The following is a 56706-nucleotide window of genomic DNA, read 5'->3' on the forward strand; positions in this document are numbered from 1 at the left end:
CACCTCCTTTTCGATCAGCATGTTCGTCAAGTCCTGCCCCGCCTGGCAGTCATAGTTGCCAACGCTCAGGCACGGCGTATGCATGCCCACCACCGTCCAGGGGATGTTCTGCGATTTGGCCTCGTCGATGGCGTCAGCGGTCCAGCGCCAGCGCTCGCTGCCCCTTGAGTAGTCCAGCGTCTCACCGCCCCGGAATTCGATGCCGGGGGAGACCAGAATGAAGCGGACAACAGGATTCTGCTCCGGGACATCGACGCGCCACTGCGTGCCGTATTCGCCCTGGAGGCCGGGCAGTTTGTTGGGCAGGCACTGGACAAATTTTTCGATGTCGCCGTCGTGGCCGTCACTCTCGTGGTTACCGGTCACGAGTTGGTAGGGGAATTCCTCGCCGAGGCGGCCCGTGACCATGTCGCAGAACTGCTGTTCGAGCCCGGCCTTGTAGGCGAAGTCGCCGAGGGCGAGGTTCAGGTGGGGATTGAGGCCGGCAACGACGTCGAGAACCTTCTCGGCGCCCGAGCCGACGCCGATGTCCCCTTGGGCGGTGAAGTGCACGGGCTCGCCGGTCGCCGGCGCGGCAGACGACGACGGCGGTGGGGTTGACGGTGCGGACGACGGCGGTGCGCTTGACGACGGCGGTGCGCTTGACGACGGCGGGGCCGGGCTCGGCCTCGGTGCGGGTTCCGGCGGGCCGGGCTGGCAGGCCGACAGCAACAGGCCCAGGCTCAGCAAGAAAGCGCCGACGGCCGCCTTGCCACGTTTCCCCAAGGACCCGGCCACGATTCCTCACATCACTTGGTTGATCAGGACTGTGCGAATAGTTCTGCGAAATTCGGTGATTGCCCGGCATTTATAGGCCAGAGTAGCCCGGTCGCGAAGCGATGGCCAGAGAACGCGTCGGCCCCGGATCGCGGAATCCGCCGTCGGAAATCCGGAAGTCCCAAGCCAGCGCGTACACCCGGTGCCCCGCGTCAAGGGCCGGCGGGACCTACCCCGGGACGGGCTTCCTCGTTAGCATGCAGAGTGGGGAACACCCCGATCGCCCCGGCGGGACAGGCCCGCCACCGCTCGAAGGAGACCGTTGTGACTCTGCCCGAAGGTTTGACCCCCGGAGTGTGGACACTGGACATGTCCCACAGCGAAATCGGCTTCAGCGTCCGCCATGCGGGCATCAGCAAGGTCCGTGGCCGGTTCAACGAGGCCTCCGCCGAGGCAAGGGTGCGCGAATCGCTGGCCGACGCCAGCCTGCACGCCACGGTCAAGACCGCCAGTTTCGATTCGGGGGACGCCAACCGCGATGGCCACGTCCGCGGCCCCGATTTCTTCGATGTCGAGACGTACCCCGACATGACGTTCCGGGCCACCGGGATCCGGGGCGACGGGGAGGACTACGTGCTGACCGGAGAGCTCACGATCCGCGGCGTCACCAAGCCCGTGGAACTCGAAGTCGAGTACACCGGCGTGGCGGTGGACCCCTTCGGCGCCACCCGCGCCGGGTTCAGTGCTGAGACGGACATCAGCCGGAAGGAATTCGGCCTGACCTGGAATGCCGCTCTCGAAGCGGGCGGGGTGCTGGTCAGCGACAAGGTCAAGATCAACGTTGAGGCCGCCATGGTCAAGCAGGCCGATACTTAAGCGGCGAAGAGGCTCGAGAGTCAGGGATTTTTCCGGGTGAACCACTGATCCGAATGTCACTCCTACGGGCGAGAATGAATCCATGAAGACACTCCTGAACATCATCTGGCTGCTCTTTGGCGGCCTGTGGCTGGCCCTTGGATATTCCGTGGCCGGCGTCGTCTGCTGCATGCTGGTCGTCACCATTCCGTGGGGGCTGGCCTCGTTCCGCATCGCGTCCTACGCCTTGTGGCCGTTTGGCCGCATGGTGGTGGACAAGCCCGGCGGATCCGGCATCTTTGCCCTGCTGGGAAATGTCATCTGGCTGCTTGTGGCCGGCATCTGGATCGCGATCGCGCACGTCGTCACGGCCTTCGCCATGGCCATCACGATTGTCGGCATCCCGCTGGCGATTGCCAACCTCAAGCTCATCCCCGTCTCGCTGATGCCGCTCGGCAAACAGATCGTTCCGAGCAATTCGCGCTACGTGGTGGCCTACAGCCCCAGCCGACGCTAGGGCGGCAGCGCAGCCGGCGGGGCCGAGGGGCGCTTCCCTGTCAGTCCAAGCAATCCGAGGGAGAGGACCATGAGCGAACCGGCGTCCGGGGACACGGACCTCATACTTGTCATTGTCCGCGAGTTCAGGGCCCCGATCCAGGGTGTGTGGTCCGCGTTGACGGACCCGGACCAGGCTCCGCAGTGGTGGGGCCCGCGCGGCTTCCACGTCCCGCGCGAGAGCGTCGACGCGGACCTCGAAGTCGGCGGCCTGTACCGCGCCTGCATGATCCAGGACAGTACCGGGGAACAATTCTGGTGGAGCGGGGTGCATACCGATGTTGAGCCACCGCACCTGTTCATGTTCACCCACGCCTGGGACAGGCCCGACGGCACCCGCGGCTTCGAGACCGAGGTCACGATCCGGTTGCAGGAGATCGACGGCGGCACCCAGATGACATTCACCCAGGGGCCGTTTGACTCCGCGGCCAGCCGCGACCGACACGGCGAAGGGTGGCGTGAGTCGTTTGACCGGCTTGCGAATCACCTCAGCGTCGCCGCCTGAGCCTCACCGGCCAGCCGTGGGCCGCCAGTTGGCTGCCGGGACGCCGTCAGGCGAGCTCGCCCTGCAGGTTGCGGCGGGCCGCCTCCAGCCACAGACCGCGGGCACGGTCAGTATGGAAGAGCGGATCGAGCTGCAGCAGCTGGCGGACGACGCCGGCGCGGCCGGCGGCGAAGTCGGCGTCGCCGATATGCGCGAAGTCTTCCCGGACGGCGGCGAGGTAGCGGGCGTAGGCCTCCGGCTCCCCGCCGAGGACGGAGAGATCGGCGTCGCTGAGCAAGGCGCCGCCGTCGTCCCCGGGCTCCGGACGGTGGTCTGCCGTCAGCAGCACCAGACGCACCACTTCGTCCACTTCGGCGAGCGGGAGGCCGGCATGCCGGAGCCGGTCTTCGGCCAGCCGCGCCGATTCTTCCTCGTCCTGTCCCGCCACGCCGCGGTAGACGGCGTCGTGGAACCAGGCGGCCAGCACCACGGCACGGGGCGGATCGGCCGGATCGCACAGCAGGTCCAGGGCCTCCAGCACCGCCAGCAGATGGGTGCGGCCGTGGTACTTCCTGTGCTCCTCGCCCCAGCGGTCCAGCAGGTCCAGGAACAGGGCGTCGTGGCCCGGCAGTGCCTCGTTCCAACGGTTCAGGAGCGGGACCCGGAGGGCCTTTCCGCGCTGGCGGGCCGGGATCCGCAACCCGCTGGCGATCAGTTTTCGGACGAGGACCCGGCCCTCCACCGGGAGGGCGCCGGCCGCCACCAGGGCCTCGTACCGGGCCTCGGCGACGTCGTAGTGGTCACCGTCGAACGCTCGCTCAGGGATGCCGGCGGCCGCGGCGAAGGCGTGCAGCTCCGCGAGCGATGTGTCCGAGACCAGGTGGGAAAAGCGGGTTCCGTGGGCAGGCCAGAGCGGCGGATCGACGTAGACGGCCATGGGGGCAGTCTAACCCCGTCCGCGGGGCTACGGCCGGTGGCCTGGCGGGTTAGCGGGGTTTAATCGCGGGCGGCGCGGACCGGGTGCTGGGTTGGCCGGGTTAGTCGCGGGCGGCGCGGACCGGGTGCTGGGTTGGCCGGGTTAGTCGCGGGCGGCGCGGACCGGGTGCTGGCTGACGATGGAAACCCGGTTGAATGCGTTCATCGTGATCGCCAGCCAGCTAACGGCGGAAAATTCGTCGGCCGTCAGGTGCCGCCGGGCCTGTGCGCCTTCGTGGTCGCGGGCGTGGACGTCAGAGATGGTGGTGATGGCCTCGGCCAGCGTCAGGGCCGCGCGTTCCTTCTCGGAGAAAAGAGTGGTGTCGCGCCATGCGGGGAGCACAGCCAGGCGCTGGGCCGACTCGCCGTTCTTGACGGCATCGCCCACGTGCATGTCCAAGCAGTAGGCGCAGCCGTTGATCTGCGAAATGCGGACATTGAGCAACTCGATCAGCGTCCCGTCCAGCCCGGCCTCGGTGGCGGCCTCCTTGGCTTTCAGGCCCAGCCCGTTGAGCGCGCGCCAGGCAGCAGGGTGCGCCTTGTCGAGGAATACATTCCGCTGCTCGGGATCCTGCGGTGCCGCCGTCTCATTCATGGATTCCACAATACCGACGAGTTTCGGCACCACTCGGAGCGGCGTGTGACAATTTTGTCAAACATGTGACAAGCTTTGGTGGTGGGAGTGTTTGGTCCGGTGGCCGGTTCCTTGGGGGACCCAGCCGCCGGACCGCTCCTTCCGAACGTGGCCGAGCTTCGCGCCCCCAAGCTCCGCCGGGCCGAGCCGCGTCGAGCTCCGCGGAGCTGACCTTCGCCGGAACTTGTTGGGGGACATGTCCAGCCGTGCGGGCCAGGAGAGCGCATGTCCCGTGGCCACATCTAGCAGCGTGGGACATGTCCCGTCTTCGCGCCCGGGAATGGGCACATGGGGAGTATGCCCACTGGTGCGGGCCATCGGAGGGCATGTCCCGTGGCCACACCTAGCAGCGCGGGACATGTCCAGTCTTTGGCCACCGGGGCACGCCAACGGAGGACATGTTCAATGGTGACGCGTGGCGGCGGGAGGGCATGTCCCGTGGCCACATCTAGCAACGTGGGACATGTCCAGTCTTCGCGCCCGGGAATGGGCACATGGGGAGTGTGCCCACTGGTGCGCGTCAGCGAAGGGCATGTCCCGTGGTCTCACGTGTAAGCACGAGCCGCAGTAGAAGCAGGAGTAGGAGTAGCCGCCCCGACCAATTCGGCCCCTGCCGCCTGCATGGCTGCCGGGTCTCCGGCCACAATGATGCCGGCAAAGCTGTCCGCGTCGTCGCCAAGGTCCGGATCCACCGATCCCACCACCGCGTACACCGGTTTGGCGCCGGCGCGGCCCAAGATGGCGGCAATGATCTTCCCTTGGCCTGTCTGGGAATCCAGCCGGCCCTCGCCGACCACCACCGCGGTGCTTGTGGCCAGTTCCGCGTCGAAGCCCAGCAAATCCAGCACATAATCCGCGCCCGACACCAGGCCGGCGCCGTAACGGGCCCACATGCCGCCAGAGAAGCCGCCGGCCGCGCCAGTCCGGTCCACCAGACGGGGATCGCGGCCGTAGTCCCGGACGAACTCCGCCGCGAGCAACTCGAGTCTGCGCGTCAGCAGCTCAACCGCGGCCGGCCCGGCGCCCTTCTGCGGCCCGAACACGCGGGCGGCGTCCGAGAATCGTGTCGTGACATCGCTCAGGATCACCAACTCGGCGCCGCGGAGTCCGCCGCGTTCCTCGATCGCTGCGATGGCGCCGGCCCCGCCGTCGGTGGTCGCCGAGCCACCTGCTGCCACCACGATGCGGCGTGCGCCGTGCCCGGCGGCCTCCGCAATCAGGATGCCGGTGCCGTACGTGCTTGCCGTCAGCGGATTCCGGTCGCCGCCGGAGGGCAGGTTCAGGCCGCTCGCGAAGGCCAGTTCGACGACGGCGGTCCCGTCGGCGGCCAGCCCGATCGCCGCTTCCACGGCTTCGCCCCACGGCCCCACAGTGCTGATCCTGACCGGCCGGGCGTCCAGGCCGCGGACCAGGACGTCGAAGGTTCCCTCGCCGCCGTCGGCCACTGGCAGTTCGCGGGGAGACCCGCCGGCCGCCCGGATGCCGGCTGCGATGTGGCCGGCCACCTCGGCCGCGGTGAACGTGCCCTTGAAGCTGTCCGGGGCCACCAAAATGCTCATCGGCTCAGAAACCTACGTTGTCCCGGCCCTTGAGCTGCAGCATCTGCCGCGCCTCGTCGGGGGTGGCGATCTCAAAGTTGAGGGCTTCCAGGATGGTGCGGATCCGGGTGACCTGTTCGGCATTGGACGCGGCGAGCTGTCCCGGCCCGATCCACAGCGAATCCTCCAGACCCACCCGGACGTGGGAACCCATGGCGGCACCGATCGTGGCGAGCGGCATCTGGTTCTTGCCGGCGCCCAGGATGGACCATTCATAGTCCTTGCCGAGCAGCCGGTCGGCGGTGCGGCGCATGTGCATGAGGTCCTCGGGGTGCGCGCCGATGCCGCCGAGCAGGCCGAAGACCGACTGGACGAACAGCGGACCCCTGGCCAGCCGACGGCCGTGGAAGTGCGCGAGGTTGTTCAGGTGCGAGATGTCGTAGCACTCGAACTCGAAGCGTGTGCCGTTCTGGTTGCCGATGCCCAAGATGGTCTCGATGTCCTGGAACGTGTTCTTGAAGACGAGATCGCGGCTCTTTTCGAGCCCTTCGCGCTCCCAGGCGTGGCCGAACTCGGTGAAGCGGTCCAGCATCGGGTACAGCCCGAAGTTCATCGAGCCCATGTTGAGCGAGGCGAGCTCCGGCTTGAAGAGGGCCGCCGGCTGCATCCGCTCCTCGACGCTCATGTGCGGGGAGCCGCCCGTGGTGATGTTGATGACGGCGTCGGTGTTGCGCTTGAGCTTGTCCAGGATCGGGGCGAAATGCTCCGGGTCCTGCGAGGGGCGGCCGTCTTTCGGGTCGCGGGCGTGCATGTGCACAATCGCGGCGCCCGCCTCGGCGGCGCCGATCGCGGCGTCGGCGATCTCGTCGGGGGAGACGGGCAGGTGCGGGGACATGGACGGGGTGTGGATGGCGCCGGTAACGGCGCTCGTGATGATGACCTTGCGGGCAGCAGCCATGGGAATGTCTCCTTGGGAGGGCGGGACGAGGTGGGTCGGGGCGGGCGTGGACGGCGGGTCGGGGCGGGCGGATCCCGGCGTCCGTTCAGTTAAAAGGTCAGTAGAGTTTTTCGGTGTTGCCGTCCACGGCGAGAGCCTGGCCGTTGACGTTGCGGGCCATGTCGCTGGCCACGAAGACGGCCATGTTGGCGATGTCCTCGGCCTCGATCAGCCGGCCCAGCGAGGACTGGTTGTTGTAGAGCGCGGATACTTCGTCCGCCGGGAGACCCAACATCCGGGCTTTGGCGGCGATGACGGCGTCGATGCGGGGGCCGTTGACGGCGCCGGGGCAAATGGCGTTGACGCGGATGCCGTCCGGGCCAAGTTCGATCGCGAGGGTCTTGGTCAGCCCGACGACGGCCCACTTCGACGCCGAGTAGGCGCTGCGGCCGGCCATGCCCAGCCGCCCGGCCGCCGAGGACAGGTTCACGATGGAGGCGCCGGTGCCCTCGCGCAGCAGGGGCAGGGCCTGCTTGATGCAGAAAAATTGGCCATGGATGTTGACGTCGAAGGTCGCCTTCCAGGCCGCGGCGTCGAGGGATTCCAGGGGGCCCGTGGGCCCGGCGATGCCGGCATTGTTGACGAGGACGTCCAGGCCGCCCATTTCTTCCCGGACAGTGTTCATGAGCCCGCGGACCTGGTCCTCGTCCGAGACATCGCTGACGGCGGCCAGGAGCCCGTTGACGCGGGCCTTCTCGACGGCGTCGGGGTCGATGTCGGTGACGAAGACGGCGGCGCCGAGTTCCCGGAACTTGTTGGCGATGGCCAGGCCGATGCCGTTGGCTCCGGCGGTGACCAGAACGCGCTTGGCGGTGAAATCCATGAGTTTTCCTTGCGGTGGGATGGTTTGCGGGCGCGTTCCGGACGCGCTGCGGGGCGCGTCCGGAACGGGTGGTGAGGTGTGGTTCAGTGTGCCGCGGGGACACTTTCGGGCTTCTCCGCGCCGCGTTTGAGCAGCAGGGACAGCAGCGCGCCAATGACGCACATGGCCACGATGAACCACAGGCCGGAGAGTTTGGAGCCGGTGGCGTCCTGCATGAAGCCCATGACGTAGGGGCCCAGGAAGCCGCCGCAGAGGCCGATGGTGTTGACGAAGGCGATGCCGCCGGCGAGGGCGGCGCCGCTGAGGCGGGTGGCCGGGTAGGTGAAGAGGATCGGCTGCAGGGCGAAGAAATTGAAGGCGGCGAGGCAGAAGCCGATCATGCCGAGGAGCGGGCCCCCGACGGCACCGAGCGCGAAACCGGCGACGATGCCGGTCATGGTGCCGGTGACCAGCATCCGGGAGCGGCGGCCGTCGGTGGCGAAGCGCGGGACCAGCAGGGCGCCGGCCGCGGAGAAGATCCAGGGGATAGCCGTGAGCAGGCCGATTTGCAGCGGGCCGAGCTTGCCGTACGTGCCAATGATGGAGGGCAGGAAATAGGAGAGGGCGTAGACGGCGATCTGGTGCGTGAAGTAGACGCCGACGACGAGGAGGATCTGCTTGTCCTTCAGGGCATCGCGGAGCCTGTGGTTGCCGGAGGCCTCGGCGCCGGCGGTTTCCTCGGCGGCAATGCGGGCCTCGAGATCGGCGGCTTCCTCGGCGGTGAGGAACGTTGCCTTGCTGGGGCGGTCCGGGAGCTTCTTCCAGACGACGTACGCGAGGACGCACGCCGGGAGGCCTTCGACGAGGAACATCCACTGCCAGCCGTGCAGGCCGCCGAGCCCGTCCAGAGTGAGCAGCAGGCCGCCCAGCGGGGCGCCGACGATGTTGGCGATGGAGACGCCGAGCAGGAACATCCCGTTGGCCTTGGCCCGGTCCTTGACCACGAACCACTGCGTCAGGAAGTACATGACGCCCGGGAAGAGTCCGGCCTCGGCCACGCCGAGCAGCATGCGCATGATGTAGAAGGACCATTCGCCCTGGACGAAGGCCATGCCGGCGGAGATGATGCCCCACGTGATCATGATCCGCATGATCCAGAACCTGGCGCCGACCTTGTGCATGATCAGGTTGGACGGGATTTCGGACAGTGCGTAGGTCAGGAAGAACAGCCCGGCACCGATGCCGTACGCGGTGGCCGAGATGCCGAGGTCGATCTCCAGCCGGTCCTTGGCCATGCCGATGTTGGTGCGGTCCAGGAAGGCCATGATGTAGGCGCCGATCAGCAGCGGCATGACGCGGCGTAGGATCACGCCGTTGATTTCCTGCGGTGTGCGCATCTTCTTTGGTGCGGATACAACTGTCATGGGTCGGGGTCCTTGGATAGGTGTTCGGGATACGTGGGCAGGTCGGGTGCGCGGAAAATGGGCAAACTGAAGGCATGGGGCCGCGGCGGTGCGCGCGGCGCCTGGTTCGTCAGGGATTCCTGAACGTCTGGGGCTGGCCGCGGACGGGCCTGCCGGCGTGTGGCGCCTGGCCTCAGATGTCCGGCGGCGTGCAGCCGCACGTCCGCCCGACGTGCAGGCGGTGCCGGCACACTTTCGAGGTGTAGGTGGCGGACGGGGAATCGATGCGTTTGAGCAGCATGGCAAACGCCTCGTTGGCCATTTCCTGCTGCGGTTGGACAATGCTGGTCAGGTTGATCAGTCCGGAGCGGCTGTGGGGCAGCCCGTCGCAGCCAGCGACGGCGACGTCGTCCGGGATGCGCAGGCCGCGGGACAAGGCGTATTCCATGACGCCGATGGCAAGTTCGTCGCTGCCGCACACCACGGCCTGCGGCGGCGTTTCGGCGGAGAACAGCCGTTCCGCCGCCAGCCGGCCGCCCTCGTTGTTGACCCTGGTGCTGATCTTCCGGTCGCCGCTGATCGTGATGCCCGCCGCGGCGGCCGTGCGGACAAACGCCTGTTCGCGGGCCAGTGAGGCCGTGGAGAAGCGGGGGCCGATTACGGTGGCGATTTCGGTGAAGCCGTGGCTGAGCATGTGCTGCATCAGTGTGGTGGCGGCGGCGTCGTCGTCGATCCCGACGAAGTCCGAATCGAGGAAGTCTGCCCGCCGGGACAGACATACGTAGGGGATCCGGGCCGCCCTCAGGGTACGGAGCGCGGTGGCGTCGTCCCGGAGTGAGGCGGCCAGGATGATGCCGTCCACGTTGCGGTGCGCGAGCGTTGAGGTGACCTGGGCGAGCACTTCCGGATCGTCCTGGGTGGTGGCGACGAACACTTCATACCCGGACTCCGCCGCGGCCGTGATGACGCCCTGCGCCCAGCGCGGAAACATCGGATTGATGATGTTCGGCAGGATTAGCCCGATGACCCGGGTCCGCTGCGGGTCGGTTGACTGCGAGGGCTTACGGGGCCTGAAGCCGAGCTCGTTCGCAACGTGGATGATGTGGCGCCGTGTCTCTGGCGAGACGCCGCCCTTGCCGTTGAGGACGTAGGAAACCGCGGCCGGGGAAACCCCTGCGGCCCGGGCAACTGCGGCGGCCGAAACCAGCGCCACGGGGCCGTTCACGGTGGCGCTTGTGGCGTGTTCGTGCATGTCCGGCCCTCCTTCGCGTCGGTTCGAGTTTCTGTGACCCCAGTTACAGTAAGGATCCCGTCCATCGTTAAGCAACGTTAAGTCATTCAAGCCGACCCCGCGGGGTGGCGGCCGCGGGACATGCCCATTCGTGGCACCAGGCTGGCTGCGCATGCCCATTGTTCGAGCCCAGGCCAAGGGGACATGCTCATTCTTGGCCCCCGGGCCGAGAGGACATGCTCATTCTTGACGCCCAGGCCGAGGGGGCATGCTCATTCTTGGCGCCTGGGCCGAGAGGACATGTCCAGCCTTAGGCCCGGGCAGTGGACATGCTGGGATTATGTCCAGTCTTCGGGCCCGGGGGAGGGCATGTCCCCCGGCCCGGCGGCTGCGCCCAGGCCGGTGCGCGCCGGGCCCGCGGGCAGTCCGCCCCTAGACAGGCGTTTCGCTGTCGGCAAACATGGAGCCAGCGTCCCTCATTGCAAAGTTGAGCGATGTAGACTCAACTCTGACATCAGGTCCATTCCGGAAGGAGCCCTCTTTGGACGCCAAATTCACCACCAAGAGCCAGGAGGCCCTCGCGGCCGCCGCCATGAACGCCTCGACCGCGGGAAACCCGCAGCTTGAGCCCGCTCACCTGCTGAAGGCGCTCATGGACCAGCGGGAGGGCGTCGCCGTCGCACTGCTCCGGGCCACCGGCGCAGACCCGGACGCAGTCAGCGTCCAGGCGAGCACCGCCATCAAGGCCCTTCCGTCGTCGTCCGGGGGCAGTGTGCAGCAGGCGCAGTTGTCCCGGGCCGGGCTGCAGGCGATCAAGAATGCCCAGAACGAGGCGGAGCGCCTCGGGGACACCTTTGTTTCCACCGAACACTTGCTGCTGGGCCTTGCCGCCGGGAGCGACGGCGTGGGGAAGCTCCTGCGCGAGGCCGGCGCCTCCCATGAGGCGCTGCTGGCCGCCCTGCCGGGCGTTCGGGGCGACCGCAAAGTGGACAACGCCGACCCGGAGAACGCGTTCCAGGCACTGGAAAAGTATGGCACCGACCTCACGGCGGTCGCCCGCTCGGGCAAGCTGGACCCGGTGATTGGCCGCGATGCCGAGATCCGGCGCATCATCCAAGTGCTGAGCCGCCGCACCAAGAACAACCCCGTCATTATCGGCGAGCCCGGCGTCGGCAAGACCGCCGTCGTCGAAGGCCTCGCCCAGCGGATCGTGGAAGGCGACGTCCCCGAAAGCCTCCGCGGCAAGACCCTGATCGCACTGGACCTAGCCTCGATGGTGGCCGGAGCCAAGTACCGCGGCGAATTCGAGGAACGGCTCAAAGCTGTCCTCGAGGAAATCAAGGGCTCCGAGGGGCAGATCGTCACCTTCATCGACGAGCTCCACACGGTGGTGGGTGCCGGCGCCACCGGGGACAGCTCCATGGATGCCGGCAACATGCTCAAACCCATGCTGGCCCGCGGGGAGCTGCGGCTGATCGGTGCTACCACCCTGGACGAGTACCGCGAGAACATCGAAAAGGATCCGGCCCTGGAGCGCCGCTTCCAGCAGGTCTTCGTGGGCGAGCCCAGCGTCGAGGACACCATCGGCATTCTGCGCGGGCTCAAGGAACGCTACGAGGCCCACCACAAGGTGTCCATCTCCGACTCCGCCCTCGTGGCGGCCGCGACCCTCTCCAACCGGTACATCTCCGGCCGGCAGCTGCCGGACAAGGCAATCGACCTCGTGGACGAGGCCGCGTCCCGGCTGCGCATGGAAATCGATTCCGCCCCGGAGGAGATCGACCAGCTCCGGCGCCAGGTGGACCGCCTGACCATGGAGGAACTGGCCCTGGCCGGCGAGACAGATCCCGCCTCGATGGAACGCCTTGCGGCCCTGCGCGCGGACATGGCGGACAAGAAGGAGGAGCTCGCGGCCCTGAACGCCCGGTGGGAGGCCGAGAAAGCCGGCCTGAACCGGGTGGGCGACCTGCGGGCCAAGCTCGACGAGCTCCGTTCCGCGGCCGACAAAGCCCAGCGCGAAGGGGACCTCGAGACGGCGTCCAGGATCCTTTACGGCGAGATTCCCGCCCTGGAACGGGAACTGAACGCCGCCGCCGAGGCCGAGGCGGCCGTGCCCGACAAATCGAGGCAGATGGTGGCCGACGAGGTCACCGCCGATGACATCGCCGAGGTGATCTCGGCCTGGACCGGCATCCCCGCGGGGCGCATGCTGCAGGGCGAGAGCCAGAAGCTGCTGAACATGGAGCACGTCCTGGGCGAGCGGCTGATCGGCCAGAAGAAGGCCGTCGCCGCGGTCTCCGACGCTGTGCGCCGTGCCCGCGCCGGGATCAGCGACCCCAACCGGCCCACCGGCTCGTTCCTGTTCCTCGGCCCCACCGGCGTCGGCAAGACCGAGCTCGCCAAATCCCTCGCGGACTTCCTCTTCGACGACGAGCGCGCGATGGTGCGGATCGACATGTCCGAATATTCGGAGAAGCACTCCGTGGCCCGGCTCGTCGGGGCGCCCCCCGGGTACGTCGGCTACGAGGAAGGCGGCCAGCTCACCGAGGCAGTGCGGCGGCGCCCGTACTCGGTGCTGCTGCTGGATGAAGTGGAAAAGGCCCACCCGGAGGTCTTCGACATCCTCCTGCAGGTGCTCGACGACGGCCGGCTGACCGACGGTCAGGGCCGCACCGTGGACTTCCGCAACGTGATCCTGGTGCTCACCTCGAACCTGGGCAGCCAGTTCCTTGTGGACCCCAACCTCGACGCCGCGGCCAAGAAGAACGCCGTCATGGCGACCGTGAACGCCTCCTTCAAGCCGGAGTTCCTGAACCGGCTCGATGAGGTGGTGCTGTTCGATCCCTTGAACGTGGAGGAGCTGTCCCAGATCGTGGAACTGCAGGTCAAGGAGCTGGGCGAGCGGCTCAAGGGCCGCCGGCTGAACCTCGAGGTTACCGAGGGTGCCCGCGCCTGGCTGGCCGTTTCCGGCTTCGATCCCGCGTACGGCGCCCGGCCGCTGCGCCGTCTGGTGCAGCGCGAGATCGGCGACCGGCTGGCAAAGGCCATTCTGGCCGGCGAAATCACCGACGGCGACACCGTCCTGGTGGACACCGCGCCGGACCTTATGGAACTCACGATGGGCGGGCTGGAGGACAGTGGCCTGCCCGACGGCGGCTCAGCCACCGGCAGCGGGCTCTCGGTCCGGCGCAAGGAGTAAGCGCCGCCGGCTAGCGCGCCAAAAAACGCCACCGGCAGCCGGGCTGGTCCCGGCTGCCGGTGGATTGGGGTCGTGCGCTATGCCTGCGCGCCAAGGCCATGCGCTAAACCAGTGCATTAAAGCCGGGCAACGCTAGGGCAGCAGGGACTCCTTGATGACATTCCCGGCGGTGGTCACGGCGTAGCAATCGACTCGACGGTCGCCCATTCCCCAGCTGCGCGAGCTCGGGTAGGCCAACTTGTAGCTCAGGTCGTAGTCGCCGGCCTTGTCCGTCAGCGGAGCTGCCTTGCAGGCATCGCGCGCTTTCTGCTTGAGCGGTTCGCGGCCGGGATAGGAATCATCTGCCCCGTACTTCTCCACGGCAACCAGCTGCGCCGAGTGGCCGGTGGCGCAGTTCACCACGGTGGACTGTTGCGCATCCGGATCGAAATCCTTGAAGCAGTCCCGCAGCTGGAAGTCCAGGGGGCTGACGCCTTCCAGCGGCAAGGCTCCGCGGCTGGCCGGGGCCGACACCGACGAAGCTGCGGGGGCCGGACTGCCGCTTTCGGGGGAGGGCTGGCCGCTGCCGGCAAATGCGGCCACAGCCCACCAGACCAGAAGCCCCATCGCGACGAGAACGGCCGCGGCCGCGCCGAGCCGCTTTGGCCCTTGCCGTCGGATCCGGCGGACTAGGGGGCGGGCTCTGCGGGCCAGGGGGCGGGCTCGGCGGGCCAGGGGGCGCGCTCGCTGTGAAAGTGCGCTCATGACCCCGGCGAAGGTGAGGCCCGAGGGCTTCGCCGCTGCAGGTGCCGCTGAACGATTCGTTGACCGCGGGGGGTCGGCCGTAATGACGGGCAGGGCGGACGTTGGCGGCCGCGAAGGCGGCGGCGGGATGGACCCGGCGTCGTACCTTGGATTCTCTTCAGTCACTGAGAAATTCACCACTTCCGTGCGTCTTTGCCGGGGCTGGAGGCCCGGCGTCGCGGCCCTTTTCCGGGCGCACATCACGAAACTCTATCGAAGATGCGCGGAACGGCGCATGTGCCGGTGGCCGCGGCCACCGTGGCGGGAGGCGCCACACTGTCCACAGGGGGCAGGCCGGCGAGCAGTTGACGCCGAAAGCATGTAATCTAGGTGTACGACAAATTGACCAAACATTCCGGGGCCTCACCTATCGCCAAAGGTGACCACCTCCGGTCCAAGTACAAAAGGGGGTCACGCCATGGGGCGCGGCCGTCAAAAGGCAAAAGCTACCAAGCAGGCTCGGGATATCAAGTACTACTCCCCGAACACTGACTATTCGGCCCTTCAGCGCGAGCTCACGGGCCCGGGAAGTCGTGCCACGAGCCACTTCGCGGATGACCCGGTCGAGCCGGATTATTCAGCGTATGTGGATAAGTACGCGGACGATGTGGAAGACGACGACGACGAGGTAGATTCCCGTCGTATAGGTTAGTCGACGCTTCCTTCCGGGAGTTTTCTCCGGGGGATCCTTCAGGCACTGCGGTGCCAGCCAAAGATTTTCAGGCCGCCGGCCACACCTGATTCAGGTGTGGCCGGCGGCCTTTCTTGTGCCCGTCGCGGTGGGACTTGGGATCGGTCCCGTCGCATCGAAACGCCCGCCGTTTCCGCTGGTGCGCCGTGGTTTCGCCAGGGCAGTTGTCACCGACGGGGCCTCGGGCTAGGTTGTTGGTGCCGGATTTTCCCGGACTCGACCCAGATGCCCGGAAGGACTGCCATGACCATGCGCACAGGATTCGCTGAGGGTGAGCTCTGCTGGACGGACCTCCAGACCAGCGATGTGGAGGCAGCGAAGGCCTTCTACGCGGAGGTTTTCGGCTGGCGGTACGAAGATCTGCCCACCCCGGACGGGCGCAGCTACGCGAAGGCCTTCCTCGGCGATGCCTTGGTCACCGTGCTCGCGCCGCAGACCCCCCAGCAGGACGCTGCGGGCGAACCGGGCCGGTGGAACGTATATTTCGCGGTCGACGACGCCGGGGACCTGGCCGACGAACTGGCCCATTCCCCCGGGCAGCTCGACTTCGGCCCCGAGGCGATCGGAGACACCGGCGTCATGGTCTTCTTCGCCCCGCCCGGCGGCGGGACCACAGGGGCCTGGCAGGCGGGCAGCCACTTCGGGGCCGGCCGGAGCCAGGAACCGGGCACCCTGGCCTGGGCCGAGCTGCTCACGCCGGAGCCGCAGGCCGCCGTCGGCTTCTTCCAGCAGCTCTTCGGGCACGAGGTGACCGAATACCCCCAGGACGACGGCGGCACGTACACCACGCTCATGGTGGGCGGCGCCGAAGTGGCCGGCATCGCCCGGGTTCCCGGCGATGCGCAGGACACCCTCGAGCCGGGGTGGCAGGTCTATTTCGGCGTCTCCGACGTCGCGGAGGCGGTGCAGGCTGCGGTGGCCGCGGGCGGCGTCGTGCTGATCGGACCGGACGAGGCCGAGGAAGCCGGGACCATCGCCACGCTCAAGGACCCGCAGGGCGGCGTCTTCAGCCTGCTGGAGGTTTAGGGCCGCGGCTTAAACACATCGAGTGCTCCAATACGGCCCCTTTGAAGGTTCAAAAGGGCCGTATTGGAGCACTCGATGGCGCTGCCGCAGAGTTTAGGCGTAGGCGTTGACCAGCCGGACGGCGCCGCCGTCGACGCCCTTGGCGCCCTGGACGTAGTCCGGGCCCGTCTTGTCGACTGAATCCGAGTTCTGCTCGACGGTGCCCATGACCCAGGACGGCAGGCCGCGGTCGTTGAGCCGGTTGACCGCGGCGTCGGCCGCTTCCGGCGAAACAATGGCCACCATGCCCACGCCCAGGTTCAGGGTGCGCTCCAGATCGGCCAGCGGCACGTTGCCGAGCTCGGCGACCAGCTTGAAGATGGCCGGAAGTTCCCAGGTGGAGCGGTCCACCGTGGCCAGCAGGCCCTGCGGGAGGACCCGGGCGAGGTTGGCCGCGAGGCCGCCGCCGGTTACGTGGCTGAAGCCGTGCACGGCCTTGCCGCCCGCGGCGGAGCTGTTGACCGGGAAGGTGCGGGCGAGGTCCAGGCAGTCCGCGGCGTAGACGCGGGTGGGCTCGAGGAGCTCCTCACCCAGGGTGCGGCCGAGCTCGGAGACCTGGCGGTCCAGTGCCCAGCCGGCGTGGTTGATGACGCGGCGGACCAGCGAGTAGCCGTTGGAGTGCAGGCCGGAGGAGGCCATGCCGATCACGACGTCCCCGGCGCGGACACGGTCCGGGCCGAGCAGCGCGTCGGCCTCGACCACACCGGTGGCGGCACCGGCGACGTCGTACTCGTGCTCACCGAGCAGGCCCGGGTGTTCGGCGGTTTCGCCGCCCACCAGGGCGGTGCCGGCGACCGAGCAGGCGGCCGCGATACCGCGGACGATGTCGGCGATCCGCTCCGGGACTACCTTGCCGCAAGCGATGTAGTCGGTCATGTAGAGCGGCTCGGCGCCCACGACGACGATGTCGTCCACCACCATGCCGACGAGGTCGAAGCCGATGGTGTCGTGGATGTCCATGGCCTGGGCGATTGCCACCTTGGTACCGACGCCGTCGGTGGAGGTGGCCAGCAGCGGGCGCTTGTAGGTGAGCAGCCGGGAGACGTCATAGAGGCCTGCGAACCCGCCGACGCCGCCGATCACCGAGGAGTTGTGGGTTGCCTTGACGGCATCCTTCATGAGTTCGACGGCGCGGTCTCCCGCTTCGACGTCGACGCCGGCGGAGGCGTAGGTGATGCCGGAGTTCTGGGCGGCGTTCATGTCAGCGGCCGGGGAGGCGGAAGTCATACTGGCTCTTTCTTGTCGGCTGTGGTGACGCGGTCGGCATCGGTGAGCAGTTCTTCGAATTCGGAGTCGGGCCCCGGGTCGCAACCGGTGGCGCCGGCCTTCTCGGCCGGATCGTCCTGGGCGTCGATGGCGGCGTCGGCGGCGGACGCCGCGGACGCAGTCGGTGCCGCGGACGGCGCCGCGCCGGAAACAGCCGCATCCGAAACGACCGTGGCGGCGGCGGGAAGGCCGCCGAGGTCCGTGCGCTCGAGCAGGTTCTTGCCGAGCTTGTCCGCACCGGGCAGCTCGATCGGGTACTTGCCGGTGAAGCAGGCGGTGCAAAGACGCTCGCGCGGCTGCCGGGTGGCGTCGATCATGCCGTCTTCGGAAATGTACGCAAGCGAGTCGGCGCCGATGGCCTGGGTGATTTCATCGATGGTGGCGCCGTTGGCGATCAGTTCCGCGCGGGAGGCGAAGTCGATGCCGTAGAAACAGGGCCACTTGACCGGCGGGGAGGAAATCTTGATGTGGACGCTTGCGGCGCCCGCCTCCCGAAGCATCCGCACGATGGCGCGCTGGGTGTTGCCGCGGACGATCGAGTCATCCACCACCACAACACGCTTGCCGCGGATCACGGATTCGAGGGCGTTGAGCTTGAGCCGGATACCGAGCTGGCGCAGCGTCTGCGAGGGCTGGATGAACGTGCGGCCCACGTAGGAGTTCTTGACGAAGCCGTGCGCGAAGGGGATGCCGGATTCCTCGGCGTAACCCACCGCCGCGGGGGTGCCCGATTCCGGCACCGGGATGACGATGTCCGCTTCCTGGGTGTTTTCGCGGGCCAGCTGGCGGCCCATTTCCACGCGGGATTCGTACACCGAGCGGCCCGCAATGGACGCGTCCGGGCGGGCGAGGTAAACGTATTCGAAAACGCAACCGGCCGGCGTCGCCTCGGCGAAGCGCTGCGAGCGGACGCCGTCCTCGTCGATCGCGATGAACTCGCCGGGTTCGATTTCGCGGATGAAGCTGGCACCGACGGTGGCGAGGGCGGACTGCTCGGAGGCAACCACCCAGCCGCGTTCCAGCCGGCCCAGGCAGAGCGGGCGGATGCCGTAGGTGTCCCGGGCCGCGTAGAGAGTGCCCTCATCCATGAAAACGAAGCAGAAGCCGCCCTTGATCTTGGGCAGCAGCTCCATGGCGGTCTGCTCAAGGGACTTGCCCTCTTCGCCCTCAAGGAGTGCGGTGACCAGGGCAGTGTCCGAGGTGTTGCCCTGCTTCATCTCGCCGCTGAGGTTTCCGCCGTTGCGGTCCTCGATCATCGCCTTGAGCTCGGCCGTGTTGGTCAGGTTGCCGTTGTGGGCCAAGGCCACGGTGCCCGTGGTCGTCGCGCCCAGGGTGGGCTGGGCGTTGGCCCAGTGGCTCGCGCCCGTAGTGGAGTAGCGGCAGTGGCCGACGGCCAGGTGCCCGGTCAGGGTGTTCAGCGTGGTCTCGTCGAAGACCTGGGAAACGAGGCCCATGTCCTTGTAGACGTTAATCCGCTTGCCGTCGCTGGTAGCAATACCAGCCGACTCCTGACCGCGGTGCTGCAGTGCATACAGCCCGTAGTAGGTGAGTTTTGCTACTTCTTCACCGGGTGCCCAGACCCCGAAGACGCCGCATGCGTCCTGAGGGCCTTTTTCGCCTGGGAGAAGATCATGAGAAAGTTTTCCATCGCCGCGTGCCACTGGTCGATTATCTCACGATGTGCGCTAAGACTTTTCCGGCGGCCGTTTTATGACCTGCCGCCCTCAGGGGCGGTTCCCGTCCTCGTCCGCGTCTGGTGCGGACTCGACGACGGCGCGCTCGGCGCGGCGGACGCTCATCCGGTCCAGGACCAGGGCGGCCGCGGCACCCAGGATGACTCCGCCGGCAGCGCAAAGGACCATGAAGAAGCCGAAGACCGAGCTGGCGTCATAGCTCGCGTCACCGGGAAGGGCATAGGCGATGATGGCCGCGGCGGCCACGCCCACGAGCCCGCCCAGAATCAGGAAGGGAACATATTTCGGTGCCCGGCGGACGGTGACCTCGCGGCGCTCCGGAACGCTGCCTGGAACGCTGCCTGGAACGTCGCCTGGCGCAGGTTCCCGCTGGGGGTCGGTGCCTGCTGTGCCGGGGGTTTCATGGGAAGACATGCCATTAAGCCTACTGCCCTTGGACTCATTGCCGGGGTCCGGTTCCCGGAGCAGACTAGGGCTACGTACAGACGAGCTAAGGAACCGCCATGTTAACCTCAGCCGCCCGCATTCGCGACCAGCAGCGCATGATCTGGGATGAGTTCTCGGCGGGCTGGAACAAATGGGACGCTGAACTGCTCGGCTGGCAGGCGCCATTCTGGGACGCGTTGCTCCAGGAGCTGCCGCTGCGGCCCGACTCCAGGGTGTTGGATGTCGCGGCAGGCGCGGGGGAACCCGGACTCACTGTGGCCGAGCGAGTGCCGGAGGGCAGGGTGGTCCTGGCCGACATCTCGGCCGGGATGCTCCGCGTGGCCGAGGGGAAGGCATCGGCCCGGGGCCTGACCAACTTGGACTTTGAGGTTTGCGACGCTGCCGCCTTGCCCTTCAGGGACAGCACGTTCGACGCCGTGTACTGCAGCTTCGGCCTTGTGTTCTTTCCGGTGATGTCCGCGGCCATGGCGGAGATGGCGCGCGCCGCCAAGCCGGGTGCCCGCGTTGGCGCCGTCGTCTGGGGGCGCGCGGCAGCAAACCCCTGGGCCAGCCTGATCCTGGGCACAATTGCCCGGCACCGGGAGCTGCCCATTCCGCCCGCAGGCACTCCCGGGCTGTTTCGCTGCGCACCAACCGGGTTCATGACCCGCATGTTTAAGGACGCCGGGCTGGCAGAGGTGACCGAGCGCCAGGTCAGCACCGACCTGGTGCACGAATCCCCCGAGCGCTACTGGGAGTTCATGACCGACATCGCGACCACCGTGGCGATGGGGCTGGCCAAGGCGGACCAGGAGTCGCGGGCCCTGATCCGCCAGGACGTGTTCGCGCTGCTGGGCCGGTACGAGCACGACGGCGCGATCCGGCTCCGGTCGACCGCAACGGTGGTGGCGGGAACAAAGGTCTAGCTAGGCGGGTGACGCCGGGCCGGACGCGTCCGCGATGATGGCACGCACGCTGTTGTTGCGTTGGTCGTGGGTCAGTTCCACGAGGCCCAAGGCCTCGAGCAGGGGCGGCAGGTACATCCCGAACCGTCCCCGGTAGCCCTTGCGCAGGCCGTACCACCCGCCCACGGGGTTTTCCGGGTCGCGGCCCCAGGCTTCCACCGTCCCCTCCGCAGCGGGCTTGTTTTCGTCGGCAGCGCCCAGCGGCACCCAGTCCACTTTTTCCATCAGCCAGAGGTGCAGGTCATCCAGTGCCCGGAGGTGGTACTTGAGGGTGGTAGATCCGACCTGGCACACCAGGGCCGGGGGATCGGACTCCTCGTCGCGGTACATCGAATACTCCGAAGTGCCCGGGGCCGTCTTGAGCTGCCAGGGATCCTGCTTGGTGCCGTTTGCCACGCTGTACCCGCCTTCTGCCCGGCCGGATGCCCGGCGCCGTTGGACCGAGCCTACCGAGCCATCCGGCGCGGGGCGAGGCCCGCGGCGAGGGGGGACGGGAGGGAACAGTGCCCTGCTAGACGCCCAGCGCTTCCTTCAGTGACGCCACGTGGCCCTGGGCCTTGACCTGGTACTGCGCCAGCTTCACCTTGCCCTCGGGGTCCAGCACCACGGTGGAACGGACGATGCCCTCCGTGATTTCGCCCTGGAGCAGCTTCTCGCCCCAGGCGCCGTAGGCCAGGGCGACAGCGTGGTCCTCGTCGGCCAGGAGCGGGAAGGTCAGGGCGAAGTCGCCGGTGAAGTGGGCCAGGGCCTCGGGGGCGTCGGGGGAGATGCCGAGGACTTCGTAGCCGGAGCCCTGCAGCGACGCGAGGTTGTCACGGAAGTCGCAGGCCTCGGTGGTGCAGCCGGGGGTCGCGGCCTGCGGGTAGAAGTACACAATGACGTTCTTGCCGCGGTAATCGGCGAGGGCAACCGGCTTGCCCTCGGCGTCCGGCAGGGTGAAATCCGGGGCCGGTGTGCCGGGCTGAAGCTTTACGGTCAAGTTTGCGCTCATGATGATCCTTCGGGGGAGTGGACAACGGGTCTGTGATGCACAACATCGTGGACCGAGGCTGTATTCCGCCGCGGGTTTGTCCCCGGCAACCCGTCCTCATGAGTTCGGCAACTGCTCCGGCTCGAGGCCCTGACAGCCTTAACAAAGCTCCGGCATAGCTGTCGCGGTTAAACTTGGAGCCATTATGGAACAGCAAACTCCCCAGCAGCGACGTTTCGGATCCCGGCGCACGGCCACGGGACGGCAGCCGACCGTCCGGCCGCGGGCCATGATCCTTGCGGCCTGTGCCGCGGTGCTGGCGGTCGTGCTGGCGGTCGGCTTCTTCTCGGCCCCTGAGGCGCGAACGACGCCGTCGGCTGCGCCATCTGCCGCGACGACTGCGGAGGCCAGCGCTTCGCCGTCAGCCAGTCTCGATGCATCGGCCCCGGCGGCCCCGGCGTCGAGCGCGGTGGTCGGGGCGCTGGACGCGCGCATCCAGGCCATTCTCGACGCCAACAGCCAGTACCAGATCGGCGTGGCGGTGGTCGACCTCTCCCAGGACGCCGGTTCCGCGGACGTCCACGAATACGGGGTCCGGCAGAAGTTCGTGGCCGCGAGCACCGCCAAAGTCCTGGCCGCGGCGGCCTATTACCACCTGGTCGAAACCGGGGCGGCCAGCCTCGATGACCCCTTGGGGAACTTCACCGCCGGATTCCAGCTCCGGGAGATGATCCAGCAGAGCGACAACGACTCGTGGTCGCTGATCATGGATGCCGTGGGCCACGAGGAGCTGACGGAGTATGCGGCGTCGCTGGGGGTGAGCTACGTCCCGGAAACTAACACGCTGACCCCGGCGGAGATGGCGACCATCGTCTCCCGGCTCTATTCCGGGACGCTCCTGAATGCCGGGGACACCGCCCAGCTGTTGTCCTATATGCAGCACACCAACTACGAAACGCTCATTCCCGCCGCAGTGCCGGAAGGGATCACGGTCTTCCACAAGTACGGGCTCCTGAACGGTGAACTGCATGACGCCGCCATCCTCGCGCAAGGCAACACCGCGTACGCCCTGGTGATCTACACCAAGGGGGAAGGCCTGAGCGACGATCCGGAACGCACCGAGGTGATTCATCAGCTGACGCAGGCGGTGGCGGGCGCCCTCGTCTAGGCCGCTTTTAGGCCGAGCGTGCCCTGGCTCATACGCCGCCGCGGCGGAGCAGCTTGCCGGTCGGAGTCCGGCCGTCGATCAGGGTGCCGCGGAGGTAGGTCTGCCGGACGACACCGGATAGCGCCTTCCCGTCATACGGGGTGATGGGGTTCTTGTGCTTGAGCTTGGAGGCGTCCACGACGTACGCCTCGTCCGGGGCAAACACGGAGAGGTCGGCGTCGTACCCCAGCGCCAGCCGGCCCTTGTTGCCCAGGCCGGCGAGCTGGGCCGGCTTGGCCGCCATCCACGAGAGAACCTGCTCCAGCGGGATGCCGCGGTGCCGGGCCTCGGTCCAGATCAGTGACAGGCCCAGCTGCAACGAGGAGACGCCGCCCCAGGCTACGGCGAAGTCCCCGTTTTCCGGGTCCTTCAAAGCCAGGGTGGACGGGGAGTGGTCCGAGACGATGCAGTCGATGGTGCCGTCCTGCAGCCCGGCCCACAGCAGTTCGCGGTTGGCGGCTTCGCGGATCGGCGGGCAGCACTTGTAGGCTGTGGCGCCGTTCGGGATTTCCTCGGCCGTCAGCGTCAGGTAGTGCGGGCATGTTTCGACGGTGAGGCGCACGCCGTCGCGCTTGGCAGTGGCGATCATGGGGAGCGCGTCGGAAGAGGACAGGTGCAGGATGTGGGCGCGGGCGCCGGTCCTGCGGGCCCGTTCAATGACCTCGGCGATGGCCTTGTTCTCGGCCCCGCGCGGGCGGGACGCCAGGAACGTCGCGTAGCGGTCGCCGCCCGGGCGGGGCGCGTGATCGATCGCGTGGGCGTCCTCGGCGTGGACGATCATGAGCGAGTCGAAGGACAACAGAGCGGCCATGTCCTCTTCCATCTCGTCCGCTTCCAGGTGCGGGAACTCGTCAACACCGGAGTGCAAGAGGAAGCATTTGAAGCCGAAGACTCCCTCGTCGTGCAGCGGCCGCAGTTCGTGCTTGTTGCCCGGGACGGCTCCGCCCCAGAAACCGACGTCCACGAACACCTGGTCCTCGGCCACCTCCCGCTTGAGCTTCAGCCCAGCGACGGTAGTGGTGGGCGGGATGCTGTTCAACGGCATGTCGATGATCGTGGTGACGCCGCCGGCCGCTGCCGCCCGGGTGGCGGACGCGAAGCCCTCCCACTCTGTGCGGCCGGGCTCGTTGACGTGCACGTGGGTGTCCACGAGGCCTGGCAGGAGGGTTTCGTCGTCGGCGAGTTCGATTACTTCACGGCCGGAAAGGCCGTTGCCCAGCGGCTCGATCGCGACAATCACGCCATTGCGGATGCCGACTTCCCGCGCGGCGATGCCGGTTGTGGTCAGCACCTGCCGCCCGCGGAAGACGACGTCGTAGGTTTCGTCAGACACGGAGGTTGGCCCAGCTGAACGCGGTCTCCGCCGGTTCCTGGTATTCGAGGCCGATGTAGCCCTCGTAGCCCAGTGCGCGGCTGCGGGCGATCCATTCGCCGAGGGGAAGCTGCCCGGTTCCGGGAGCCCCGCGGCCGGGGTTGTCGGCGATCTGGATGTGGCCGAAGTCCTTGGCGTGCTTTTCGATGACGGCGCCGACGTCGTCACCGTTCACGGCCAGGTGGTAGAAGTCGGCGAGGAGCTTGATGTTCTCGGCGCCGGATTCCTTCCTGACCCGGGCGATGACGTCGAGCGCGTCCCGGGCCTTGAGCAGCGGGTACTTGGGGGCACCGCTGACCGGTTCCAGGAGGACAGTGCCGCCGATGCGGGCGATGCCGGCGGCTGCCGCCGCGAGGTTTTCGGCGCCAATAGCGTCCTGCTGCTCGGCGGATTCGCCGTCAATGCGGTTGCCGTAGAGGGCGTTGAAGGCCTTGCAGCCGAGGCGCTCGCCGATGCCGGCGACGACGTCGATGTTGTCCTGGAATTCGGTGGAGCGTGCCGGCCAGGAGACCAGGCCGCGGTCGCCGCCGGGCATGTCGCCCGCGTTGAAGTTCAGGCCCGTGAGCTGCACGCCGGCGTCGGTGATGGCGTTCTCAAACCGGGCAACCTCGACGTCGGTGGGGACGGAGGTCCCGAAGGGCCACCAGAATTCGACGGCGTCAAAACCCGCGGCTTTCGCCGCGGCCGGGCGGTCCAGCAGGGGGAGCTCCGTCAGGAGGATGGAGCAGTTGACCGTGTACGTGATGGTGGGTTCCTCCGGTGTGGGCGGGAGCTGGCTCCCGGTGGCAGGAGAGCCAAGGGGTGGTGCGCCGGGGTGGGGCTGGGCTGGGGGCTCCCGGCGAAGGGCACCCCTACCGTTTCCTAGGGTCCTTCCGGGCCGCCAGGCCCACGAGTGCGCCGAGCCCAACGCCGATTAACAGGCCCGTGAACGGCTTGTCGACGGTGGTGGCTCCGATGGCGTAGCCGAGGGCCGCGCCAAGGAGCATTCCGATCCACAGGGATTCGTACTTCACAGCCTCAGGCTAGCAAGCATCGCCAGAGCCACAAGGGCTCCACCGCGTGGACCGGTCTCAGGTCAGTCGGATTTGGCGGTTGACGTCCTTGTACAGCAGGTACCGGAAGTTGCCCGGACCGCCGGCATAGCAGGCCTGGGGGCAGAACGCTCGCAGCCACATGAAGTCTCCGGCCTCCACCTCCACCCAGTCGTCATTGAGCCGGTAGACGGCTTTGCCTTCCAGGACGAAGAGCCCGTGTTCCATGACGTGGGTCTCCGCGAAGGGGATGGAGCCCCCGGGCTTGAGGGTGACGATGTTGACGTGCATGTCGTGGGCGAGGTCGTCCGGGTCCACGAAGCGGGTGGTGGCCCAGGCGCCGTCGGTGCCGGGCATGGCCTGCGGTTCGACGTCCTGGTCGCGGGTCACGAAAGACTTCGCCATGAAGCCCTCCAGCGGCTCGTAGGCCTTCCGGATCCACTGGAAGCTGGCGATCTCCCCGGACTCGTTCGCCACGGACCATTGGGCCCCCGCGGCGAGATAGGCGTAGCCGCCCTCTCCCAGTTTGTGGATTTCCCCCTCGAGGGTCAGTGCCAGGGCTCCCTTGGTCAGGAAGATGACGCCTTCGACGCCGGCCTCCGGCTCGGGCTTTTCCGCTCCGCCGCCCGGTCCCACCTCGACAATCAGCTGCGAGAACGTCGTGGCAAAACCGGCGATGGGCCGGGCAATGATCCAGGAGCGGGTGTTGGTCCAGCCGGGCAGCTTGCTTGTGACGATGTCCCGGAGCGCGCCCTTCGGGATGACGGTGTAGGCCTCCTTGACCACGGCCCGGTCGGTGAGGAGCTGGGTCTGCGGCGGAAGCCCGCCCTCAGGGGAGAAATAGTTGCTCATGGGTGCGTTCCTTTTGCTGCGGCGGTGGAGGTGTTGGCCGGCCGGGGATGGGCCAGCACGGTGAGCTGGGGGAGCCCGACGCCGGCCAGCGCCAGGACTTCTTCGGCGCCGACGGCGCCGCACTGGACGCCGCGCAGCACGAAGGCCGCCAGGGCGCGGGCCGTGGCGGGTTCATCCAAGACGCCGCCGGCGGTTTGTTCCACGTAATTGCGGAGCCGGGCCGCGGCGGCGGGGAGTCCTTGCCGGTAGAAGGCATAGGTTGCGGCGAACCGGCTGGGCAGCTGGGCCGGGTGGAGGTCCCAGCCCTGGTAGTAGCCGCGTTCCAGCGACCGGCGGACCAGCCGGCCGTGGAGCTGCCAGGCCTGCTCCACGTTCTCGCCCACCGGGATGATGTTGGTGGACCCGTCGGAGAGCCGGATCCCGGTGCCGGCCACGGCAAGCTGCATGACTTCCTTGGCAAAGTCCGCCGCGGGATGTTCCAGGGACTGGTATTCGGCGGAGATCTGCAGCGATGCCGAGTAGTCGTAGGTGCCGTAGTGCAGCCCGCTGATCCGGCCGGGCACCGCGTGCGGCAGACGCGCCACCGGCGAGGTTCCGTCCGGGCCCAGGATGAGCTGCGGCGTTTCCACCTGCACCTCAAAGCGGAGCCGGCCCGCGGGGAGCGAATGGGCTTCCTCGAGGCGGGACACGGCGAAGGCCATGGCCTCCACCTGCGCCACCGTGGTGACCTTGGGCACGGTGAGGATGAGCCCGTCCGGGAGTTCGCCGGCCGCGGCCAGCTGCGAAACGAAGAGATCCAGGGTCCGCAGGCCCCGGGCGCGGGTGGCGGCCTCGAAGCACTTGAAGCGGATCCCGATGAACGGCGGCGCGGTGCCGGCGGCGACGGCGGCGGCCACGGCGGAGGCCGCGGCCACAGCGGCGGCGTCCTCGGCGTCGTCGCCCCGGTCCCCGAACCCGTCCTCAAAGTCCAGGCGGAGGTCCTCGACCGGCTCGCGTGAGAGCTTGTCCCGGACCCGCGGCGCGGCGGCGGCGGCCAGTTCGGGGTCCTGGCCGAGCAGGGTGCCGAGCCGTTCCAGCCCGCCGTGGGCCTCGGTTGCTGCCAGCGCCTGGGCGCCCCAGTCCGCGGTGAACTCCGGGCTGAAGCGGTCGGCCGGAACGTAGACGGTGTGCACCGGCTGCCGGGAGCCGTCATCGCCCGGGTAGCTGCGCTCCAGCAGCCGGTCGGTGTCGGCGAGCTGCGCATCGATCCGGGCGAGATCGGCCCCGGAGAGGGCCGGCGTCACCGGACCCTGGCTCCGTGGGTGGCTCGGTGGATGGCTCCGTCTCTGTGCCTGCGGCCGTGGCCTGGCACCGGCGGAGGCGGCTGCCATGGCTCAGCCCACCAGCTCGTACGCCGGCGTGGTGAGGAAATCGGTGTAGTCCTCGGACAGGCAGATATCGCCGATGAGCTTGCTGGCGGGCAGGTAGTGCTTCGCGAAAGCGTCCTCGCCCACCTCGCCCCGGAGCTTCTCGGTTTCCTCGGCCAGGATGGCGGACACCAGCTCCCGGGTGACGGTCCGGCCGGTGTCCGCCAGCACCGAGTGGTTGCGGATCTGCTGCCAGACCTGGGACCGTGAGATTTCCGCCGTCGCGGCGTCCTCCATCAGGTTGTGGATGGCCACGGCACCGTTCCCTGAGATCCACACCGCTGTGTAGGCCACGGCCACGTAGAGGTTCAGCCGCAGGCCCGCCTCGGTGACCGTGCCATCGGCGGAGGCGACGTCCAGGAGCTGGTCCGCGGTGACTGAGACTTCCGGGCGCTGCCTGTCCAGCTGGTTGGGTCGCCCGCCCAGGACAGAGTCGAAGACGTCCCGGCAGACCGGCACCAGATCCGGGTGGGCCACCCAGGAACCGTCAAAGCCATCGTTCGCCTCGCGGGTCTTGTCCGCGCGCACTTTTTCGAACGCCTGGGCAGTCACCTCGGGTTCGCGCCGGTTGGGGATGACGGCCGCCATGCCGCCCATGGCGAAGGCGCCGCGGTGGTGGCAGGTCTTGACCAGGAGCTCGGTGTAGGCACGCATGAACGGCGCGGTCATGGCGATTGTGGCGCGGTCGGGCAGCACAAAGCGCGAGCCGGCGTCGCGGAAGTACTTGATGATGCTGAACAGGTAGTCCCAGCGGCCGGCGTTCAGGCCGGAGGCGTGGTCGCGGAGTTCGTAGAGGATCTCGTCCATTTCGAAGGCTGCGGGGATGGTCTCGATCAGGACGGTGGCGCGGATGCTGCCTTGCGGAATGCCGAGGTAGTCCTGGGCGAAGACGAAGATCTCGTTCCACAGCCGGGCCTCGAGGTGGCTCTCCATCTTGGGCAGGTAATAGTACGGGCCATGGCCGTTCTCCAGCAGCTGCCTGGCGGTGTGGAAGAAGTGCAGGCCGAAGTCCACGAGGGCGCCCACGGTGTGTTCGCCGTCGATCAGCAGATGGCGCTCGCCCATGTGCCAGCCGCGCGGGCGGGCCACGACAACGGCCAGCGGGGCATCGGTCCGGAGCGTATATTCCTTCCCCTCGGGCGAGGTGTATTGCAGGGTGCCCGCCGCGGCGTCGCGGAGGTTGAGGATCGATTCGACCACGTTGGACCAGGTGGGCGTGCTGGCGTCCTCGAGGTCCGCGAGCCAGACCTTGGCCCCGGAGTTCAGGGCGTTGATCGCCATCTTGGCCGGTGCGGCCGGCCCGGTCATTTCCACCCGGCGGTCCAGCAGGGCCGCGGGCGCCGGGGACACGCTCCAGTCGGCGCCGCGGATCTCCTGGGTCTCCGGCAGGAAGTCCAGGCGGCCGGTCAGGGCCACGTGCTCGCGCTTGAGGGCGCGGGCCTTGAGCAGCTCGGCGCGGGTTCCGGCAAAGCGGAGGTGAAGCTCTTCGACGAAGGCGAGGGCCTCCGGGGTCAGGATTTCCCCGGCCCGGTCGACGGGTTGGGGATCGGTGACGACGAGAGTCATTTCTGGTCCTTTCCGGGCCGCTCACACTTCTGAAGAATGTTTTCGTATTATCACCCTCAGCGGGCTATCCAACTCCACTGACCTGCTCCTTCCACCCTTCACTGGCGGCTGCGGTCCCGGCGATGCTTGGCGTTAGCAGAAGCCGGCGATCCCGTGCCAGGCGATTTCTGCGGGGCTGGTGTCTTCACGCTGGACCGTGGCCTCAATCAGGCCGTAGGGGCGGTCGGCGGCAAAGAAGACCTCGTTGGGGTTGTCGAGGCCAAAGGGGGAGAGGTCAACGAGGAAGTGGTGCTTGTTGGGCATGGAGAACTTGATCTCGTCGATCTCGGGGTGCGCTTCAAGGACCTTGGCGCCCATGTCGAAGAGGGTCTGCTGCAGGGCGTGGGAGTACTTTTCGGTGAATGCCTCCAGCAGCAGGGCCTTGACGTCCTCGTAAGTCTTGTTGAAGTCGAAGGTGCCGAAGTCGGTGCCGGTCCTGAAACGCCAGCGGGCCGATACGTCGGTGGCGAGGATGCGGTCGGCCGTTTCCGGGAGGGTGGTGTATTTGTCCCGGGGGAAGCCGCTGAATCCGGACTGGGTCGACTTCAGCACGGTGAGGTCCTTGAGCCCGGCGATGAGGTGCTCGGTACCGCCGTCGCGGACAAGGACCGCGGTGCGGACTTCCTGGCCGCTGCGGACGAAGGAGTGGTGGTGCCCGGACCCGTGGGCCTGGATCCGGTCCCATTTGTAGGATTCGGCCGCCCAGCGGCCGCCGGTGACCCAGTCGAAGTTTGAAGTGAAGTGCTTGCCCAGCCGGAGCAGGAAGGCTTCCGGGGAGCCGATGCCGTCCCGGGCGAAGGCATAGATGGTGTTCTTTTGGGTGTCCGTGGCCACCACATGGCTGTTGTCGCCTTCGAGGTGCGCCGCCGCGAAGTCCCCGCGCAGCTGTGAGGTGACGTTCAGGTCTTCGATCTCATGCCGCTTGGTGTCCCTGCTGATCTTGACGACCCGGACTTCGGCTTTTCCGTATTGGTTGTGGCCGAGGACGATCTTGTTGCTCATGGTCTGATTCCCAACTTCAGGTGTGTGGTGCCAAAGTCCCACATAGAAATTAAGCGCTTGTTTCCCGTGCGTTTCTTGTTTCTCCGGTCCACAAAAAAGAGCCGACATCAATTGATGCCAGCTCATTACGACCCTGCCTGCTGCTCCCAGGTTACGTGACGTGGGCCACGAATTGGGACTAAGCGTAGCCCGGTCCCGGCGGGGTGTACATCGCTTGTCGGAAAATCGAGGTGGCCGGGATGCCCCTGCGGTGGCCTGAAGACCCGGAAATGGAGATTTCACATAGCGAAACTGGGCTTGCCACAAATTGGGCGCGCCAGCCGGACGTCCCGGTGCTACTGTCGATCTTGCCAACGGCGGGCACCCCGGCTCCGGGAGGCTATCTACCAGGCGCAACCTTCAAGGCACATGCTGAAGACTGGTCATCGTCGCATCCGCCCTGGCGTTCCCGCTACGGTGTACCGGCTTCCGCAGCAAGGGAGTCGCGGCATGACTACAACCGATACGGCCCAGAAGTTCCTGGGGCGGGCCATCGAGTTGGCCACGGCCAACGTCCTGAACAGCGGCGGCCCGTTCGGCGCCGTGGTGGTCACTGCGGACGGGCAGGCGTTCGAAGGCGTCAACCGCGTCACCGCCACCAACGATCCCACTGCGCACGCCGAGGTCACGGCCATCCGGCGGGCCTGCAGCGAACTTGGCACCTTCGATCTCACCGGAGCCACGCTCTACTGCAGCTGTGAGCCGTGCCCCATGTGCCTGGCGTCCGCGCTGTGGGCGCGGGTGTCACGCGTGGTGTTCGCCGCGGACCGGCACGATGCCGCGTCCGCGGGGTTCGATGACGCCGTCTTCTACGGATACTTCGAAAACGATCAGCGCGACGCGCTCATGCCCGTGGGCAGGCTGGAACTGACAGGCCCGCAAGCCCCCGCGGCCCTGGATCCCTTCAACGCCTGGAACTCGCTCGAGTCCAGGACCGACTACTAGCGCCGGCTTGCCGCAACGTCAGGAGGCCCCATGGACTTGAACACCATTGAGGCCGTGGTTCGCACCGCGGATCCGGCGCAGTGGCGCGACGGCGACGCCTGGCTCGCTGGGGGAACTGTGCTTTTCTCTGATGGGCCTGTCTCTGACGGGCTTTTCTCCGGCGGGAGCCCCGACTCTGGCAAGGAACCGCTCCGGCGTCTCCTGGACCTCGGCTCCGCGGACTGGACACCTATAGCGGCCTCGGCGGCGGGCATCGAGCTCGCGGCAACCTGCACCATCGCGCAACTGTATGCTTTCCCTGCTTCGGAGGCCGACTCCCTGTCCGGCCGGGGACGGGCCGGGAACTGGCCCGCACTGGAGCTCGTCCGCCCCTGCTGCGACTCCTTTGTGGCCTCCTTCAAGGTCTGGAACATGTCCACGGTGGGCGGCAACCTGTGCACCTCCCTGCCGGCCGGGCCCATGATCTCGCTCTGCGCGGCGCTCGACGGCACGGCCACCATTTTGGGCCCGGGCGGCGCCAGCCGCATGCTCCCCGTGCTGGACTTCGTTACGGGGGACGGGACGAACTGCCTCGCTCCCGGTGAGCTCCTGCGCAGCGTGAGCCTGCCGGCGTCGGCCCTGTCCTCCCGGGTGGCCTTCCGCCGGTTGTCGCTGAGCAACCTGGGCAGGTCCGCCGTGCTGCTGATCGGAAGGCTCGACGCCGACGGCAGCCTGGTCCTGACCGTCACCGCAGCCACCAAACGCCCCGTGCGGCTGCACCTGCTGTCCTCCCCGGCGGCGCTCGCCGACGCCCTCTCTGAGTCACTGGACGCGGCCATCCCGGATTCGCTCTATCACGACGACGTCCACGGCCTGCCCGCCTGGCGCAAGGACATGACGTACCGGCTGGCCCATGAAATCCGGGCCGAACTCACCGCCCCGGCGGTCCGCGATCCGTTGCGCGTATCCGGTGACTTCTGGCCGCCACGGGCCCGGCCCCTGTGTGCCGGGTCCCCCAAGGAAGGGGCCTGAGCATGCCAATTGAGATCAACGGCGTCCCGGCGCAGGCCGATCCCCGTCCCGGCCAGTGCCTGCGGACGTTCCTGCGCGAACAGGGGAACCTGGGCGTGAAGAAGGGCTGCGACGCCGGCGACTGCGGCGCGTGCACGGTGCATGTGGACGGAGTGCCGGTGCACAGCTGCATTTATCCCGCTGTGCGCGCGGAGGGCCGCGCCGTCACGACGGTGGAAGGATTGGCCGCCACCTGCGCCTCCGGCGGACCAGATGACCCCGGCGGCGCCGCGCTCCATCCGATGCAGCAGCAGTTCCTGGACCGGCAGGGCTTTCAGTGCGGTTTTTGCACGGCCGGCATGGTGATGACGGCCGCGACCTTCGATGATGAGCAGAAGGCGGACCTGCCGCGGAACCTCAAGGGCAACCTGTGCCGGTGCACGGGGTACGCGGCCATCGAGGACGCCGTCTGCGGCCGGGAAAGGCATCCGGACGCCTCGGGCCCGGGCGCCTCTGATATGGACACCTCAGATACGGACACGGCAACTGGCGGGCACGGCCGGCCGGAGCCGCGCCCCGGACAGCTGGGCGATGACGTTCCCGCTCCCGAGGGCCTCGCCATCGTCACGGGCCGGGCCCGCTACACCCTGGATGTCCCGGCCGCAGAACTCCCGGGGCTGCTGCACGTGAAGCTGCTGCGCTCCCCGCATGCCCACGCGCGGATCCGCTCGATCGACGCGGCGGCCGCGCTGGCGATTCCCGGCGTCGCGGCGGTCTTCACCCACGAGGACTCCCCGGCGCAGCTGTTTTCGACTGCACAGCACGAGGCCTACACCGACGACCCGGATGACACCCGCGTGTTCGACGACGTCGTGCGGTTCATCGGCCAGCGGGTAGCCGCCGTCGTCGCCGACACGGTGGCGGCGGCGGAGGCCGGCGTGCGGGCCCTGACGGTCGACTACGAACTGCTGGACGCCGTCTTCACCCCGGAGCGCGCCATGCTCCCCGGGGCCCCCGCCCTCCACGGGGACAAGGACGCAGCCACGGCCCGGATCAGCCGGCCGGAGCGGAACATCGTGGCCGAGCTGCATTCCGAGCTCGGCGATGTGTCGGCCGGTTTCGCCGCGGCGGACTTCATCCACGAGCACACTTACCGGACCCAGCGGGTGCAGCACATGGCGCTCGAAACCCATGCCTCCATCGCCTCCTTCGGCAGTGACGGGCGGCTGCTGATCCGCACGTCCAGCCAGGTCCCGTTCCTGGTCCGGCGGACCCTGGGCCGGGTATTCGGCCTGCCGGAAGAGCAGATCCGGGTGGTGGCGGGACGGGTGGGCGGCGGCTTTGGCGGCAAACAAGAGGTGCTCACCGAGGACGTCGTGGCGCTGGCCGCCCTGAAGCTCAACCGCCCCGTGCAGCTTGAATTCACCCGGACCGAACAGTTCACCTCCGCCACCACCAAGCATCCCTTCACCATCCATCTCAAGGTCGGCGCCAGCCGCGACGGCAGGCTGACCGCACTCCAGCTCGAGGTGCTCACCAACACGGGCGCCTACGGCAACCACGCGACCGGGGTCATGTTCCACGGCTGCGGCGAGTCGCTGGCGGTGTACAAGTGCGCCAACAAGAAAGTGGACGCCCACGCCGTGTACACCAACACCGTGCCGTCCGGTGCCTTCCGCGGCTATGGACTGAGCCAGATGATCTTCGCGATCGAATCCGGCATCGACGAGCTCGCGACAGGGATCGGCATGGACCCGACGGAGTTCCGCCGCCGGAACATGGTCCGGGAAGGCGACGATATGCTTTCCATCCACGACGAGCCCCAAGAGGACGTCCGCTACGGCAGCTACGGCCTGGACCAGTGCACAAAGCTGGTGGAGGACGCCCTGGCCCGTGGACTGGAACGCTACCGCGCGGCCGGCCTCGACAGCCTGGGCCCGGACTGGGTGGTCGGGGAGGGGACGGCCCTGTCCATGATCGACACGGTCCCGCCACGCGGCCACTTTGCCCACTCCAGGCTCCGGCTCCTGCCCGACGGGACGTACGCCGCCGACGTCGGGACGGCAGAATTCGGCAACGGCACCACCACCGTCCACGCGCAGCTCGCGGCCACGGCGCTGTCCACCTCTGCCGCCCGCGTCGCCGTGCGGCAGTCCGACACCGACCTCGTGGACCACGATTCTGGCGCGTTCGGATCTGCCGGCACCGTGGTGGCGGGCAAAGCGACGCTGGCCGCCGCAGAGGACCTCGCCCTCCGCATTCGCGCCTTCGCCGCCGGCATCCGCCGCGTGCAGTCCTCCGGCTGCGTGCTGGACGAGGACGCCGTGGTCTGCGAGGGAACCCGGGTGCCCCTGACGGAAATTTACGGCGCCGCGGAGCAGGCCGGCGTCGAGCTCGCCGCCGAGGGGCGTTGGGGCGGGACGCCGCGTTCGGTGGCGTTCAATGTCCAGGGCTTTCGGGTGGCCGTGAACACCGGCACAGGGGAGTTGCGGATCCTGCAAAGCGTGCAGGCGGCCGATGCCGGCGTGGTGGTCAATCCGCGCCAGTGCCGCGGCCAGATCGAAGGCGGGATCGCGCAGGCCCTCGGCTCTGCGCTCTACGAGGAGGTCAGAGTGGACGACGCCGGCCGCGTGAGAACCGACGTCCTGCGCCAGTACCACGTCCCCTCCTTCGCCGACGTGCCGCGCAGCGAGGTCTACTTCGCCGACACCAGCGACAAGCTGGGCCCGCTGGGCGCGAAGTCGATGAGCGAGAGCCCGTTCAACCCGGTGGCGCCGGCCCTTGCGAACGCCATCCGGAACGCCACCGGGGTGAGGTTCTCGCAACTGCCCATCTCCCGGGACAAGATCTACCTGGGCCTGAAGGAGGCAGGGCGGCCTATAGTCGGATGATGGAAAAGCGAATGTTGGGCAAGACCGGACGGAACGTCTCCATCGTTGGCCTGGGGACGTGGCAGCTTGGCGCGGACTGGGGCAACGTGGACCCTGCACAGGCGCAGGCCGTCCTGGCGGCATCCGTGGAAGCGGGTGTCACGTTCTTCGACACCGCGGACGTCTATGGCGACGGCCGCAGCGAGCAGGCCATCGGAGCGTTCCTCGCGGACAACACCGGCCTGGACCTCACGGTGGCCACCAAGATGGGCCGCCGGATGGAGCAGCGGCCGGAGAATTACAGCCTCACCAACTTCCGTGAATGGACGGACCGGTCGCGGCGGAACCTGGGTGTCGAGCAACTGGATCTGGTCCAGCTGCACTGCCCGCCCACCGCCGTGTACAGCAACGCGGAGGTCTACGACGCGCTGGACACCCTCGTGGCCGAGGGTGCCATCCGCAACTACGGCGTCAGCGTGGAGCGGACCGAGGAGGCCCTCGAAGCCATTCGACATGCAGGCACGGCCACGGTGCAGATCATCCTCAACGCCTTCCGGCTCAAGCCGCTGGACGAAGTGCTGCCCGCGGCTGAGGCCGCCGGCGTGGGCATCATCGCCCGTGTCCCGCTCGCCTCCGGACTGCTCTCCGGTAAATACACCGCGGAGACGTCCTTCGCGGTGGACGACCACCGGAACTACAACCGCACCGGATCAGCGTTCGACGTCGGGGAAACCTTCTCCGGCGTGGACTTCGGGCAGGGCCTCAACGCGGTGGCCGAGTTCGAGGAACTGGTGCCCGATGGCGTCAGCACCGCCCAGGCAGCCATCGCCTGGATCGCTTCGCAGGACGGCGTCAGCACGGTGATCCCGGGCGCGCGGAACGTGGAGCAGGCGCGCTCCAACGCCGCCGCGGGATTCAGCGGCATTGACGCCACGTTCGACGTCGGCGTCCGCGAAATCTATGACCGCTACTTCCGCGAATCGATCCACCCTCGCTGGTAGCCCGGCGCTGTGGTCGGCGTACCGGCCGCTAGTCTGCCGGATACCACACCCGCTCTCCCTCAACGCGTGCGAAGGAGGTCAGGGTATGGGGTTTGGCAGACTTTTCCGTCATGATGTCCAGCACCTCGACGTTCCGTACCAGGAGCGCGTCACCGATCAGCGAGCGGTGACAGCGCCACGGGACGGCTTCCGCGCACATGATCGCCGAATTGTTGGTCCGCCCGCGTTCCAGCAGCTGGGCGATGGCCGTGGAAAAGTCTTCGGTCTGCATGTAGTCCGCGTACCCCCGGAAAGACGCGTTTCGCCAGGCGCCATTGGGACTGTCTTTTTTGGGGTGCCGCAGGCCGCCGAGGGATTCCATCCGCCGGTAGGTGATTCCGCTGGCTCGCACGCTCGCCGCCAGGGCGTCCGCGTTGAACTGCGGATTGTGCCGCGACTTTGGAACGGTGCGCACATCGATCAGCTTCTTGACGCCGTGGGCCCTCAGGATGCCGATGAATTCGTCAAGGGGATGAGTGGAGTGCCCCACCGTGAAGATGGTCATGTCCGTCATGTCCCCATGCTAAGGCGGCAAGGAAGCCTATGTGGGCGGCGCAGCGGGCCGGATAGTCTGATTGACCTAACAGCTGTCAAGGGAACGGGCATGGAATGGCTTCCTCCTCCATCGATGGTTTTGTTGACCGGCTCGCGGCCGTGGCAACAGGGCCGGGGTGCAACAACTTCTTCGATCACACCGTGCCGGGCAATGCCCTGCGCCGCCGGAACCTGACGATCTACCTGCAGGAAATGCTGGACCGCTCCCCGAAGGTCCTGCTCGTGGGGGAAGCCCCCGGCTACAGGGGCATGAGGATCACCGGAGTTCCCTTTACCAACCGCACCATGTTCGAGGGCCCCGCCAACAGCCTCGGGTGGTTCGGCCCGGGAAAGGGATACGTGCTGCCGGCGGAAGCTGCGGGAGTTGCGGCGGAGCCGACGGCCACGGTGATGTGGGAGGTACTGGCCGAGTTGGAATTCCTTCCCCTTCTCTGGAGCGCCTGCCCTTGGCACACTCACGTGCCCGGGCGGCCGCTGTCCAACCGCACGCCAAGGGCTCCCGAGGTTGCACTGGGAACTCCATTTTGGCAGGCGCTGGCAGAGGCGTTTCCCATCGAAACCGTGGTGGCCGTGGGCAATGTGGCGCACCGCAGCCTGCTGCGGAGCGGCCTGGACGTGCCGAAAATCAGGCATCCCGCCCACGGCGGCAGGGCCGGGTTCAAGCGCGGCCTGCAGGAGCTGTTAGCTCACCCGCGCTAAAACCAACTGCCCGCGTTGTCCTTAATCGAGAAGGTGTAGCTGATCGGGGGAGTCGAGGTCCTCGCCGCCGGAGAGGTCACTGCAGTCCACCAGATCAACCAGATCCGGATGGGCCTGCAGGAACCCGCGCGCTCCGGCGTCGCCCGTTGCTGTTTCCGCGGCTTCAGCGCGAAGGCCGGCGTCGAGCAGCAGCGGGTGCCCCCGTTGCAATTTGCCCTCCGCATCGCTGTAGGCGGCCGCCGTCACCCGGCCCGGCCGGTGGGCTGCCAGCACCCGGGCGACGGTCTCCCTGCTCAGGCCGGGCTGGTCCACCAGCGCGATGAGCACATGGTCCCCCGGGGCCGCCGCGGCAACACCGGCCCGGAACGAGCCTCCCATCCCGGTGGCCCAGTCCGGGTTTTCGATGACCCGGTGCCGGCTGAGGACGGTGACGGCGCGGACCCTCGCCGCCTCCGCGCCGAGCACCGTCACCACTTCCCGGCAGCCGCCCGCGAGCAGCACGTCAGCGAGCACTTCGACCAGCGTGCGGCCCTGGAACGGGAGCAACGCCTTGGGCCCACGTCCCAGCCGCGTCCCGGCTCCGGCGGCCAGCAGCACCGCCGTCGTGCCCGGTGCGCCGCTATCGCTCATCTGCCATCAGCTTCCCCGGTAGGTGGAGTAGGCGAAGGGGCTGAGCAGCAGGGGGACGTGGTAGTGGGGCTGCGTTTGGGAGACAGCGAAGGTCAGTGTGACTTCGGGGAAGAAAGTCTCGGTCCCGGCGGCGGCGTAATAGGCTCCGGTGTCGAAGCCCAGCCGGTACGTGCCCGAGCCCAGGCTGTCGGGGCCAAGCGATGTGATGCGCCCGTCGTCACCCGTGGCGCCTGCCGCGATCCTGACCCAGCGGTCGCCGTCGAGCATGTCCAAGGTGACGGCGACGCCCGCGGCGGGCTTGCCGGAGCCGGTGTCCAGGACGTGGGTAGTGACGTGGGATGTGCTCATGCGCCGATCAGTCCTTCGAGTCGGAGTACCGCGATTTCGCGCAGCTGCTGGCCGATAACTACTAATTCCTCTTCGGGAGTGTGGGCGAGCCTGGTGTTGAGGGCGGCCAGGATCTCCTCTTGGCTGCGGCCGGCCGCACGGATCAGGAACACCTGGCCGAATTTTTGTTCATAGCTTCGGTTCCCCTCGGCTATGGCTGCTGCGGCGGCCGGATCCGGGGCGCCAAGAGTCGCCTGCTCCAACTGGGAGAGCCGGGCCTCCGTGCTGTTTCCAGCGGCCCGTTCGCCGATGCGGGGATGGTGGGCCAGGGCGCCCTCCACCTCCGCGTCCGTGAAGGGTTCCGCCGCGCGGCGGGCGGCTTCGAGGAGGCTTCCGGTGCTCCCGAAGGGCCTGGAATCGACGATCTCCCCAATCCACCGCCCAATGTCCAAGCAGGGACGCACGGCGGCGGCGGCCTCCGTGCGTCCGGCAGCGTTAAAGTCCTCCAGCAGCATGTGCCAGATCCCCGATGTCCCGGCTAGCTCGCCAGGAACCGCAGCAGAACCTCGTTGACCTCCGCGGCGTGGGTCCACAGCATGCCGTGCGGGGCGCCGTCGATCTCCACGTACTCGGCACTCGGCAGCGCCTTGGTGAACTGGCGGCCCGCGACGTCGATCGGCACGATGTTGTCCGCCGTGCCGTGCACGATCAGGGACGGGACATCGATCTTGGGAATGTCGGCACGGAAGTCCGTTGGCCAGGTCGGCGGCGCCGCCGCCGACGCCGTGGCCCCACCGCTCGTGGCGAGGTTCCACCCGGCGTTCAGCACTTCCTGGCTGAGCCGGGGGGTGCCGAGGAAGGTCTCGCTGTTATAGAAGTTCTTGAAGAATTCCGTGAAGAAGGCATACCGGTCCGCCGTCACGGCCTCCAGCAACCCGTCGAACACCGACTGCGGGACACCGCCGGGGTTGTCCTCGGCCTCCAGGAGGTATGGCTCGAGCGAGGCTAGGAAGACGGCCTTCGCCACCCGGGCCGAGCCGTAGGTTCCGAGGTACCGGCCCACTTCGCCGGTGCCCATCGAGAAGCCCACCAGCACGGCGTCGTTCAGGTCGAGGTCGGTTAGGACGCTGTTCAGGTCCGCCGCGAAGGTGTCGTAGTCGTAGCCCTCGGTGGGTTTGCTGGACTTGCCGAAGCCGCGGCGATCGTACGTGATGACGCGGTAGCCGGCGCTGAGCAGCGCCGTGGTCTGCTTTTCCCAGGACGAGCCGTCCAGCGGGTAGCCGTGGATAAGGACCACGGCCTGACCGGATCCGTGGTCCTCGTAGTAGAGCTCAACGTCTGTGCTGTTTTCGGTTCCAACCTTGATGTAAGCCATGCCAGCGGTCCTCCCGGTGCGGTGCAGTCAGTACGTGGGCCCCACTCTAGCGGCCGGCACCCCCGCCGCCAGTGCCTGTTCACCATCCGGAATGAGGAACTCCTCCGCCAGCGCGGCCCATTGCGGCCGGAAGGAATAGAGGCAGCCCATGTCAGCGGCCCCCGGTTTCCCTAGCCTCGCTTGCGAAGCTGGACACGAGGCCGGACTCGTATCCGGACGCGAGCGGAGTGTGCGCGGCACGTTCGTCGAGCACAGCCAGAGCCCTGGCCGAGCGCTTGGGAAACGGGGAACAGGCCAGCCGCAGCCAGGCGCCGTCGGAATAAGCATGGAACCGGTCCGGGCTGACGTGCAGCTCTTCCGCGGCAGCCAGGATCCGCGTGTGGGCCGCCAGATACCGGTCCAGCGAAATGCAGCGTACGCGGGCACGCAGTTCCAAATGAACGTCCAGGTTGGCCAGATCCAGGGCGGCCTCGGCCTGGGCGGTATCGTCGAAATCCAGCAGGCCAAGCGGCGAGGGGCCGCCGGCGGCGAGGATTTGCTTGTCATGGAGGTCCCCGTGCGCCCAGACCAGCGGATCCGGTGCCGTCCGGAGCAGGTTCCGGGTCACCTCGTCGGCACGGGCACCCAGGGCGGCGCCTTGGGATGCGGCTTCCGGGATGTCGTTGTGGTGCCGCAGCCAGCGGTGCGCCCAGCGCTGCAGATCGGCGACCTCCACCTCCGGGGAATGGACGGGCAACGCGGCCAGGGCTGCGTGCCCGGCGGAGCTACCCACCTGGGCGGTCCAGGCGTGCTGCCATCTCTCCCACAGTCGGTCGAACCCTTCATCACTGAGACCCGCGGTGTCGTCGCCCAAATCCCCCAGGGGCCGGCCGGGAACGGCGCTAAAGACGATAACGTCCGGAGAGTTCCGCAGCACCCTGGGTGCGGTGAAGGTCCCGGGGGCCAGGAGGAGCTCGGTCTGCGCGCAGCGTTCCGCGGGCACGATTGCACCGCCGGGCGGGAAGACCTTGATGTAGCCAGCATCGGTCCGGACGACGGCGCGCATGTGCGGCCGGTAGGACACCAGTTCCCCGCGCCGGGCCTCGGCCCGCAGGGATGGAAGCCCCGGATCGTCCGCGGGCAACAGCTCGAACGCTCCGCCACGTAGCACGCCTCCCTGGACGCCGGCCTGCCCCGGCGCAACGACCTCCAGGATGTAGTCGCCGACCGTGCTGTCCGGCCATACCCGGTGGATCTGCCAGGTTTGCCCGGAAGAGTCGACGGCGGACCGCGGGACCGGCGGGTGCCAGCTCATGCGATCAACTCCAGGGCTCGGCGGATAGGCCAGTCCGGCGGGTCCAGGAAGCGCTCTGCCGCGTGCAGCCATTGTCCCTGCAGCCGTTGTCCCTGCGGGGCGGTGCTCATTTCGGCACCTTGAACAGTTCGCCCGGTTCTGCGTTCTGCTGCCGCTGGACCCAGCCGGCAAAGCGGGAGTCCGGATCGGCCAGCAATGACTGCGGCGCTTCATCTTCGAGAATTTCGCCGTCTTCGAGCCAGATCACCCGGTCGCACGATTGGGCCGAGTTGACGTCGTGGGTAATTGTGATGGAGGTCCGGCCTTCGGTGAGTGTGTCCAAGGCGTCGAGGACCGAATCCCGGGAGGCCGGATCAAGCCCGGCCGTCGCCTCGTCCAGGATCACGATGGGGGCCTTGCGGAGCATGGCGCGGGCTACGGCCAGCCGTTGACGCTGTCCCCCCGAAAGATCGTTGGCCGCCTCGCCGAGGACAGTTTCGTAGCCCTCCGGCAGTGCGCGGATGAAACCGTCGGCCTGGGCAAGGGCTGCCACGGCTTCGATCTCCTCATCGGTGGCATCGAGGCGGCCGAACCTGATGTTTTCCCGGACCGAAGTTCCGAACAGCACGGAGTCCTGGAGCAGGATTGAGACATGGGCACGCACGGAAGCGATGGTCAGGCCCCGCAGGTCCTTCCCTCCGAGACTGACACTCCCCTCCCAGGGGTCCACCATCCGAAGGATCATGCTTGCCAGCGTGGACTTCCCGGCCCCGGAGGGCCCCAGCACGGCGCAGTGCTGACCCGCCGGTATGGTCAGGGTGATCCCCTTGAGCACCGATGCCCCGTCGAAGTGACCGGCCCAGACGTTGTCGAACACGACGTCCGGGTGCGGGCTCGCCAGGGGGACGGCGTTAGGTGACTCGGGAACGTCACTCTGGGCGTCGAGCAGGTCGGCCACCCGTTCCCCGGAGGCCGTCGCGCGGGCGATACGGCTGGTGTACCTGGCCACATCCTTGAGCGGCCTCATCCCGGTTTTCAGGTAAAACAGGAAAACGGTCAGATCTCCGGGGGTCATCGCATGTTGCATCACCCTCCATCCGCCGGCAGCTAGGACCACCCCCGTCGCGATTCCGGTCAGGACGTCGGTTTTCCGTTGCAGGCTGGCGGACAGCCTAAGCGTGGCCACCCCCGAGCCAGACGCTGCCTGGTTGCTCTTGCCGAAGCCCGAGCTGAGGGTGTCTTCGAGTCCATACGCCTGGACTTCGCGCATTGCTCCCAGGGTTTGTGCGGCTGTGGTGGCCAGGGCACTTTCGCCCTTGCGTGATTTGCGGGCCGCGGTGGTAATCGATCCCGAGCTCTTACGGGAAAACAAAATGAATATCCCGATGGACAGGAACGTCACCAGAGCGATAAAAGGATCGAGCCAGAGCATGATGATCATCATTGCGATCAGCGACACGATGTTGCCGATGAGGGGGAGCCCTGCTGTGACTGCCACGTCCTGCAGCCGGGATACGTCCGCGACGAGCCGTTGGACCGTGTCGCCGGTGGAGGCGTGGCTGTGGTGGCGCATCGACAGGCTCTGGAGGTGGCGGAAGGTCCGGGCGCGCAATTCGGAGGAAACGCGGGTGCCCACGAGGGCAAACGAGATCGCGGACAGGTAGCTTGCCACGGCCCGGATTAGGCTGATGACAACTATTGCGCCGGCGCAGAGAAGCAGCACCTCGGCGCTTGCCTCCACGCTGAGCGGGGACCTGCGCAGATTGGCGCCGAGTGAGTGTGAGACGGAGTCGAGGACGATCTTCACCGGCCACGGTTCAAGAAGCCGGAAGAGAATTTCCACGGCCATGGCAATGAATCCCCAGGTGATCAGCAACCTGTGCCCGCGCAGATGCGGGCGGATGCACCGCAAGGTCCGCTGCATCGGAGTGGGTTCGGAGGGCGCGTTGGTGCCGGTCCTTCGCCACAGTGTTCGCCAGCTACGGGGGTGTGAATGCCTGGCAGCGGTGGTCATTGCGTGGCCAGTCTGCGTGCAGGCGGCAGGGCCCCGGTGATCCGGGACAGCACACCACTCCAGCTGAATCTCTGCACCGCGTCGCTGCGGGCCTCGAGCCCGAGCCTCTCCCGCAGGTTCGGATCTTCGCCGAGCCGGATGAGGGCATTCGCGAGTGCGGCCGGCTCCCCGGGCGGGACGAGGATTCCGGTGCGGCCGTCCTGGATGATGGACGGGATCTGGCCCACGGCGCTCGCGATCACGGGCAGCGCGGCCGCCATGTACTCAAAGACCTTTAGCGGCGAGAAGTAATCGTCTTCGCCGGGGGCGTCCGGGGGATAGGGCGCAGCGGCGGCGTCGAATTCTGCCAGGAGCCCGGGCACGGCAGCCGGCGGAACGGCGCCGGTGAACACCGTTGGCACGCCGAGAGATTCGGCGAGGCGTTCGAGATCCTCCCGGCCGGGGCCGTCACCCACCACCTGGACCTGCCAGCGCAGGCCCGGGTCAAGGGTCTGTTGGTTGGCCAGGGCCACACCGTGCAGCAGGCCGGGGACACCATGCCAGGGCTTCAGCGTTCCGACAAACCCGACCGTGAGGTGGTCTGGATTCCGGCGCCCGGGACGGCGGGCCGAAATCCGGTCGACGTTCACGCCGTTCGCTGCCAGCACGGTTCTGGCGGTCGGCACCCGCGCCCGCACCCAGTGCACCACAGGATCCGAAACGCAGGCCACGACGTCGGCCGTTGCCGCGTTGCGGCGGAACACCGTCTCAGCCTTCTTCACATCCAGCAACTGACGGTACCGCTGCTGCTCCTCGATGAGCGGGGCGTTGACCTCGAGTACTGACGGCACGTCCAGGATGCGGGCCACCACGGACAGCGCCGGACTGAACAGCGAATAGCGCTCGTAGAACAGCCCGCAGCCGTTGCGCAGGACCTCGTCCGCCAGGCCCAACGCGGCGTCCTGTACGGCCCGTTCCCGCGCGGGGCCCGGGACGGATTCCGGCCTGACTTCGACGACGTCGAGATCGGCAAGATCGCTGGGCCGCTCGGTGCCGAGCCGGGTGCAGTAGACCGTGACGGCGGCGCCGGTCCCGCGCCACGCCCGGACGATTTCCTGGACGTGCACCGAGGAGCCCTTGGTGCCGAAAACAGGCACGCCGGGGTCGGCGCAGAGGTAGGCCACGCGTGTCATGCGACTCTCCTTTCCGAACGGGAGAGGGACCTCAGGAGCTCGGCCTGGCGGTGGACGTCGTAGTCCTCCTCGATCACGGCGCGTGCGTTGCGGGACATGGCAAGCCGGTCTGTGACGGGGGAGCCGAGCGTGCGGATGCCGCGGGCCAGGGCGTGCGGGTTACCCGGCCGGACCAGGACCCCGGTGGAGCCGTTCCGGACCACCTCGGGGATCCCGGTGACGGACGTGCTGACGCAGGGGACGCCGGTGGCCATGGCCTCAAGCAGGACCGTGGGCATGCCGTCCGCGTTGCCGTCGGCGCCGACCACGCAGGGCGCCGCGAAGATATCGGCGGATTGGAGCAGTTCGTGGACCTGGTCCTGGGTCTGGGGGCCGAGGAGGCGGACGTAGCCGCCGAGCCGGAGCTGATCGATGCTGGCCTCCAGCTCCTCGGCCATGATCCCGGTCCCGGCGATCCGGAGGTCCATTTTGACCCCCTGGTCCAGCAGTTCGGCGGCCGCGGGCAGAAGATGCTGGAAGCCTTTCTTCTCCACCAGGCGACCGATGGCGGCGATCCGCAGGGTAGGTCCGAGCGGGCGGGGCTCCCGGTAAGGGAAGCGCTCCAGCTCCAGGCCGTTGCGCACCAGGTGGAGCCGGGACGTCGAGCCCGGGAAGCGGCGGCGCAGGTAGCGCATGTTGTACTGGCTGATGGTCACGGCGTGGTGGGCCTGCTCAAGCTTGAGCCGCAGATCGTCGTCGCGGACCGATTCGTGGAAGATATCCACCGCGTGGGCCGTAAACGAGAAGGGGATGCCGGTAATGAAGGACGCCAGCCGGGCGACCGTCGTGGCGCCCGAGGCGAAGTGGACGTGCATGTGCCGGATGTTCCGGCCCTGCAAGGCGGTGGCCAGGTTGATGGCCTGGACGGCTTCGTCCGCCGTGGCGGCGGCGAGTTCGGCGAAGTTCAGGCCAAGGGCGGCCGTGAGCCCCGCCTCCTCGGCCAACTGGAGGGCCTCCCACAGGGCTATCGTCTTGATGGGGCGGTCAATGTAGGTCACCGGTGCCTGGACCCGGGCGAGCTCGGGGTGGAACCGGGCGTCGTTGGTGGGCAGTAGCGAGAAGATCTCGATCCGGTCCCCCGCTGCTTCGCGGGCCAGGATTTCCGCAACGATGAACGTTTCGGAGAATCGCGGATACATCTTGAGGACGTAGGCGGTCCCCGGTTCAGACGGCCACACGGCTGGCCCCTCCCTTCGCGCGCGCGGCTCCGTGTCCGTTGGCCCGGAACTGATCTGCACTGACTTGTTCGGGACTGATCTGATCGGAAGCGGCCTGCGGCTGCAGCAGCTCGGCGGCCAACTGCGGAACCCGAATCAGGCCGTCCAGCACCGCGCGACGGCGGTCCACAGTGGTGCCCAGCCGGGCGGCCAGCCAGCCGGCCAAGATCTCGGGGGTCAGCGTGCCAATGTCGTGTTGCTCCAGATACCCTGCCGCGGCCAGGGACGCGGCCCGGATCCGCTGCTCGCCGCGCGACTGCGTGCGGGGCACGATCAGCGCGGGGACGGCGGTGCTCATGATCTCGCACACCGTGTTGTAGCCGCCCATGGCGACGACGGCGCCGGCGTGCCGGATGTGGAACACCGTGTCATCCACTGCGGACACCACTTTGACGTTGGGGCGGGCCTGCTGCCGGAGGTCGTCGAGCTGCTCGGTGGGCATCTGCGGTCCGGCGACCACCAGGTGTCCCAGCCCGTCCGGCACCGGCGCGGCGACGGCGATGCTGGCCAGGGCGTAGCCGTCCGAGCCTCCGCCGACCGTCGTCATGCAGTAGGGGCCGGGCATGCAGCTGGTGCCGGAAACGGAAGGGCGCCCGTCGGCGAGGTAGCCGGTGTAGTGGATGAGCTTTCGGAGGGCGAACGGTATTTCGCCCGAGGCCACGGGATCGTGGACGGCGGGATCGCCGTAGACCCAGATGGCATCGAACAGGGCCTTGACCACGCGGGGGCCGCCCACTTTGGCCCATTCGCTGAGGGCCGCGGCGGGCGAGTCAAGGACCTCGCGGAGGCCCAGCACCACGCGGACGGGACCGGCAGTGCGTGCGCGCCGCAAGGCTGTTTCGAGTTCGCCATGAACGCCCGTGGCGTGCCGGTCCACCACCACCAGGTGGGGGGCGAAGCCGGCCAGCGTAGCCTGCAGCAACCGGGCCCGCAACGGCACGAGCTCATGCATGGGCAACGCCAGGTTCCGGGGCAGGTAGCCCGTGGACCCCTTCGCCACGCCGGGAAGAAGCACCCAGTCCCAGCCCTCGGGCAGCCGGAACGCCGGGGCCAAGTCTGTGCCGGTGATGAGGATTCCGGTGACAGGGCGTCCGATCAGCCCGGGAAGCTGATTGTTCAGCGCGTGCGCCAGCGCCAGGTTCCGGCGTACATGTCCCAGGCCCACTGAATCATGTGAGTACAGCACGATCCGCATTGGCTCCACGGCAAATCCTCCCCGGCCCCCCGGTGCTCCCGGACATGGCTGCGATCGCAACTGTGCCCGGTGCCGGCGCTGTCTGATGATAGACACCAGCCTGCGCCCCAAGAGTGAGGATGGGATGAGGAGAAGATTAAGGATTTCTCAGCCAAGGCCAGTTCCGACGCGGACGCTGCTGGACTGCAGAGGGATCCGGATCAAGAACGTGGCCCCGTGGCCGTATTGGGATTCCACAGTGGCCACGCCCCCGTGCGCCTGGGCGATTGCCGAAACGATTGCGAGGCCCAGTCCCGAGCCCTCCTCGCCGCGGCCCGTGTGCGCCCGGCCGAACCGTTCGAAGATCCGTTGCTGGTCCTCGGCAGCGATGCCGATCCCGTCATCGCGCACCCACAGCAGGAGAGTTTCCTGCAGTGGCAGCGAGGTGCCGTCGTCCGCCGTCGGGCGTTCAATCCGGGATCCGAGCGCGATCGTGGAGGACGGCCCGGTGTGCTTGACGGCGTTGGCAGCGAGCTGGACCAAGGCCTGGGTGAGGCGCTGCGGATCCGCCTCCACCACGTAGTCGGCTCTTTCATCTATCTGCCAGTGGCGGTCGGCCAGGACGTGCACTTTCTCCATGACCTGGTCCAGGAGTTCTGGGATCTGGACGGGTTCTCGCCGGATGAAGCCGGGGTCGCCGGAGTTGGCGAGCAGCAGGAGGTCGTCCACCAGGCGCTGCATCCGGTCCACCTCGTCCAGCAGCACGTCCCTGGTGGCAATGACATCGTCCGGATCGTCGACCGTCACGAGCTCGAGGTGCCCGCGGAGAATGGTCAGCGGGGTCCGCAGCTCATGGCCGGCGTCGTCCAGGAACTGCTGCTGTTGCTGGGCGCCCTCATCCAGCCTCTCCAGCATGGTGTTGAAGGTCTTGGCGAGCAGGGTGACGTCGTCCTCACCCTTGCGCACCTCCACCCGCTGCGTGAGGTCCTCCGGGCCGACCGCCCTGGAAGCCTCGCGCATGCGGCGGAGCGGATCGAGCAGCCGGCCGGCGACAAGACTGCCGATCACCGCGGCAGCCAGGAGCATGCCGAGGGCCACGAGCGCATACGTCTGGACCGAGCTGACGTTGCGCTCGCGCTGGTCGGCCGCGTCCCGGGCGACCAGGACGAATGTCCCGGTGGCGCCCCTCATGGGCAGCACCACAGTCCTGAGCGGGCGGCTGCCCGAGTTCAGCTCGCCGAAGGACGCGCCGGCCGGGTTCCTAAGCTCGGCGGCATCGGCGAACATGCTGTTGTCCAGAAGGTCCGTGTCACCGTTGCCCTCAACAGTCCACGCCACGCGCCCGTCCACGATCCCGGCCATGACCTCGTTGCTGCGCGGCTCGATATCCTCCGCGGCCTCATGAAGGGCGCTGACGTAGGTCCTGTTGGCGTAGTCCCCGGACGTTTTCTTCTTGGTCTGCACGAGCTTGACCACTGCATTGGCCTTGTCCAGAAGCGCCTGGTCGAGCCTGGCATCGGACTCCTGGAACTGGACCATGAACGTGACCATCCCCGCGGTGACCACACCGGCGAGCATCATGCCCAGCATGGCGGCAACCACCCGGAAACGCACCGAGTGGATCTTGGCGCCCCAGCCGGAAGGGTCCTGGGTGTCCGCCGGAGGGGAGGCAGCCGCGTGCGCGGTCTGGCCGTCCCCGCTGGGATGTTCATCCAAGGTGGCCACCCTGCTCCCTTCCTGTGATGATCAGCTGGCACTGCAGAGTTTCGCGGTGTTTTGCAGAGTTTTGCGGAGATTTGCCTCGTTTCGGCCTAGCTGAGGCGGTACCCGGCGCCGCGGGTGGTGAGGATGCGGTCGGCGCCGAGTTTCATCCGCAATTGGCGCACGTACACGTCCACCACGTTGGACGTGCCGTCGAAGTCGTAGCCCCAGACGTGGCTGAGCAGCTGCTGCCGGCTCAGGACCTGCCCGGGGTGCAGCAAAAACATTTCCACCAAGGCGAATTCACGGGCGGAGAGCTCCACCATCCGGCCGTCGACGCTGACTGTGCGGGTGAGCAGGTTCAGTTCCAGCGGCCCGTAGCGCATAACGCTTCCCGCCAGGACATCGCCGGTGTCCCCCTTGCGGATCCGGGCCCGGATGCGGGCCACAAGTTCCTCGAAGTGGAACGGCTTGACGATGTAGTCGTCGGCGCCGCCCTCCAGCGCGGCGACGGTGTCGGCGGACGAACCGCGGGCCGTGAGGAAAATGACCGGGATGCCCACCTGGCCGCGGCGCAGTGCCGCCAGGACCGCGTAACCGTCCAGGCGGGGGAGCCCGATGTCCAGGAGCAGGAGGTCGAATTCACCGCTGGATGCGTAGTCCACGGCCGTGACGCCGTCGCCGACCACAGTGGGCGCGTAGCCGGCGGCGCGCAGACCCTTTTCGATGAAACGCGAGATGCGTTCTTCGTCTTCTGCAATCAGGATGCGGATCAAAATGACTCCCTGGAAAAGCCCAGTGCTGCGGCGTCTCCGGTATATGAGCCGGGAGGAATGCCAAGGCCCCAGCAGCCCCGATAGACCCGGAGTCCCGGCATGTGCGGACCCCATGGTGTGGGCCCGTGAAATCGGCGGGCTGTATCCCGATTTCTATCCTGCCCCTGTTACGGTGCCTGCGCCACCTTTCGTCGGCTGATTTTCAGGCTATTAACAGCTCACACGCAGCAGGACGCCAATACGGTCGTGTCACTGCCCGAATAGGGCACCGGTGACTTGGTGAGTCAGATCGTGGATGAGGTCCAGACGGTCCGCACTGTCGGCGTCGTTCGGGCCCCACGTGTAGATGACCACCGCGTAAGAGCGGTCGCCGGCGCTGAGCAGCGCCGCGTCGTGGACGTAGCCCAGCACCACGCCGTACTTGTGGTGGACCGTGATGCCGGGGGCAACGGCCGCCGGGATGAGGTCCTCGTCATTGGTGTGCTGCATGTAGCCGAGCAGCTCCGCGGTGTGATCGGCGTTGAGCAGCTTGCCCGTGGCGAGCTGCTGGAGGAGCCGTGCCATGTCCGGCGGGGCGATGAGGTTTTTCTCGGGATCGTAGGTGATGCCGAGGGTGGCGGCGTAGGCGGTGAGGTTGGGGTAGCCGATATCCCGCATCAGGAGCAGCCACGCGTCGTTGTTGCTGGCGTTGATCATGGCCTTGAGCTGGAACGCGGCGTTGAACGCGCCCAGCGGTGTGTCCAGCGACTTTTCGCCGGTCTCCACGAGGTGGTAGTAGGCGGCGCCGGTCAGGACCTTGGCCGTGCTCGCGGCTGTGTACGGGGCCACGTCGCCGTAGGTCTGCAGCTGTCCGTCGCCGGTGTCCAGCACGGCGACTCCGATCCTGTGGTCGGGGTGTTCGCCGATGATCCGCTGGATCTCGGCGGGGAGGTCGACGGCGGCGGGCGCCGGCCTCGCCGTCGCCGGCGCGGACTGCCGCTGGGCCTGCTTTTGGCTGACGGCCGTGAAGGCACCGTCCGGCGACGATCCGCTGAGGAGCAAGCCGAGAACCACGACGGCGGCCAGCACCAGCGCCGCGGCGGCCCAGACCAGGGCCAGGTTCCTGCGGTGGGTGGGAGTGGCCGGCCGGGGGCCCCGATTCGTCATGTGCGTGGGCCTTCCGGACTCGACTGGGTGCTGCCTCCGACGTTAGGCCGGGCCGGGGGCGAAGTCCACGCAGCGCGCGGGGCGCGGCCAAGGTCGGGGAAAAATCACGCAGCCGGGTCCACTACGCTGGCACCCATGAGCCGGAAAATTACTGTCAGCCTGCCGGACGCCTCGTTGCGCGAATACCTTCAGCCGCACCCGGACGTCACCATCCTGGAGTGGGACCTCACCGGTGAGCCGCCCCTGCCCCGGATCGACATCGTGGTGCCGCCCTACATGGGTGGCCCGCAGGTCCTGCAGAACTTGGGACGGGTGGACACAGCACTGGTGCAGAGCCAGTTGATCGGATACGACGGCGTTGCCGACTTCCTGCCGGCCGGACGGGTCTTCGCCAACGCGGCCGGCGTGCATGAAACCTCGACGGCGGAACTCGCCCTGGCCCTGATCCTCGCCAGCCAGCGCGAACTCCCGCGCCTTATGCAGAACCAGCAGGCGGGCCGGTGGGAGGCCCGGCCCACCGCCAGCCTGGCCGACCGCCGCGTCCTGATCGTCGGCTACGGCGGTGTGGGCAAGGCGATCGAGGACCGGCTCCTGCCCTTCGAGACGATCGTGACCCGGGTGGCCAGCAGGGAACGCGTGGATGAGCGCGGCCGCATCCACGGCATTGCGGAACTCCCGGCGCTGCTGCCGGTGCACGACATCGTGGTGGTGGGCGTTCCGCTCAGCGATTCCACCCGGCACCTGGTGGACGACGCCTTCCTCTCGGCCATGCCGGACGGCGCCCTGGTGGTGAACGTGTCCCGCGGCCCGGTGGCTGACACTGATGCCCTGGTCCGGCACACCGCCTCCGGACGGATCCGCGCCGCGCTGGACGTCACCGATCCCGAGCCCCTGCCGCAGGACCACCCACTGTGGCGGACCCCGGGCGTCATCATCAGCCCGCACGTGGGCGGGGCGAGCTCGGCGATGCGCCCGCGGATGGGCCGGCTGCTCCAGCGGCAGATCGACCGCATGCTGGCCGGCGAGGCCCCGGCCAACGTGGTGCTGAACGGCTAGGGCGGCCAGGCCGTTAATACCGGTTGCTTCGCAGGGGGTCGTGTGCCAGCCTCGAAGTGATCCCGTCGCCGGGGCGACGACGACGGGCGGCAGAGAAGGAGCACGGCATGGGACTCATCCATATCGACCTGTTCACCACGCTCGACGGCGTCGCGCAGGCGCCCGGCGGGCCGGACGAGGACGCCGACAACGGCTTCGCGTTTGGCGGCTGGCAGGCGCCTCTCTTCGACGAGGTCGTGGGCGAGCAGGTCGAGTCCGGGATGGCGGGGATGGACGCGCTGCTGCTTGGGCGCCGGACCTACGACATTTTCGCCGCGTACTGGCCGCACGCAGACGGGGGCATCGCGCGGCTGTTCAACCGCCTCCCCAAATACGTGGCCTCGCGCCAGACGCCGACCCTCGAGTGGGCCGACACCACACTGCTCGGTCCTGATGTCGTCGCCGCCGTGCGCGAACTACGCGACCGGCACGCGAACATCCACGTCATCGGCAGCCTCGACTTCGTCCAGACCCTGTTCGCCGAGCGGCTCTTCGACCGGCTCACCCTCTGGGTGTACCCGATCCTCCTCGGCGGCGGAAAGAAGGTCTTCGCCGACGGGGTGGTTCCGACGAACCTCAGACTCATCGAACCGGTTGTCGCCTCACCGAAGGGTGCGGTGCTGCAGCGCTACGCGCTCGCCGATGGCACGCCTGGCGTCGGCGACATGTCGGCCGGCAATCAGGAGGGCTAGGGCGCGGGTAGATTGCCCGTCCCGGCGGTGTCCACCACGCAGAACCTGTTGCCTTCCGGATCGGCCAGGATCACGTAGTCGGCGTCCGCAGGCCGCTTGCTCCATTCGACCCGGGTGGCGCCCAGGGCCAGGAGCCGCTGCACTTCCGCGTCCTGGGCGTCGGTGTACAGGTCCAGATGCAGGCGCGGGGGAACCTGGACGGCCGCGGGCACCCGGTCCAGGGAGATGCAGGTGCCGACGCCGCCCGGCGGCTGCAGGATGACAAAGTCGCCGTCGGGCGCGTACCGCGGCTCGTAGCCCAGGGCAGCCTGCCAGAAACTCATCTGGCGTTCGAGGTTGTCCACCCGGATCACGATCGAGCCAATGCTCAGCATCCGCCTCAAGCTACACCCGGCCGAGCTGCCCGGCAAGCAAAACACCACCCCAAACATCGCCGCAGGCCCGCCCGCGATTCGCCCTGAGAGGAACCCAGCCAGCTCCCGGCCGCCGGACGTAGACTGACCCTCACATCGTTCCGTGTGAAACCGTCCGTGGCGCGTGAAGTGGAGACCGGATGCTCTGGAAACTGCTCGTCGAATACCTGCGGCCGCAGCGGCGGCTGCTGCTCGCCGTCGTCGTCTTCCAGCTGGCGGCGTCGATTGCCTCGCTGTACCTGCCCACCCTGAACGCCGACATCATCGATAGGGGCGTGGCGACGGGGAACACGGAGTACATCCTGCGCATCGGCGGCCTGATGCTCCTGGTCACCCTGCTGCAGATCGTCTGCACCGTCGTGGCCGTGTATTTCGGCGCGAAGGCCGCGATGGCGCTGGGCCGGGACGTCCGCGGGGCAATCTTCACCCGGGTGGCCGAGTTTTCCGAGCAGGAAGTCACCCGGTTCGGCCCGCCCAGCCTGATCACCCGTTCCACCAACGATGTCCAGCAGGTCCAGCAGCTGGTCCTGATGTCCGCCACGCTCATGGTCACGGCGCCCATGCTCTGCATCGGCGGGGTGATCATGGCCATCCGGCAGGACGTGCAGCTGTCCTGGCTGATCGCCGTCAGCGTGCCCGTGCTCCTGATTGGGGTGGGGTCGATCATTTTCCGGATGGTGCCGCTGTTCCGGCTCATGCAGGCCCGAATCGACACCGTCAACCGGGTGCTGCGCGAACAGCTCACCGGCATCCGCGTGGTGCGGGCCTTTGTCCGGGAGGACGTGGAGACCGCGCGCTTTGCCCGCGCCAACGAGGACGTCACGGACACCGCGCTGCGCGTCGGCCGGCTCATGGCGCTCGCGTTCCCCACCGTGATGCTGGTGCTCAACGTCTCCAGCGCGGCGGTGATCTGGTTCGGTGCGTTCCGGATCGAGGACGGGTCCATGCAGGTGGGCACCATGATCGCGTTCCTGAGCTACCTCATGCAGATCCTGATGTCCGTCATGATGGCCACGTTCATGGCGATCATGATCCCGCGCGCCGCCGTGTCGGGGGACCGGATCGGCCAGGTGCTCGGAACCGAATCCAGTGTGCGGCCGCCGCTGCATCCGGTCAGCTTTGCCGGCCGCGCCGGCCGGGGCGAGCTTCAGATGCGCGACGTCGGGTTCGCCTACCCGGGGGCCGAGCAGCCGGTGCTCTCGGACGTGAGCTTCACCGCCAGTGCGGGGCAGACGACGGCGATCATCGGCAGCACCGGCTCGGGCAAGACCACCCTGGTGAACCTGATGCCGCGGCTGTTCGATGCGACGTCCGGCTCGGTGCGGATCGACGGCGTGGATGTGCGCGAGCTCCACCCGGACCTGCTGTGGGGGCACATCGGCCTGGTTCCGCAGAAGCCCTTCCTGTTTTCCGGCACGGTGCGCAGCAATCTGCTTTACGGCAAACCGGACGCCACCGAGACCGAGCTCTGGCAGGCGCTGAGCATCGCGCAGGCGCAGGACTTTGTGCAGGAGCTGGAAGGCGGGCTGGATGCGCCGATCTCGCAGGGCGGCACCAACGTCTCCGGCGGCCAGCGGCAGCGGCTCGCGATCGCCCGGGCCCTCGTGAAACGCCCCGAGCTCTACATCTTTGACGACTCCTTCTCCTCACTCGACACCGCCACGGACGCCCGGCTGCGGCAGGCACTCAAGCAGCACACGGCCGGGGCCACCCTGGTGATCATCGCCCAGCGGATCTCCAGCATTGTGGACGCTGACCAGATCCTGGTGTTGGACCGCGGCAGGGTCGTGGCGCAGGGCACGCACGAGGAACTGCTCGCGGCGTCCGAGACGTACCAGGAGATCGTGAACTCCCAGCTCGCAGCGGAGGAGGCAGCATGAGCCGCACCGACAAGGCCCCGACGCCGGCCCCCGCCGCCGCTCCTGCCGCCGGGGCACCCGGTGCCTCCGGGGCGACTGCCGCTTCCGGGGCGCCTGCCGCGCAGGCGCCGATGCGGATTCCCCGCCCCGCGGGCGGACCCGGCCGCGGCGGCCCGTTTGCCGGGATGAACATCCCGGTGGAGAAGGCCATGAACTTCGGGCCGTCCGCCCGGCGGCTGCTGGGGGAGCTGCGGCCCGAACGGCTGTGGCTGGTGCTGGTCCTGATGCTCGCCGTCGTGAGCGTGACGTTCTCGGTGATCGGGCCCCGGCTCCTCGGCGACGGCACCAACCTGATCTTCGCCGGCGTCGTGTCCAAGCAGCTGCCCGCCGGGGTCAGCCAGGCCCAGGTGATCGCCCAGCTGCGCGCCGCCGGGGAGACCCAGCAGGCGGACATGCTCAGCGCCATGACGCTGACTCCCGGCACCGGCATCGACTTCGCCGCGCTGGCCACCGTGCTGCTGTGGGCGGTGGCCCTGTACGTGTTGGCCTCGGCGTTCGGCTGGCTGCAGGCGTACATCCTCAACGGCGTTGTGCAGCGCACGGTCTTCCGGCTGCGCGAACGGATCGAGGCGAAGATCAACGGGCTGCCGCTGCGCTACTTCGATTCCGTGCAGCGCGGCGAGCTGCTCAGCCGGGTAACCAACGACGTCGACAACATCTCACAAAGCCTGCAGCAGTCCATCAGCCAGGCCGTGACCTCGCTGCTGACAGTGGTGGGGGTGCTGGTGATGATGCTGCTGCTTTCGCCCACGCTGGCGCTGATCGCGCTGGTGACCATTCCGCTGACGCTGGTGACGACGGCGGTGATCGCCAAGCGCTCGCAGAAGCTGTTCGTGGCGCAGTGGAGGCACACCGGCGAGCTGAACGGGCAGATCGAGGAGACGTACACCGGGCACGCGCTGGTGAAGGTCTTCGGCCGGCAGCGCGAGGTGGAGGAACGGTTCCGGCAGAAGAACGTGGAGCTGTACCAGGCGAGCTTCGGCGCGCAGTTCATTTCCGGGCTGATCATGCCGGCCATGACGTTCATCGGGAACCTGGTCTACGTGGGGATCGCCGTGGTGGGCGGGCTGCAGGTGGCCTCCGGGGCGATGCAGCTGGGCGACGTGCAGGCGTTCATCCAGTATTCCCGGCAGTTCACCCAGCCGCTGGCCCAGCTGGGGTCCATGGCGAACCTGCTGCAGTCCGGCGTGGCCTCGGCCGAGCGGGTGTTTGAGCTCCTGGACACCGAGGAACAGGGGCCGGATCCTGTCCCCGGCGAGTCTCCCGACGGGGGCCGGGGGCGGCTGGTGTTTGAGGACGTCTCCTTCTCCTACTCCCCGGACAAGCCGCTGATCACGGACCTGAGTCTCGTGGCCGAGCCGGGCCAGACCGTCGCCATTGTGGGGCACACCGGCGCGGGCAAGACCACCCTGGTGAACCTGATGATGCGGTTCTACGAGCTCGACGCCGGGCGGATCACGCTCGACGGCGTGGACGTCACCGCGATGACGCGCGACGGGCTGCGCTCGCGGATGGGCATGGTGCTGCAGGACACGTGGCTGTTCGGCGGGACCATCCGGGACAACATCGCCTACGGCCGGCCCTCGGCCACGGAGGACGAGATCCTGGAGGCGGCGCGGGCGACGTACGTGGACCGGTTTGTGCGGTCCCTGCCGGAGGGCTACGACACCGTGCTCGAGGACGAGGGTTCGAATGTCTCGGCGGGCGAGAAGCAGCTGCTCACCATCGCCCGGGCGTTCCTGGCCCGGCCGTCGGTGCTGATCCTGGACGAGGCGACGAGCTCGGTGGACACCCGCACCGAGGTGCTGGTGCAGAAGGCCATGAGCGCCCTGCGGTCCGACCGGACTTCGTTTGTCATCGCCCATCGCCTGTCCACCATCCGCGACGCCGACCTCATCCTGGTGATGGAATCCGGGCAGATCGTGGAGCAGGGGACGCACGCCCAGCTGCTGGCTGCGGGCGGGGCGTACGCGGCGCTGTACGCGGCGCAGTTCGCGGCTCCTGTGGCGGAGGTTTAAGCGGCTCCGGTGGCGGAGGTTTAGGGGGAATACAACATTTCTTCTTTCGGCCTCGAGACGGAGACGGGTAGTTCGCTTCCGGGCCGATCAACTTTACGCAATATCCGCTATCGGCCGCAGAAGTGGACTCACAGAGTTCGGTAGTGCCAGACTTCCGGGGCTGATCACTGAAGTCATTGCTCCGTTATAGACGGCGGCTTCCGCTCTTTTGCGACGAGGATTCGGGCCTTACCTTTGGGTAGGAGTCACAACGAGCAGCGCGCACGCCTGCTGCAGGAACGCTTTGACGCCCAGCCGTGGAGCAGCGCGGGCACAGCTCGCACCGATCGCCTGAGAAAAGCCTCGAAGGCAAAGGGGACCGGGAAGCAATCAACTCACGCCTCCTGGCAGACAAGCACCAGGGGGATGCCGGCGGCGGCCGCCGTGGAAAAGCCCTCACTAGCCAAGACATCAAAGATGGCCAAACAAAGCGGCGGAGGTAAGGCCCTTGAACGCGGCGGACTCGAGCTCTAGGAGTTGGACAGGCTCATCGAGTAGGTGGGCACGGACACGGTCCACTGGTTCAAAACGTAAAGGTTAGTCCATGTCACACCGCCAGCATCGTCGACCGCGCACTCCAAACCCCTGGAATCCGGTGTCTTCTCGACGGGGTCGGGGTGACACGGACGACGGCCTAATAGGTGAACTACCGAGTCGGCGGTAGGCTGAAGCCGCTGTACCGGCCTTCATGGTGGGGAAAAATGGAAAATCACAGAGGGCCAAAGTTTGAAACTCAGTTTCATGACACTTGAGTTGCGGCGGATATGCTCAGATCCGGACTATG

Annotated in this window: 52 protein-coding genes (1 of these 52 cut by a window edge); 17 read left to right on the top strand and 35 right to left on the bottom strand. The window is 67.8% G+C overall.

The features are described 5' to 3' along the window. A protein-coding gene (locus BLQ10_RS15420) for a metallophosphoesterase (protein WP_091563540.1) crosses the window boundary here: on the bottom strand, positions 1 to 552 show its 5' portion. It extends 360 nt beyond the left edge of the window; only the first 552 of its 912 coding nucleotides appear in the window; its start codon is at positions 550 to 552; the stop codon falls past the left edge of the window. Between the two features lie 528 nt (positions 553 to 1080). Here BLQ10_RS15420 and BLQ10_RS15425 point away from each other — a divergent pair. The 3 genes from BLQ10_RS15425 (at position 1081) to BLQ10_RS15435 (ending at position 2671) form a co-directional block, all read left to right on the top strand. Continuing rightward, on the top strand, positions 1081 to 1632 hold the full coding sequence (locus BLQ10_RS15425) for a YceI family protein (RefSeq protein WP_091563542.1): 552 nt from the start codon (positions 1081 to 1083) through the stop codon (positions 1630 to 1632). Between the two features lie 82 nt (positions 1633 to 1714). Beyond that, positions 1715 to 2128, top strand: a complete 414-nt coding sequence (locus BLQ10_RS15430) for a YccF domain-containing protein (protein ID WP_091563544.1) — start codon at positions 1715 to 1717, stop codon at positions 2126 to 2128. Between the two features lie 69 nt (positions 2129 to 2197). Continuing rightward, positions 2198 to 2671 carry an SRPBCC family protein gene (locus BLQ10_RS15435; RefSeq protein WP_091563545.1) on the top strand — a complete coding sequence of 158 codons (474 nt, stop codon included), beginning with the start codon at positions 2198 to 2200 and terminating at the stop codon, positions 2669 to 2671. A gap of 46 nt (positions 2672 to 2717) precedes the next feature. Here the strand turns inward: BLQ10_RS15435 and BLQ10_RS15440 are convergent, their stop codons facing one another. From BLQ10_RS15440 to BLQ10_RS15470, 7 genes are all read right to left on the bottom strand, one after another. Next, on the bottom strand, positions 2718 to 3587 hold the full coding sequence (locus BLQ10_RS15440) for a DUF4031 domain-containing protein (RefSeq protein ID WP_091563547.1): 870 nt from the start codon (positions 3585 to 3587) through the stop codon (positions 2718 to 2720). Positions 3588 to 3728: 141 nt separating this feature from the next. Beyond that, positions 3729 to 4220, bottom strand: a complete 492-nt coding sequence (locus BLQ10_RS15445) for a carboxymuconolactone decarboxylase family protein (protein WP_091563548.1) — start codon at positions 4218 to 4220, stop codon at positions 3729 to 3731. 584 nt (positions 4221 to 4804) lie between these two features. After that, positions 4805 to 5818, bottom strand: a complete 1014-nt coding sequence (locus BLQ10_RS15450; RefSeq protein ID WP_091563550.1) for a glycerate kinase — start codon at positions 5816 to 5818, stop codon at positions 4805 to 4807. A 4-nt stretch (positions 5819 to 5822) separates the two neighbouring features. Beyond that, entirely contained in the window at positions 5823 to 6755 is a 933-nt protein-coding gene (locus tag BLQ10_RS15455; protein ID WP_091563551.1) for a 3,5-dioxohexanoate:acetyl-CoA acetone transferase, read from the bottom strand. Positions 6756 to 6852: 97 nt separating this feature from the next. After that, positions 6853 to 7617: an SDR family oxidoreductase gene (locus tag BLQ10_RS15460; RefSeq protein ID WP_091563553.1), complete on the bottom strand. Its 765-nt coding sequence runs from the start codon at positions 7615 to 7617 to the stop codon at positions 6853 to 6855. 83 nt (positions 7618 to 7700) lie between these two features. Further along, positions 7701 to 9020 carry an MFS transporter gene (locus tag BLQ10_RS15465; protein ID WP_254785594.1) on the bottom strand — a complete coding sequence of 440 codons (1320 nt, stop codon included), beginning with the start codon at positions 9018 to 9020 and terminating at the stop codon, positions 7701 to 7703. Positions 9021 to 9192: 172 nt separating this feature from the next. Further along, the gene (locus BLQ10_RS15470; RefSeq protein ID WP_091563555.1) at positions 9193 to 10251 is read right to left on the bottom strand and encodes a LacI family DNA-binding transcriptional regulator; all 1059 of its coding nucleotides are present in this window, start codon (positions 10249 to 10251) and stop codon (positions 9193 to 9195) included. Between the two features lie 520 nt (positions 10252 to 10771). On the opposite strand from BLQ10_RS15470, the gene clpB reads away from it, so the two are divergent. Beyond that, the gene (clpB, locus tag BLQ10_RS15475) at positions 10772 to 13429 is read left to right on the top strand and encodes an ATP-dependent chaperone ClpB (protein WP_091563556.1); all 2658 of its coding nucleotides are present in this window, start codon (positions 10772 to 10774) and stop codon (positions 13427 to 13429) included. Between the two features lie 132 nt (positions 13430 to 13561). Here clpB and BLQ10_RS15480 read toward each other — a convergent pair whose 3' ends face one another. Further along, a complete protein-coding gene (locus BLQ10_RS15480) occupies positions 13562 to 14173 on the bottom strand; it encodes a septum formation family protein (protein WP_139164255.1) in 612 nt (203 codons plus the stop codon). Positions 14174 to 14630: 457 nt separating this feature from the next. Between BLQ10_RS15480 and BLQ10_RS15485 the strand changes: the two genes are divergently transcribed. Both BLQ10_RS15485 and BLQ10_RS15490 read left to right on the top strand, forming a co-directional pair. Then, the gene (locus BLQ10_RS15485) at positions 14631 to 14864 is read left to right on the top strand and encodes a DUF3073 domain-containing protein (RefSeq protein ID WP_018774150.1); all 234 of its coding nucleotides are present in this window, start codon (positions 14631 to 14633) and stop codon (positions 14862 to 14864) included. A 282-nt stretch (positions 14865 to 15146) separates the two neighbouring features. Continuing rightward, entirely contained in the window at positions 15147 to 15929 is a 783-nt protein-coding gene (locus tag BLQ10_RS15490) for a VOC family protein (RefSeq protein WP_091563559.1), read from the top strand. Between the two features lie 93 nt (positions 15930 to 16022). On the opposite strand, the gene purM is transcribed toward BLQ10_RS15490, so the two are convergent. The 3 genes from purM to BLQ10_RS15505 form a co-directional block, all read right to left on the bottom strand. Next, positions 16023 to 17195, bottom strand: coding sequence for a phosphoribosylformylglycinamidine cyclo-ligase (gene purM, locus BLQ10_RS15495; RefSeq protein ID WP_091563561.1), 1173 nt, complete (start codon positions 17193 to 17195; stop codon positions 16023 to 16025). Beyond that, positions 17192 to 18895, bottom strand: coding sequence for an amidophosphoribosyltransferase (purF, locus tag BLQ10_RS15500; protein ID WP_091563563.1), 1704 nt, complete (start codon positions 18893 to 18895; stop codon positions 17192 to 17194). Before purF ends, purM begins: the two co-directional genes overlap by 4 nt. 63 nt (positions 18896 to 18958) lie before the next feature. After that, on the bottom strand, positions 18959 to 19342 hold the full coding sequence (locus BLQ10_RS15505; RefSeq protein WP_091563564.1) for a hypothetical protein: 384 nt from the start codon (positions 19340 to 19342) through the stop codon (positions 18959 to 18961). A gap of 89 nt (positions 19343 to 19431) precedes the next feature. Between BLQ10_RS15505 and BLQ10_RS15510 the strand changes: the two genes are divergently transcribed. Then, positions 19432 to 20280: a class I SAM-dependent methyltransferase gene (locus BLQ10_RS15510; protein ID WP_254785595.1), complete on the top strand. Its 849-nt coding sequence runs from the start codon at positions 19432 to 19434 to the stop codon at positions 20278 to 20280. Here the strand turns inward: BLQ10_RS15510 and BLQ10_RS15515 are convergent, their stop codons facing one another. Continuing rightward, positions 20281 to 20715 carry a DUF6855 family protein gene (locus tag BLQ10_RS15515; RefSeq protein ID WP_091563566.1) on the bottom strand — a complete coding sequence of 145 codons (435 nt, stop codon included), beginning with the start codon at positions 20713 to 20715 and terminating at the stop codon, positions 20281 to 20283. Between the two features lie 115 nt (positions 20716 to 20830). Beyond that, positions 20831 to 21310 (bottom strand): thioredoxin-dependent thiol peroxidase, encoded by a 480-nt coding sequence (gene bcp, locus BLQ10_RS15520; protein ID WP_091563568.1) that lies wholly within the window; start codon positions 21308 to 21310, stop codon positions 20831 to 20833. Between the two features lie 184 nt (positions 21311 to 21494). On the opposite strand from bcp, the gene BLQ10_RS15525 reads away from it, so the two are divergent. After that, entirely contained in the window at positions 21495 to 22457 is a 963-nt protein-coding gene (locus BLQ10_RS15525) for a serine hydrolase (RefSeq protein ID WP_254785596.1), read from the top strand. A 28-nt stretch (positions 22458 to 22485) separates the two neighbouring features. Here the strand turns inward: BLQ10_RS15525 and allB are convergent, their stop codons facing one another. The 7 genes from allB to pucL all read right to left on the bottom strand — a co-directional run bounded on the left by allB (position 22486) and on the right by pucL (position 29764). Beyond that, complete coding sequence (gene allB, locus BLQ10_RS15530) at positions 22486 to 23829, bottom strand: allantoinase AllB (RefSeq protein ID WP_091563569.1); 1344 nt, start codon at positions 23827 to 23829, stop codon at positions 22486 to 22488. Next, complete coding sequence (locus BLQ10_RS15535; protein WP_091563680.1) at positions 23822 to 24613, bottom strand: hydroxypyruvate isomerase family protein; 792 nt, start codon at positions 24611 to 24613, stop codon at positions 23822 to 23824. Before BLQ10_RS15535 ends, allB begins: the two co-directional genes overlap by 8 nt. A 106-nt stretch (positions 24614 to 24719) precedes the next feature. Beyond that, complete coding sequence (locus BLQ10_RS22435; protein WP_175558638.1) at positions 24720 to 24881, bottom strand: glycine zipper domain-containing protein; 162 nt, start codon at positions 24879 to 24881, stop codon at positions 24720 to 24722. A gap of 57 nt (positions 24882 to 24938) precedes the next feature. Continuing rightward, on the bottom strand, positions 24939 to 25751 hold the full coding sequence (locus tag BLQ10_RS15540; protein WP_091563571.1) for a bifunctional allantoicase/(S)-ureidoglycine aminohydrolase: 813 nt from the start codon (positions 25749 to 25751) through the stop codon (positions 24939 to 24941). After that, the gene (locus BLQ10_RS15545; protein ID WP_091563572.1) at positions 25748 to 27034 is read right to left on the bottom strand and encodes a DUF6986 family protein; all 1287 of its coding nucleotides are present in this window, start codon (positions 27032 to 27034) and stop codon (positions 25748 to 25750) included. Before BLQ10_RS15545 ends, BLQ10_RS15540 begins: the two co-directional genes overlap by 4 nt. A 90-nt stretch (positions 27035 to 27124) precedes the next feature. Further along, positions 27125 to 28723, bottom strand: coding sequence for a malate synthase A (gene aceB, locus BLQ10_RS15550; protein ID WP_091563574.1), 1599 nt, complete (start codon positions 28721 to 28723; stop codon positions 27125 to 27127). A gap of 132 nt (positions 28724 to 28855) precedes the next feature. Beyond that, positions 28856 to 29764, bottom strand: a complete 909-nt coding sequence (gene pucL, locus BLQ10_RS15555; protein ID WP_091563576.1) for a factor-independent urate hydroxylase — start codon at positions 29762 to 29764, stop codon at positions 28856 to 28858. Positions 29765 to 30253: 489 nt separating this feature from the next. Here pucL and BLQ10_RS15560 point away from each other — a divergent pair, with 489 nt between their 5' ends. From BLQ10_RS15560 to BLQ10_RS15575, 4 genes are read left to right on the top strand one after another with little or no spacing between them, the layout of a single operon-like run. Next, positions 30254 to 30748 carry a nucleoside deaminase gene (locus BLQ10_RS15560; protein WP_091563578.1) on the top strand — a complete coding sequence of 165 codons (495 nt, stop codon included), beginning with the start codon at positions 30254 to 30256 and terminating at the stop codon, positions 30746 to 30748. Positions 30749 to 30778: 30 nt separating this feature from the next. Next, positions 30779 to 31759, top strand: coding sequence for an FAD binding domain-containing protein (locus tag BLQ10_RS15565; protein WP_091563579.1), 981 nt, complete (start codon positions 30779 to 30781; stop codon positions 31757 to 31759). A gap of 2 nt (positions 31760 to 31761) precedes the next feature. Further along, positions 31762 to 34629, top strand: coding sequence for a molybdopterin-dependent oxidoreductase (locus BLQ10_RS15570; RefSeq protein ID WP_091563581.1), 2868 nt, complete (start codon positions 31762 to 31764; stop codon positions 34627 to 34629). Further along, positions 34629 to 35609 (top strand): aldo/keto reductase, encoded by a 981-nt coding sequence (locus BLQ10_RS15575; RefSeq protein WP_091563682.1) that lies wholly within the window; start codon positions 34629 to 34631, stop codon positions 35607 to 35609. Before BLQ10_RS15570 ends, BLQ10_RS15575 begins: the two co-directional genes overlap by 1 nt. Positions 35610 to 35637: 28 nt before the next feature. Here the strand turns inward: BLQ10_RS15575 and BLQ10_RS15580 are convergent, their stop codons facing one another. Further along, positions 35638 to 36162, bottom strand: coding sequence for a DUF488 domain-containing protein (locus BLQ10_RS15580; RefSeq protein WP_091563583.1), 525 nt, complete (start codon positions 36160 to 36162; stop codon positions 35638 to 35640). A gap of 95 nt (positions 36163 to 36257) precedes the next feature. Here BLQ10_RS15580 and BLQ10_RS15585 point away from each other — a divergent pair, with 95 nt between their 5' ends. Continuing rightward, positions 36258 to 36902 carry a uracil-DNA glycosylase gene (locus tag BLQ10_RS15585; RefSeq protein ID WP_091563584.1) on the top strand — a complete coding sequence of 215 codons (645 nt, stop codon included), beginning with the start codon at positions 36258 to 36260 and terminating at the stop codon, positions 36900 to 36902. A 21-nt stretch (positions 36903 to 36923) separates the two neighbouring features. Here BLQ10_RS15585 and nboR read toward each other — a convergent pair whose 3' ends face one another. The 12 genes from nboR to BLQ10_RS15645 form a co-directional block, all read right to left on the bottom strand. Further along, positions 36924 to 37532 (bottom strand): nicotine blue oxidoreductase, encoded by a 609-nt coding sequence (gene nboR / locus BLQ10_RS15590; RefSeq protein ID WP_091563586.1) that lies wholly within the window; start codon positions 37530 to 37532, stop codon positions 36924 to 36926. 6 nt (positions 37533 to 37538) lie between these two features. Further along, on the bottom strand, positions 37539 to 37880 hold the full coding sequence (gene uraH / locus BLQ10_RS15595) for a hydroxyisourate hydrolase (protein ID WP_091563588.1): 342 nt from the start codon (positions 37878 to 37880) through the stop codon (positions 37539 to 37541). Next, entirely contained in the window at positions 37877 to 38374 is a 498-nt protein-coding gene (uraD, locus tag BLQ10_RS15600; protein WP_091563589.1) for a 2-oxo-4-hydroxy-4-carboxy-5-ureidoimidazoline decarboxylase, read from the bottom strand. The genes uraH and uraD overlap by 4 nt, the downstream gene beginning before the upstream one ends. A 23-nt stretch (positions 38375 to 38397) precedes the next feature. Continuing rightward, positions 38398 to 39234 (bottom strand): alpha/beta fold hydrolase, encoded by an 837-nt coding sequence (locus tag BLQ10_RS15605; RefSeq protein WP_091563591.1) that lies wholly within the window; start codon positions 39232 to 39234, stop codon positions 38398 to 38400. A gap of 151 nt (positions 39235 to 39385) precedes the next feature. Continuing rightward, the gene (locus BLQ10_RS15610) at positions 39386 to 40528 is read right to left on the bottom strand and encodes a phosphotransferase (protein WP_175558646.1); all 1143 of its coding nucleotides are present in this window, start codon (positions 40526 to 40528) and stop codon (positions 39386 to 39388) included. Positions 40529 to 40634: 106 nt separating this feature from the next. Further along, positions 40635 to 42356, bottom strand: a complete 1722-nt coding sequence (locus BLQ10_RS15615) for an ABC transporter ATP-binding protein (RefSeq protein WP_254785597.1) — start codon at positions 42354 to 42356, stop codon at positions 40635 to 40637. Between the two features lie 161 nt (positions 42357 to 42517). Further along, positions 42518 to 43693 carry a glycosyltransferase gene (locus BLQ10_RS15620; protein WP_091563593.1) on the bottom strand — a complete coding sequence of 392 codons (1176 nt, stop codon included), beginning with the start codon at positions 43691 to 43693 and terminating at the stop codon, positions 42518 to 42520. Next, complete coding sequence (locus BLQ10_RS15625; RefSeq protein ID WP_091563595.1) at positions 43690 to 44910, bottom strand: glycosyltransferase; 1221 nt, start codon at positions 44908 to 44910, stop codon at positions 43690 to 43692. Before BLQ10_RS15625 ends, BLQ10_RS15620 begins: the two co-directional genes overlap by 4 nt. Continuing rightward, positions 44897 to 46144 (bottom strand): glycosyltransferase family protein, encoded by a 1248-nt coding sequence (locus BLQ10_RS15630; RefSeq protein ID WP_091563597.1) that lies wholly within the window; start codon positions 46142 to 46144, stop codon positions 44897 to 44899. Before BLQ10_RS15630 ends, BLQ10_RS15625 begins: the two co-directional genes overlap by 14 nt. A 147-nt stretch (positions 46145 to 46291) precedes the next feature. Continuing rightward, entirely contained in the window at positions 46292 to 47839 is a 1548-nt protein-coding gene (locus tag BLQ10_RS15635; RefSeq protein ID WP_175558647.1) for a sensor histidine kinase, read from the bottom strand. A 95-nt stretch (positions 47840 to 47934) separates the two neighbouring features. Continuing rightward, positions 47935 to 48600: a response regulator transcription factor gene (locus tag BLQ10_RS15640; protein WP_091563600.1), complete on the bottom strand. Its 666-nt coding sequence runs from the start codon at positions 48598 to 48600 to the stop codon at positions 47935 to 47937. Positions 48601 to 48849: 249 nt separating this feature from the next. Then, the gene (locus BLQ10_RS15645; RefSeq protein WP_091563601.1) at positions 48850 to 49746 is read right to left on the bottom strand and encodes a serine hydrolase; all 897 of its coding nucleotides are present in this window, start codon (positions 49744 to 49746) and stop codon (positions 48850 to 48852) included. 135 nt (positions 49747 to 49881) lie between these two features. Between BLQ10_RS15645 and BLQ10_RS15650 the strand changes: the two genes are divergently transcribed. Further along, positions 49882 to 50802, top strand: a complete 921-nt coding sequence (locus BLQ10_RS15650; protein ID WP_091563603.1) for a 2-hydroxyacid dehydrogenase — start codon at positions 49882 to 49884, stop codon at positions 50800 to 50802. A 107-nt stretch (positions 50803 to 50909) separates the two neighbouring features. Beyond that, positions 50910 to 51533, top strand: coding sequence for a dihydrofolate reductase family protein (locus BLQ10_RS15655; protein ID WP_091563604.1), 624 nt, complete (start codon positions 50910 to 50912; stop codon positions 51531 to 51533). On the opposite strand, the gene BLQ10_RS15660 is transcribed toward BLQ10_RS15655, so the two are convergent. Beyond that, positions 51530 to 51907: a VOC family protein gene (locus BLQ10_RS15660; protein ID WP_091563606.1), complete on the bottom strand. Its 378-nt coding sequence runs from the start codon at positions 51905 to 51907 to the stop codon at positions 51530 to 51532. The genes BLQ10_RS15655 and BLQ10_RS15660 overlap by 4 nt on opposite strands. Positions 51908 to 52086: 179 nt before the next feature. Between BLQ10_RS15660 and BLQ10_RS15665 the strand changes: the two genes are divergently transcribed. Together BLQ10_RS15665 and BLQ10_RS15670 are read left to right on the top strand one after the other, a co-directional pair. Further along, positions 52087 to 53826, top strand: a complete 1740-nt coding sequence (locus BLQ10_RS15665) for an ABC transporter ATP-binding protein (protein WP_091563607.1) — start codon at positions 52087 to 52089, stop codon at positions 53824 to 53826. After that, positions 53823 to 55883, top strand: coding sequence for an ABC transporter ATP-binding protein (locus BLQ10_RS15670; protein ID WP_091563609.1), 2061 nt, complete (start codon positions 53823 to 53825; stop codon positions 55881 to 55883). The genes BLQ10_RS15665 and BLQ10_RS15670 overlap by 4 nt, the downstream gene beginning before the upstream one ends. Positions 55884 to 56706 lie beyond the last annotated feature (823 nt).

Source organism: Arthrobacter sp. ok362, from assembly GCF_900102785.1.
Classification (GTDB): Bacteria; Actinomycetota; Actinomycetes; order Actinomycetales; family Micrococcaceae; genus Arthrobacter.

Coding starts and splice junctions, on each gene's coding strand:
- BLQ10_RS15580 (WP_091563583.1), bottom strand. CDS start 36,162: ATGACGGACATGACCATCTTCACGGTGGGGCACTCCACTCATCCCCTT.
- BLQ10_RS15430 (WP_091563544.1), top strand. CDS start 1,715: ATGAAGACACTCCTGAACATCATCTGGCTGCTCTTTGGCGGCCTGTGG.
- BLQ10_RS15540 (WP_091563571.1), bottom strand. CDS start 25,751: ATGAGCAACTATTTCTCCCCTGAGGGCGGGCTTCCGCCGCAGACCCAG.
- BLQ10_RS15485 (WP_018774150.1), top strand. CDS start 14,631: ATGGGGCGCGGCCGTCAAAAGGCAAAAGCTACCAAGCAGGCTCGGGAT.
- BLQ10_RS15460 (WP_091563553.1), bottom strand. CDS start 7,617: ATGGATTTCACCGCCAAGCGCGTTCTGGTCACCGCCGGAGCCAACGGC.
- BLQ10_RS15615 (WP_254785597.1), bottom strand. CDS start 42,356: ATGGCCGTGGAAATTCTCTTCCGGCTTCTTGAACCGTGGCCGGTGAAG.
- BLQ10_RS15670 (WP_091563609.1), top strand. CDS start 53,823: ATGAGCCGCACCGACAAGGCCCCGACGCCGGCCCCCGCCGCCGCTCCT.
- BLQ10_RS15445 (WP_091563548.1), bottom strand. CDS start 4,220: ATGAATGAGACGGCGGCACCGCAGGATCCCGAGCAGCGGAATGTATTC.
- BLQ10_RS15660 (WP_091563606.1), bottom strand. CDS start 51,907: ATGCTGAGCATTGGCTCGATCGTGATCCGGGTGGACAACCTCGAACGC.
- BLQ10_RS15575 (WP_091563682.1), top strand. CDS start 34,629: ATGGAAAAGCGAATGTTGGGCAAGACCGGACGGAACGTCTCCATCGTT.
- nboR (WP_091563586.1), bottom strand. CDS start 37,532: ATGAGCGATAGCGGCGCACCGGGCACGACGGCGGTGCTGCTGGCCGCC.
- BLQ10_RS15585 (WP_091563584.1), top strand. CDS start 36,258: ATGGCTTCCTCCTCCATCGATGGTTTTGTTGACCGGCTCGCGGCCGTG.
- purM (WP_091563561.1), bottom strand. CDS start 17,195: ATGACTTCCGCCTCCCCGGCCGCTGACATGAACGCCGCCCAGAACTCC.
- BLQ10_RS15505 (WP_091563564.1), bottom strand. CDS start 19,342: ATGTCTTCCCATGAAACCCCCGGCACAGCAGGCACCGACCCCCAGCGG.
- BLQ10_RS15480 (WP_139164255.1), bottom strand. CDS start 14,173: ATGAGCGCACTTTCACAGCGAGCGCGCCCCCTGGCCCGCCGAGCCCGC.
- BLQ10_RS15620 (WP_091563593.1), bottom strand. CDS start 43,693: ATGACACGCGTGGCCTACCTCTGCGCCGACCCCGGCGTGCCTGTTTTC.
- BLQ10_RS15565 (WP_091563579.1), top strand. CDS start 30,779: ATGGACTTGAACACCATTGAGGCCGTGGTTCGCACCGCGGATCCGGCG.
- BLQ10_RS15465 (WP_254785594.1), bottom strand. CDS start 9,020: ATGACAGTTGTATCCGCACCAAAGAAGATGCGCACACCGCAGGAAATC.
- BLQ10_RS15490 (WP_091563559.1), top strand. CDS start 15,147: ATGACCATGCGCACAGGATTCGCTGAGGGTGAGCTCTGCTGGACGGAC.
- BLQ10_RS15630 (WP_091563597.1), bottom strand. CDS start 46,144: ATGCGGATCGTGCTGTACTCACATGATTCAGTGGGCCTGGGACATGTA.
- BLQ10_RS15655 (WP_091563604.1), top strand. CDS start 50,910: ATGGGACTCATCCATATCGACCTGTTCACCACGCTCGACGGCGTCGCG.
- bcp (WP_091563568.1), bottom strand. CDS start 21,310: ATGAGCGCAAACTTGACCGTAAAGCTTCAGCCCGGCACACCGGCCCCG.
- pucL (WP_091563576.1), bottom strand. CDS start 29,764: ATGAGCAACAAGATCGTCCTCGGCCACAACCAATACGGAAAAGCCGAA.
- BLQ10_RS15610 (WP_175558646.1), bottom strand. CDS start 40,528: ATGAGCTGGCACCCGCCGGTCCCGCGGTCCGCCGTCGACTCTTCCGGG.
- uraH (WP_091563588.1), bottom strand. CDS start 37,880: ATGAGCACATCCCACGTCACTACCCACGTCCTGGACACCGGCTCCGGC.
- BLQ10_RS15455 (WP_091563551.1), bottom strand. CDS start 6,755: ATGGCTGCTGCCCGCAAGGTCATCATCACGAGCGCCGTTACCGGCGCC.
- BLQ10_RS15570 (WP_091563581.1), top strand. CDS start 31,762: ATGCCAATTGAGATCAACGGCGTCCCGGCGCAGGCCGATCCCCGTCCC.
- BLQ10_RS15605 (WP_091563591.1), bottom strand. CDS start 39,234: ATGGCTTACATCAAGGTTGGAACCGAAAACAGCACAGACGTTGAGCTC.
- uraD (WP_091563589.1), bottom strand. CDS start 38,374: ATGCTGCTGGAGGACTTTAACGCTGCCGGACGCACGGAGGCCGCCGCC.
- BLQ10_RS15470 (WP_091563555.1), bottom strand. CDS start 10,251: ATGCACGAACACGCCACAAGCGCCACCGTGAACGGCCCCGTGGCGCTG.
- BLQ10_RS15525 (WP_254785596.1), top strand. CDS start 21,495: ATGGAACAGCAAACTCCCCAGCAGCGACGTTTCGGATCCCGGCGCACG.
- BLQ10_RS15560 (WP_091563578.1), top strand. CDS start 30,254: ATGACTACAACCGATACGGCCCAGAAGTTCCTGGGGCGGGCCATCGAG.
- BLQ10_RS15450 (WP_091563550.1), bottom strand. CDS start 5,818: ATGAGCATTTTGGTGGCCCCGGACAGCTTCAAGGGCACGTTCACCGCG.
- BLQ10_RS15665 (WP_091563607.1), top strand. CDS start 52,087: ATGCTCTGGAAACTGCTCGTCGAATACCTGCGGCCGCAGCGGCGGCTG.
- BLQ10_RS15645 (WP_091563601.1), bottom strand. CDS start 49,746: ATGACGAATCGGGGCCCCCGGCCGGCCACTCCCACCCACCGCAGGAAC.
- BLQ10_RS15650 (WP_091563603.1), top strand. CDS start 49,882: ATGAGCCGGAAAATTACTGTCAGCCTGCCGGACGCCTCGTTGCGCGAA.
- BLQ10_RS15435 (WP_091563545.1), top strand. CDS start 2,198: ATGAGCGAACCGGCGTCCGGGGACACGGACCTCATACTTGTCATTGTC.
- aceB (WP_091563574.1), bottom strand. CDS start 28,723: ATGACTCTCGTCGTCACCGATCCCCAACCCGTCGACCGGGCCGGGGAA.
- BLQ10_RS15510 (WP_254785595.1), top strand. CDS start 19,432: ATGTTAACCTCAGCCGCCCGCATTCGCGACCAGCAGCGCATGATCTGG.
- BLQ10_RS15440 (WP_091563547.1), bottom strand. CDS start 3,587: ATGGCCGTCTACGTCGATCCGCCGCTCTGGCCTGCCCACGGAACCCGC.